61 protein-coding genes, 4 tRNA genes and 1 pseudogene (2 of these 66 running past the window's edge) are annotated in these 54,012 nt (G+C 71.6%); 22 read left to right on the top strand and 44 right to left on the bottom strand.

Features of this window, described 5'->3' with window-relative positions; translation table 11 throughout:
• The 3 genes from nusG to HHL19_RS11680 form a co-directional block, all read right to left on the bottom strand.
• Positions 1-789: the 5' portion of a transcription termination/antitermination protein NusG gene (nusG, locus tag HHL19_RS11690; protein WP_169088409.1), read on the bottom strand. It extends 102 nt beyond the left edge of the window; only the first 789 of its 891 coding nucleotides appear in the window; it begins with the start codon at positions 787-789; its stop codon lies off the left edge, out of view.
• 44 nt (positions 790-833) lie between these two features.
• Complete coding sequence (secE, locus tag HHL19_RS11685) at positions 834-1,118, bottom strand: preprotein translocase subunit SecE (protein ID WP_169088407.1); 285 nt, start codon at positions 1,116-1,118, stop codon at positions 834-836.
• 105 nt (positions 1,119-1,223) lie between these two features.
• Positions 1,224-1,296: transfer RNA gene (locus HHL19_RS11680), tRNA-Trp, on the bottom strand.
• Positions 1,297-1,499: 203 nt separating this feature from the next.
• Between HHL19_RS11680 and HHL19_RS11675 the strand changes: the two genes are divergently transcribed.
• Both HHL19_RS11675 and HHL19_RS11670 read left to right on the top strand, forming a co-directional pair.
• The gene (locus HHL19_RS11675) at positions 1,500-2,726 is read left to right on the top strand and encodes a pyridoxal phosphate-dependent aminotransferase (protein ID WP_169088405.1); all 1,227 of its coding nucleotides are present in this window, start codon (positions 1,500-1,502) and stop codon (positions 2,724-2,726) included.
• A 120-nt stretch (positions 2,727-2,846) separates the two neighbouring features.
• Positions 2,847-3,866 (top strand): adenosine deaminase, encoded by a 1,020-nt coding sequence (locus HHL19_RS11670; RefSeq protein WP_169088403.1) that lies wholly within the window; start codon positions 2,847-2,849, stop codon positions 3,864-3,866.
• Here the strand turns inward: HHL19_RS11670 and HHL19_RS11665 are convergent.
• Positions 3,859-4,455, bottom strand: a complete 597-nt coding sequence (locus HHL19_RS11665; protein WP_169088401.1) for a TetR/AcrR family transcriptional regulator — start codon at positions 4,453-4,455, stop codon at positions 3,859-3,861. The genes HHL19_RS11670 and HHL19_RS11665 overlap by 8 nt on opposite strands.
• Positions 4,456-4,543: 88 nt before the next feature.
• On the opposite strand from HHL19_RS11665, the gene HHL19_RS11660 reads away from it, so the two are divergent.
• Complete coding sequence (locus tag HHL19_RS11660) at positions 4,544-5,182, top strand: NAD(P)H-binding protein (protein WP_169088399.1); 639 nt, start codon at positions 4,544-4,546, stop codon at positions 5,180-5,182.
• 169 nt (positions 5,183-5,351) lie between these two features.
• On the opposite strand, the pseudogene HHL19_RS11655 reads toward HHL19_RS11660, so the two are convergent.
• The 6 genes and pseudogenes from HHL19_RS11655 to HHL19_RS11630 all read right to left on the bottom strand — a co-directional run.
• Positions 5,352-6,425: pseudogene (locus tag HHL19_RS11655) on the bottom strand (UDP-N-acetylmuramate dehydrogenase); the annotation flags it as partial.
• A gap of 40 nt (positions 6,426-6,465) precedes the next feature.
• Positions 6,466-6,894 (bottom strand): MaoC family dehydratase, encoded by a 429-nt coding sequence (locus HHL19_RS11650; RefSeq protein WP_169088395.1) that lies wholly within the window; start codon positions 6,892-6,894, stop codon positions 6,466-6,468.
• Between the two features lie 2 nt (positions 6,895-6,896).
• The gene (locus tag HHL19_RS11645; RefSeq protein WP_169088393.1) at positions 6,897-7,349 is read right to left on the bottom strand and encodes a MaoC family dehydratase N-terminal domain-containing protein; all 453 of its coding nucleotides are present in this window, start codon (positions 7,347-7,349) and stop codon (positions 6,897-6,899) included.
• 88 nt (positions 7,350-7,437) lie between these two features.
• Positions 7,438-7,602 (bottom strand): 50S ribosomal protein L33, encoded by a 165-nt coding sequence (gene rpmG / locus HHL19_RS11640; RefSeq protein WP_003956487.1) that lies wholly within the window; start codon positions 7,600-7,602, stop codon positions 7,438-7,440.
• A 117-nt stretch (positions 7,603-7,719) separates the two neighbouring features.
• A tRNA-Met gene (locus HHL19_RS11635) sits at positions 7,720-7,792 on the bottom strand.
• Positions 7,793-7,836: 44 nt separating this feature from the next.
• A tRNA-Thr gene (locus HHL19_RS11630) sits at positions 7,837-7,909 on the bottom strand.
• 206 nt (positions 7,910-8,115) lie between these two features.
• Here HHL19_RS11630 and HHL19_RS11625 point away from each other — a divergent pair.
• Positions 8,116-9,375 carry an amidohydrolase family protein gene (locus HHL19_RS11625; RefSeq protein WP_169088391.1) on the top strand — a complete coding sequence of 420 codons (1,260 nt, stop codon included), beginning with the start codon at positions 8,116-8,118 and terminating at the stop codon, positions 9,373-9,375.
• Positions 9,376-9,391: 16 nt separating this feature from the next.
• Positions 9,392-10,048 carry an SDR family oxidoreductase gene (locus tag HHL19_RS11620; protein WP_169088389.1) on the top strand — a complete coding sequence of 219 codons (657 nt, stop codon included), beginning with the start codon at positions 9,392-9,394 and terminating at the stop codon, positions 10,046-10,048.
• 91 nt (positions 10,049-10,139) lie between these two features.
• Here the strand turns inward: HHL19_RS11620 and HHL19_RS11615 are convergent.
• A tRNA-Tyr gene (locus tag HHL19_RS11615) sits at positions 10,140-10,221 on the bottom strand.
• A 173-nt stretch (positions 10,222-10,394) separates the two neighbouring features.
• Between HHL19_RS11615 and HHL19_RS11610 the strand changes: the two genes are divergently transcribed.
• The 4 genes from HHL19_RS11610 to HHL19_RS11595 are packed head-to-tail and all read left to right on the top strand — an operon-like array spanning position 10,395 to position 13,305.
• Complete coding sequence (locus HHL19_RS11610) at positions 10,395-10,886, top strand: YajQ family cyclic di-GMP-binding protein (protein WP_169088387.1); 492 nt, start codon at positions 10,395-10,397, stop codon at positions 10,884-10,886.
• A 54-nt stretch (positions 10,887-10,940) separates the two neighbouring features.
• Complete coding sequence (locus HHL19_RS11605) at positions 10,941-11,447, top strand: methylated-DNA--[protein]-cysteine S-methyltransferase (RefSeq protein WP_169088385.1); 507 nt, start codon at positions 10,941-10,943, stop codon at positions 11,445-11,447.
• On the top strand, positions 11,444-12,070 hold the full coding sequence (locus HHL19_RS11600) for an alpha-ketoglutarate-dependent dioxygenase AlkB (RefSeq protein ID WP_169088383.1): 627 nt from the start codon (positions 11,444-11,446) through the stop codon (positions 12,068-12,070). The genes HHL19_RS11605 and HHL19_RS11600 overlap by 4 nt, the downstream gene beginning before the upstream one ends.
• Complete coding sequence (locus HHL19_RS11595) at positions 12,067-13,305, top strand: amino acid permease (protein ID WP_169088381.1); 1,239 nt, start codon at positions 12,067-12,069, stop codon at positions 13,303-13,305. The genes HHL19_RS11600 and HHL19_RS11595 overlap by 4 nt, the downstream gene beginning before the upstream one ends.
• On the opposite strand, the gene HHL19_RS11590 is transcribed toward HHL19_RS11595, so the two are convergent.
• The 14 genes from HHL19_RS11590 to HHL19_RS11525 all read right to left on the bottom strand — a co-directional run bounded on the left by HHL19_RS11590 (position 13,271) and on the right by HHL19_RS11525 (position 25,834).
• On the bottom strand, positions 13,271-14,287 hold the full coding sequence (locus tag HHL19_RS11590; protein WP_169088379.1) for a hypothetical protein: 1,017 nt from the start codon (positions 14,285-14,287) through the stop codon (positions 13,271-13,273). The genes HHL19_RS11595 and HHL19_RS11590 overlap by 35 nt on opposite strands.
• A gap of 3 nt (positions 14,288-14,290) precedes the next feature.
• The gene (locus HHL19_RS11585; RefSeq protein ID WP_169088377.1) at positions 14,291-14,695 is read right to left on the bottom strand and encodes a YccF domain-containing protein; all 405 of its coding nucleotides are present in this window, start codon (positions 14,693-14,695) and stop codon (positions 14,291-14,293) included.
• On the bottom strand, positions 14,692-15,555 hold the full coding sequence (htpX, locus tag HHL19_RS11580; protein WP_169088375.1) for a zinc metalloprotease HtpX: 864 nt from the start codon (positions 15,553-15,555) through the stop codon (positions 14,692-14,694). Before htpX ends, HHL19_RS11585 begins: the two co-directional genes overlap by 4 nt.
• Positions 15,556-15,698: 143 nt before the next feature.
• Complete coding sequence (gene mscL / locus HHL19_RS11575) at positions 15,699-16,157, bottom strand: large conductance mechanosensitive channel protein MscL (protein WP_169088373.1); 459 nt, start codon at positions 16,155-16,157, stop codon at positions 15,699-15,701.
• Positions 16,158-16,189: 32 nt separating this feature from the next.
• Positions 16,190-17,734: an NADH-quinone oxidoreductase subunit N gene (locus tag HHL19_RS11570; protein WP_169088371.1), complete on the bottom strand. Its 1,545-nt coding sequence runs from the start codon at positions 17,732-17,734 to the stop codon at positions 16,190-16,192.
• On the bottom strand, positions 17,734-19,287 hold the full coding sequence (locus HHL19_RS11565; protein WP_169089003.1) for an NADH-quinone oxidoreductase subunit M: 1,554 nt from the start codon (positions 19,285-19,287) through the stop codon (positions 17,734-17,736). Before HHL19_RS11565 ends, HHL19_RS11570 begins: the two co-directional genes overlap by 1 nt.
• 27 nt (positions 19,288-19,314) lie before the next feature.
• A complete protein-coding gene (locus HHL19_RS11560) occupies positions 19,315-21,294 on the bottom strand; it encodes an NADH-quinone oxidoreductase subunit L (RefSeq protein WP_169088369.1) in 1,980 nt (659 codons plus the stop codon).
• Positions 21,291-21,635 carry an NADH-quinone oxidoreductase subunit NuoK gene (nuoK, locus tag HHL19_RS11555; protein WP_169088367.1) on the bottom strand — a complete coding sequence of 115 codons (345 nt, stop codon included), beginning with the start codon at positions 21,633-21,635 and terminating at the stop codon, positions 21,291-21,293. Before nuoK ends, HHL19_RS11560 begins: the two co-directional genes overlap by 4 nt.
• On the bottom strand, positions 21,635-22,192 hold the full coding sequence (locus HHL19_RS11550; RefSeq protein WP_169088365.1) for an NADH-quinone oxidoreductase subunit J: 558 nt from the start codon (positions 22,190-22,192) through the stop codon (positions 21,635-21,637). The genes nuoK and HHL19_RS11550 overlap by 1 nt, the downstream gene beginning before the upstream one ends.
• Positions 22,189-22,776 (bottom strand): NADH-quinone oxidoreductase subunit I, encoded by a 588-nt coding sequence (locus HHL19_RS11545; protein ID WP_169088363.1) that lies wholly within the window; start codon positions 22,774-22,776, stop codon positions 22,189-22,191. Before HHL19_RS11545 ends, HHL19_RS11550 begins: the two co-directional genes overlap by 4 nt.
• 2 nt (positions 22,777-22,778) lie before the next feature.
• A complete protein-coding gene (locus tag HHL19_RS11540; RefSeq protein ID WP_169088362.1) occupies positions 22,779-23,741 on the bottom strand; it encodes a complex I subunit 1 family protein in 963 nt (320 codons plus the stop codon).
• A complete protein-coding gene (locus HHL19_RS11535) occupies positions 23,734-24,855 on the bottom strand; it encodes an NADH-quinone oxidoreductase subunit C (RefSeq protein ID WP_169088360.1) in 1,122 nt (373 codons plus the stop codon). Before HHL19_RS11535 ends, HHL19_RS11540 begins: the two co-directional genes overlap by 8 nt.
• A complete protein-coding gene (locus HHL19_RS11530; protein WP_169088358.1) occupies positions 24,852-25,451 on the bottom strand; it encodes an NADH-quinone oxidoreductase subunit B in 600 nt (199 codons plus the stop codon). The genes HHL19_RS11535 and HHL19_RS11530 overlap by 4 nt, the downstream gene beginning before the upstream one ends.
• Positions 25,442-25,834 carry an NADH-quinone oxidoreductase subunit A gene (locus HHL19_RS11525; protein ID WP_169088356.1) on the bottom strand — a complete coding sequence of 131 codons (393 nt, stop codon included), beginning with the start codon at positions 25,832-25,834 and terminating at the stop codon, positions 25,442-25,444. The genes HHL19_RS11530 and HHL19_RS11525 overlap by 10 nt, the downstream gene beginning before the upstream one ends.
• A gap of 166 nt (positions 25,835-26,000) precedes the next feature.
• Between HHL19_RS11525 and HHL19_RS11520 the strand changes: the two genes are divergently transcribed.
• From HHL19_RS11520 to HHL19_RS11500, 5 genes are all read left to right on the top strand, one after another.
• The gene (locus tag HHL19_RS11520) at positions 26,001-27,263 is read left to right on the top strand and encodes a sensor histidine kinase (protein WP_169088354.1); all 1,263 of its coding nucleotides are present in this window, start codon (positions 26,001-26,003) and stop codon (positions 27,261-27,263) included.
• Positions 27,264-27,451: 188 nt separating this feature from the next.
• Positions 27,452-28,726, top strand: coding sequence for a sensor histidine kinase (locus HHL19_RS11515; RefSeq protein ID WP_169088352.1), 1,275 nt, complete (start codon positions 27,452-27,454; stop codon positions 28,724-28,726).
• Between the two features lie 126 nt (positions 28,727-28,852).
• Positions 28,853-29,512: a response regulator transcription factor gene (locus HHL19_RS11510; RefSeq protein ID WP_169089001.1), complete on the top strand. Its 660-nt coding sequence runs from the start codon at positions 28,853-28,855 to the stop codon at positions 29,510-29,512.
• Positions 29,513-29,814: 302 nt separating this feature from the next.
• On the top strand, positions 29,815-31,752 hold the full coding sequence (locus HHL19_RS11505; protein ID WP_169088350.1) for a 2-oxoacid:acceptor oxidoreductase subunit alpha: 1,938 nt from the start codon (positions 29,815-29,817) through the stop codon (positions 31,750-31,752).
• On the top strand, positions 31,745-32,797 hold the full coding sequence (locus HHL19_RS11500; protein ID WP_169088348.1) for a 2-oxoacid:ferredoxin oxidoreductase subunit beta: 1,053 nt from the start codon (positions 31,745-31,747) through the stop codon (positions 32,795-32,797). Before HHL19_RS11505 ends, HHL19_RS11500 begins: the two co-directional genes overlap by 8 nt.
• A 46-nt stretch (positions 32,798-32,843) precedes the next feature.
• Here HHL19_RS11500 and HHL19_RS11495 read toward each other — a convergent pair whose 3' ends face one another.
• Complete coding sequence (locus tag HHL19_RS11495; protein ID WP_169088346.1) at positions 32,844-33,239, bottom strand: helix-turn-helix domain-containing protein; 396 nt, start codon at positions 33,237-33,239, stop codon at positions 32,844-32,846.
• Between the two features lie 107 nt (positions 33,240-33,346).
• On the opposite strand from HHL19_RS11495, the gene HHL19_RS11490 reads away from it, so the two are divergent.
• On the top strand, positions 33,347-34,234 hold the full coding sequence (locus HHL19_RS11490) for an NAD(P)H-binding protein (RefSeq protein WP_169088344.1): 888 nt from the start codon (positions 33,347-33,349) through the stop codon (positions 34,232-34,234).
• A 76-nt stretch (positions 34,235-34,310) separates the two neighbouring features.
• Positions 34,311-35,354 (top strand): EamA family transporter RarD, encoded by a 1,044-nt coding sequence (rarD, locus tag HHL19_RS11485; protein WP_169088342.1) that lies wholly within the window; start codon positions 34,311-34,313, stop codon positions 35,352-35,354.
• A 125-nt stretch (positions 35,355-35,479) separates the two neighbouring features.
• On the opposite strand, the gene HHL19_RS11480 is transcribed toward rarD, so the two are convergent.
• Positions 35,480-36,880 (bottom strand): MFS transporter, encoded by a 1,401-nt coding sequence (locus tag HHL19_RS11480; RefSeq protein ID WP_346768290.1) that lies wholly within the window; start codon positions 36,878-36,880, stop codon positions 35,480-35,482.
• A 100-nt stretch (positions 36,881-36,980) separates the two neighbouring features.
• Here HHL19_RS11480 and HHL19_RS11475 point away from each other — a divergent pair, with 100 nt between their 5' ends.
• The gene (locus HHL19_RS11475) at positions 36,981-37,463 is read left to right on the top strand and encodes a helix-turn-helix domain-containing protein (protein WP_169088338.1); all 483 of its coding nucleotides are present in this window, start codon (positions 36,981-36,983) and stop codon (positions 37,461-37,463) included.
• Between the two features lie 77 nt (positions 37,464-37,540).
• Positions 37,541-38,008, top strand: coding sequence for a VOC family protein (locus tag HHL19_RS11470; protein ID WP_169088336.1), 468 nt, complete (start codon positions 37,541-37,543; stop codon positions 38,006-38,008).
• A gap of 155 nt (positions 38,009-38,163) precedes the next feature.
• On the opposite strand, the gene HHL19_RS11465 is transcribed toward HHL19_RS11470, so the two are convergent.
• The 4 genes from HHL19_RS11465 to HHL19_RS11450 form a co-directional block, all read right to left on the bottom strand.
• Positions 38,164-39,120 (bottom strand): hypothetical protein, encoded by a 957-nt coding sequence (locus HHL19_RS11465; protein ID WP_346768289.1) that lies wholly within the window; start codon positions 39,118-39,120, stop codon positions 38,164-38,166.
• A 23-nt stretch (positions 39,121-39,143) separates the two neighbouring features.
• Positions 39,144-39,599, bottom strand: a complete 456-nt coding sequence (locus HHL19_RS11460) for an NUDIX domain-containing protein (protein ID WP_169088334.1) — start codon at positions 39,597-39,599, stop codon at positions 39,144-39,146.
• 183 nt (positions 39,600-39,782) lie between these two features.
• On the bottom strand, positions 39,783-40,013 hold the full coding sequence (locus HHL19_RS11455) for a hypothetical protein (protein ID WP_169088332.1): 231 nt from the start codon (positions 40,011-40,013) through the stop codon (positions 39,783-39,785).
• Between the two features lie 223 nt (positions 40,014-40,236).
• Positions 40,237-40,449, bottom strand: a complete 213-nt coding sequence (locus tag HHL19_RS11450) for a hypothetical protein (RefSeq protein ID WP_169088330.1) — start codon at positions 40,447-40,449, stop codon at positions 40,237-40,239.
• Between the two features lie 140 nt (positions 40,450-40,589).
• On the opposite strand from HHL19_RS11450, the gene HHL19_RS11445 reads away from it, so the two are divergent.
• A complete protein-coding gene (locus HHL19_RS11445) occupies positions 40,590-41,954 on the top strand; it encodes a hypothetical protein (protein WP_169088328.1) in 1,365 nt (454 codons plus the stop codon).
• Positions 41,955-42,784: 830 nt separating this feature from the next.
• On the opposite strand, the gene HHL19_RS38485 is transcribed toward HHL19_RS11445, so the two are convergent.
• The 9 genes from HHL19_RS38485 to HHL19_RS11400 form a co-directional block, all read right to left on the bottom strand.
• Positions 42,785-43,072, bottom strand: a complete 288-nt coding sequence (locus HHL19_RS38485) for an HNH endonuclease signature motif containing protein (RefSeq protein ID WP_346768302.1) — start codon at positions 43,070-43,072, stop codon at positions 42,785-42,787.
• 40 nt (positions 43,073-43,112) lie between these two features.
• The gene (locus HHL19_RS11430) at positions 43,113-43,367 is read right to left on the bottom strand and encodes a hypothetical protein (RefSeq protein ID WP_169088322.1); all 255 of its coding nucleotides are present in this window, start codon (positions 43,365-43,367) and stop codon (positions 43,113-43,115) included.
• A 2-nt stretch (positions 43,368-43,369) separates the two neighbouring features.
• Entirely contained in the window at positions 43,370-43,867 is a 498-nt protein-coding gene (locus tag HHL19_RS11425; RefSeq protein WP_206324743.1) for a hypothetical protein, read from the bottom strand.
• Positions 43,868-43,869: 2 nt separating this feature from the next.
• The gene (locus HHL19_RS11420; protein ID WP_169088318.1) at positions 43,870-44,106 is read right to left on the bottom strand and encodes a hypothetical protein; all 237 of its coding nucleotides are present in this window, start codon (positions 44,104-44,106) and stop codon (positions 43,870-43,872) included.
• A 506-nt stretch (positions 44,107-44,612) separates the two neighbouring features.
• A complete protein-coding gene (locus HHL19_RS11415; protein WP_346768288.1) occupies positions 44,613-45,902 on the bottom strand; it encodes a recombinase family protein in 1,290 nt (429 codons plus the stop codon).
• Between the two features lie 37 nt (positions 45,903-45,939).
• Complete coding sequence (locus HHL19_RS38480) at positions 45,940-46,269, bottom strand: recombinase family protein (RefSeq protein WP_346768287.1); 330 nt, start codon at positions 46,267-46,269, stop codon at positions 45,940-45,942.
• Positions 46,270-46,958: 689 nt separating this feature from the next.
• Positions 46,959-47,591 (bottom strand): SMI1/KNR4 family protein, encoded by a 633-nt coding sequence (locus tag HHL19_RS11410; protein ID WP_169088316.1) that lies wholly within the window; start codon positions 47,589-47,591, stop codon positions 46,959-46,961.
• Between the two features lie 322 nt (positions 47,592-47,913).
• Positions 47,914-48,312 (bottom strand): DUF6193 family natural product biosynthesis protein, encoded by a 399-nt coding sequence (locus HHL19_RS11405; protein WP_240981534.1) that lies wholly within the window; start codon positions 48,310-48,312, stop codon positions 47,914-47,916.
• A gap of 493 nt (positions 48,313-48,805) precedes the next feature.
• Positions 48,806-49,189 (bottom strand): VOC family protein, encoded by a 384-nt coding sequence (locus HHL19_RS11400; protein WP_169088314.1) that lies wholly within the window; start codon positions 49,187-49,189, stop codon positions 48,806-48,808.
• A gap of 103 nt (positions 49,190-49,292) precedes the next feature.
• On the opposite strand from HHL19_RS11400, the gene HHL19_RS11395 reads away from it, so the two are divergent.
• Positions 49,293-49,715 carry a hypothetical protein gene (locus tag HHL19_RS11395; RefSeq protein ID WP_169088312.1) on the top strand — a complete coding sequence of 141 codons (423 nt, stop codon included), beginning with the start codon at positions 49,293-49,295 and terminating at the stop codon, positions 49,713-49,715.
• 49 nt (positions 49,716-49,764) lie between these two features.
• On the opposite strand, the gene HHL19_RS11390 is transcribed toward HHL19_RS11395, so the two are convergent.
• Both HHL19_RS11390 and HHL19_RS11385 read right to left on the bottom strand, forming a co-directional pair.
• The gene (locus HHL19_RS11390; RefSeq protein ID WP_169088310.1) at positions 49,765-50,463 is read right to left on the bottom strand and encodes an alpha/beta fold hydrolase; all 699 of its coding nucleotides are present in this window, start codon (positions 50,461-50,463) and stop codon (positions 49,765-49,767) included.
• Positions 50,464-50,581: 118 nt separating this feature from the next.
• Positions 50,582-51,175: a YdeI/OmpD-associated family protein gene (locus tag HHL19_RS11385; protein WP_169088995.1), complete on the bottom strand. Its 594-nt coding sequence runs from the start codon at positions 51,173-51,175 to the stop codon at positions 50,582-50,584.
• A gap of 68 nt (positions 51,176-51,243) precedes the next feature.
• On the opposite strand from HHL19_RS11385, the gene HHL19_RS11380 reads away from it, so the two are divergent.
• Together HHL19_RS11380 and HHL19_RS11375 are read left to right on the top strand one after the other, a co-directional pair.
• Positions 51,244-51,834, top strand: a complete 591-nt coding sequence (locus tag HHL19_RS11380; protein ID WP_169088308.1) for a VOC family protein — start codon at positions 51,244-51,246, stop codon at positions 51,832-51,834.
• Positions 51,827-52,663 (top strand): MerR family transcriptional regulator, encoded by an 837-nt coding sequence (locus tag HHL19_RS11375; protein ID WP_169088306.1) that lies wholly within the window; start codon positions 51,827-51,829, stop codon positions 52,661-52,663. The genes HHL19_RS11380 and HHL19_RS11375 overlap by 8 nt, the downstream gene beginning before the upstream one ends.
• Before the next feature lie 3 nt (positions 52,664-52,666).
• On the opposite strand, the gene HHL19_RS11370 is transcribed toward HHL19_RS11375, so the two are convergent.
• Together HHL19_RS11370 and HHL19_RS11365 are read right to left on the bottom strand one after the other, a co-directional pair.
• Positions 52,667-53,086: a hypothetical protein gene (locus HHL19_RS11370; protein ID WP_169088303.1), complete on the bottom strand. Its 420-nt coding sequence runs from the start codon at positions 53,084-53,086 to the stop codon at positions 52,667-52,669.
• Between the two features lie 32 nt (positions 53,087-53,118).
• Positions 53,119-54,012: the 3' portion of a PQQ-binding-like beta-propeller repeat protein gene (locus tag HHL19_RS11365; protein ID WP_169088301.1), read on the bottom strand. Its footprint extends 201 nt past the window's final position; only the last 894 of its 1,095 coding nucleotides appear in the window; the start codon falls outside the window, past its right edge — the gene reads right to left on this strand; it ends in the stop codon at positions 53,119-53,121.

Here is a 54,012-nt window from a genome sequence, read left to right as displayed (position 1 = left end):
GATCGTGGCCTGGAGGGTGGCGAAGGGGCCGTCGGTGACGGTGACCGAGTCGCCGACCTCGAAGTCCAGGACCTGGACCTCCAGCTTGCGGGCCGGAGCCGGCTTGCCCTCGGCCTCGGCGGCCTCGCGGGCGGCCTTCTCCTCGGCCTCCGGGGCGAGCATCTTGACGATCTCGTCCAGGGTCAGCGGGTACGGGTCGTAGGCGTTGCCCACGAAGCCGGTGACGCCGGGCGTGTTGCGGACGACGCCCCAGGACTCGTTCGTCAGGTCCATGCGGACGAGGACGTAGCCGGGGAGCTTGTTCTGCTTGACGTTCTTCCGCTCGCCGCCCTTGATCTGGACGATCTCTTCCTCGGGCACCTCGGCCTGGTAGATGAAGTCCTCGACGTTGAGCGAGACGGCGCGCTGCTCCAGGTTGGCCTTCACGCGCTTCTCGTAGCCCGCGTAGGTGTGGATGACGTACCACTCGCCGGGCAGGGTGCGCAGCTCCTCGCGGAGGGCGGCGACGGGGTCGACCGGGGCGGCCGGCTCGGCCTCCTCCTCGGTCTCGACCTCGGCCTCGACGTCGTCGGCCTCGGCCTCGTCGTCCTCGGAGTCGTCGGTGTCCTCGTCGGCGGACTCCTCGTCCGCTTCCTCGGTGTCGTCCGCGTCGTCCGCGTCCTCGACGTCGCCCGCCGCGGCGTCCGCAGCCTCGTCCAGGTCCTCGTCCTCGTCGGCGGCCTCGACGATGTCCAGCTCGTCCTCGACGGACTCGGACTCGAAGGCGTCGTTCAGGTTCGCGTCAGACACGGTGGCTGCTTCTTCCTGCGATACAGATGGGGTGGAACAAAAAGTCAGCCGAAGACGTACTTGACTGCTTCCTGGAAGCCAAAGTCAATCACGGTCACCAGGCCGATCATCACGACCACGAAGATGATGACGACCGTGGTGTACGAGGTGAGCTGACTACGCGTCGGCCAGACGACCTTGCGGAGCTCGGCGATGATCTGCCGGTAGAAGACGGCGAGACGGCCCAGGGGGCCCTTCTTCCCGCGCTTGCCGCCCTTGCGGCCCTTCTTCTTCGACTCGGACGCGTCTTCGGCATCAGGCATGTCGATGGAGCCAACGGCGTCCGTCACGATCTCTCACCTGAATTCCGGGTCGTGGCCGTGCCGCGCCCGGGTGGAGCCGCACGACAATGCAATGAAGACGTACATGCGCACACAGCCTGGCGGTGTGTGTAGCAGGGCCGGAGGGACTTGAACCCCCAACCGCCGGTTTTGGAGACCGGTGCTCTACCAATTGAGCTACGACCCTTTGCGGTGTCCCCCAACCTACCCCATGTGTGACGGGGCGGCTGCGGGCCAACGAGGAGTGAGTGTACGTGGTCTTGGGGCCTCACGTCGAACAGGAACCGCGCCGACCTGCCCGAGGGCCGTTCCGCGACCGGTATCGACCGCTCCTGTCCGCTCCCTGAAACCTGTGTGCCGGGCCGGGAAACGGTCTGGGACGATGGCCGCATGAGCGCTCCTACCCCTCCCACCGAGCGTCGGGTCTCCGCCCGGATCGGTGCGATCTCCGAGTCCGCCACTCTCGCCGTCGACGCCAAGGCCAAGGCCCTCAAGGCCGCCGGGCGCCCGGTGATCGGTTTCGGCGCCGGAGAGCCCGACTTCCCGACCCCGGACTACATCGTCGACGCGGCCGTCGAGGCCTGCAAGAACCCGAAGTTCCACCGCTACACGCCGGCCGGCGGCCTGCCCGAGCTGAAGGCCGCGATCGCCGCCAAGACGCTCCGCGACTCCGGCTACGAGGTGGACGCCTCCCAGGTCCTGGTGACCAACGGCGGCAAGCAGGCGATCTACGAGGCGTTCGCCGCGATCCTCGACCCGGGCGACGAGGTCATCGTCCCGGCGCCGTACTGGACCACCTACCCGGAGTCGATCCGCCTCGCCGGCGGCGTCCCGGTGGAGGTCGTCGCCGACGAGACCACCGGCTACCGCGTCTCGGTGGAGCAGCTGGAGGCGGCCCGCACGGAGAAGACGAAGGTCGTCCTCTTCGTCTCCCCGTCGAACCCGACCGGCGCCGTCTACAGCGAGGCCGAGACCGAGGCGATCGGCCGCTGGGCCGTCGAGCACGGCCTGTGGGTCCTCACCGACGAGATCTACGAGCACCTGGTGTACGGCGGCGCCACCGCCGCCTCGCTGCCGGCCGTCCTGCCGGAGCTGCGCGACAAGTGCATCGTCGTCAACGGCGTCGCCAAGACGTACGCCATGACGGGCTGGCGCGTGGGGTGGATCATCGGCCCGAAGGACGTCGTGAAGGCCGCGACCAACCTCCAGTCGCACGCCACCTCCAACGTCTCCAACGTGGCCCAGATCGCCGCGCTCGCCGCCGTCTCCGGGAACCTGGACGCGGTCGAGAAGATGGGCCGGGCCTTCGACCGCCGCCGCCAGACCATCGTGCGGATGCTCAACGAGATCGAGGGCGTCGTCTGCCCGACCCCGGAGGGCGCGTTCTACGTGTACCCCTCGGTGAAGGCCCTGCTCGGCAAGGAGATCCGCGGCAAGCGCCCGCAGAGCTCCGTCGAGCTGGCCGCGCTGATCCTGGACGAGGCCGAGGTCGCGGTCGTCCCGGGCGAGGCCTTCGGCACCCCCGGCTACCTGCGCCTGTCGTACGCGCTCGGTGACGAGGACCTGGTCGAGGGCGTGTCCCGGATGCAGAAGCTGCTGGCGGAAGCCCGCGACTGATCCGGTGAGTCCTGAGGCGGGCCCCGACTCCTCCGAGTCGGGGCCCGTTCTTGCGTTCGGTCGGGTATCGATCGGGGAATCGCCGTGCATACCGCCATTCGGGTAAGGCAGGATCGGCCAATGGAGCACCCCCGCGATCTCACCCAGCTGCCCAAGGCCCATCTGCACCTGCACTTCACCGGTTCGATGCGGCCCTCGACCCTCCTCGAACTGGCCGACAAGTACGGGGTGCACCTCCCGGAGGCGCTGAAGGGCGGGACGCCTCCGCAGCTGCGGGCGACCGACGAGCGCGGCTGGTTCCGCTTCCAGCGCCTGTACGACATCGCCCGCTCCTGCCTGCGCGCCCCCGAGGACATCCAGCGGCTGGTGCGGGAGGCGGCGCAGGAGGACGTCCGGGACGGTTCGGGATGGCTGGAGATCCAGGTCGACCCGACCTCGTACGCGCCGCACCTGGGCGGCCTCATCCCGGCCCTGGAGATCATCCTGGACGCGGTCGACGCGGCCTCCCGGGAGACCGGCCTCGGGATGCGGGTCCTGGTCGCGGCGAACCGCATGAAGCACCCCCTGGAGGCCCGCACGCTGGCCCGCCTCGCGGTGCGGTACGCGGACCGGGGCGTGGTCGGCTTCGGGCTCTCCAACGACGAGCGCCGGGGCATGGCCCGCGACTTCGACCGGGCCTTCGCCATCGCCCGCGAGGGCGGCCTCCTGGCGGCCCCGCACGGCGGCGAGCTGACCGGCCCCTCCTCCGTCCGCGACTGCCTGGACGACCTGCGGGCGTCCCGCGTCGGCCACGGCGTCCGCGCGGCGGAGGACGAGCGCCTGCTCCGCAAGCTCGCCGAGCGGGGCGTGACCTGCGAGGTCTGCCCGGCCTCGAACGTGGCCCTGGGCGTCTACGAGAAGCACGAGGATGTCCCCCTGCGCACCCTCTTCGAGGCGGGCGTCCCGCTGGCCCTGGGCGCCGACGACCCCCTCCTCTTCGGCTCCCGCCTGGCCGCCCAGTACGAACTCGCCCGCCGCCACCACGGCTTCACGGACCCGGAGCTCGCCGAACTGGCCCGCCAGTCGATCCGCGGCTCGGCAGCCCCGGAGGACGTCCGGAAATCGCTCCTGGCGGGGATCGACGACTGGCTGGCTAGCTGAGCCCCCGCATCAGGGTGCGGGCGATCGCGCGCGCGAAGTCGTCGAGGGCCGGGGACTCCTCGCCCTCCGGCAGCGCGTCGTAGGCGAAGGCCCGCTGGACACAGGCTCCGAGGAGGAGCGCGGCGGCGGCCTGCGGGTCGGCGTCGGGTCCGACGCGGCCGTGCCGCTGCTCGGCCCGCAGGTAGGCGGTGAGCCCCTCGACCGGCCGGTGCGGTCCGACACCGAGCTCCCGCATGCCGGCGTCGTGCCGGGCCTTGAGGCGGGGCTCCGCGTACAGCGAGGCGACGATCGGGAAGGTCCGCTCGTAGAAGAGGGCGGCCTGGCGGGCGATCTCGGTCAGGTTCTCCTCGACCGTCCGTCCGCCGGGGTCCACGGCGAGCGCCTCCAGGAGGCCGCCGAGCCGCGGCAGCCGTTCCGTCAGGACGGTGAGGAAGAGCTGCTCCTTGCTGGCGAAGTGCTTGTAGAGCGCGGCCTCCGAGCAGCCCGCCGCCTTGGCGATCTCCTTGGTGGTGGTGCGGGCGAGCCCCACGGTGCCCATGAGGTCGCGCGCGGCGTCGACGATCCGGACCCGGGTCGGCTTCTGTTCCATGCATCCTCCACTCACGCTTGACGCGTAGGTGAGTATCCACCCACCCTGGGGGTGAGTGAGCACTCACTTACCACTCTGGGAGGCTGTCATGAAGCTCACCGTCTTCGGTGCGACCGGGGGTGTCGGCCGGGAGATCGTCCGGCAGGCGCTGGACGCGGGTCACGAGGTGACGGCGGTCGTACGGGACCCCGCGCGGTTCACCGTCACCGGCGAGCGTCTGGAGGTCTTCCGCAGCGACCTCTCCGACGCCGGGGCCCTGCGCGGCGCGGTGGCCGGCCGGGACGCGGTCCTCTCGGGCCTGGGCGCCCGCAACCGCGCGGACGCGGCCTCCGGCATCGCGGCCCGGCTGACGCGGCCGGTGCTCGGCGCGATGGCCGCGGAGGGCGTGCGGCGGCTCGTCGTGGTCAGCGCGGCCCCCGTGGGACCGCCCGCGGAGGGCGACGGCCTGCTCGACAAGGCCGTCCTGGCGATCATCGGCAACGTCCTGAAGGACGTCTACGCCGACCTGCGGGTCATGGAGTCCGAGCTGGCCGCGAGCGCCGCCGACTGGACCTCGGTCCGGCCCCCCAAGCTGACCGGCAAGCCGGTCACCGGCCGCTACCGCACGCTCGTCGGCGGCACCCCGCCCCGGGGCCGCACCCTGGCCCGCGCGGACGTGGCCCACGCGATGCTGGCGGTCCTCGACGACCCGTCGACGGTCCGCCAGGGCGTGGGCGTCGCGTACTAGGGCCTGTCTGACAATTCGCGTCGGATCAGGCCGGGTCGTCCGGTGCGTGCGATCGGCGTGCGGCAGAGGCGCCCTCGTAGCAGAGCTACTTGGGCGTTTCTGCCGTGCGGCGAGCGTGCGTGCCGGGCGGGCCGGACCCGACGGGAATTGTCAGACAGGCCCTCGAGGCCTAGAGCTCGACCCCGACCGTCACCGGCTCGTTGACGAGGGTGACGCCGAAGGCGGCGTGGACGCCGGCGACGACCTCACGGGCGAGGGCCAGGAGGTCCTCCGTGGTGGCCTCGCCCCGGTTCGTCAGGGCGAGGGTGTGCTTGGTGGAGATGCGTGCGGGCCCGGAGCCGTACCCCTTGGTGAAGCCGGCCTTGTCGATGAGCCAGGCGGCGGAGGTCTTGGTGCGGCCCTCGCCGGCCGGGTAGGCGGGCGGGGTGACGTCGGCGCCGAGGCGCTCCGCCACGCGCGTGAGGAAGGCCTCGTACTCCCCCTCCGCGAGGATGGGGTTGGTGAAGAAGGAGCCGGCCGACCAGGTGTCGTGGTCCTCGGGGTCGAGGACCATGCCCTTGCCCGCGCGGAGCTTCAGGACGGTCTCACGCGCGCGTGCGAGCGGGACGCGGTCGCCCGCCTCGACGCCGAGGGCGCGGGCGGTCTCCGGGTACGCGATCGGGGCGGAGAGCCCGTCGGCGTCCTCCAGGTCGAAGCGGACCCGCAGCACGACGTACCGCTCGGGGTGCTCCTTGAAGAGGCTGTGCCGGTACGAGAAGGCGCACTCGGCGTTCGTGAGGGTGACCGTCTTTTCGGCCCGGCGGTCGTAGGCGACGACCTCGCGGATGGTGGCGGAGACGTCCTGCCCGTACGCGCCGACGTTCTGGATCGGGGTGGCGCCGGCCGAGCCGGGGATCCCGGCCAGGCACTCGACGCCGGCGAGTCCGGCCTCCACGGCCCGGGCGACCGCGTCCGTCCAGATCTCGCCCGCGGCGAGCTCCAGGCGGGTCCCGTCGAGGGAGAAGCCGGTGGTGGCGATGTGCAGCGCGGTGCCCTCGAAGCCCTTGTCGCCGATGACCAGGTTGGAGCCGCCGCCGATGACGAGCAGCGGGGTCCCGGCCGCGTCGGCCTCGCGGACCGCGGCGATCACCTCGTCGTCGGTGGTGGCCGTGACGAGCCGGGTGGCGGGGCCGCCGAGCCGGAAGGTGGTCAGGGGGGCGAGGGGGGCGTCCTTGAGCTGCTGCACGGGCTCAAGGGTACGTGCACGCGTGCAAGAGGTACCTGCACGCGAGCACGTACGACCGTCAGGCCAGGCGGACGACCGCGCGGCTCATGCCCAGGACCTTCTGGCCCGCGCTGGTGGCCGTGAGGTCCACCCGCACCTGTCGGTCGTCCAGCTTGGCGGCGACCTTCGCGGAGACCTCGATCACGGCGCCGACGCCGTCGTTCGGGACGACGACGGGCTTGGTGAAGCGGACGCCGTACTCGACGACGGCGGCGGGGTCACCGGCCCAGTCGGTGACGACGCGGATCGCCTCGGCCATGGTGAACATGCCGTGGGCGATGACGTCGGGGAGGCCGACCTCCACCGCGAACTTCTCGTTCCAGTGGATGGGGTTGAAGTCCCCGGAGGCACCGGCGTACCGGACGAGGGTGGCGCGGGTCACGGGGAAGGTCCGCGCGGGCAGCTCGGTGCCGACCTCGACCTCGTCGTAGGCGATCTTCGCGGTCATGGTCAGGCCTCCTCGGGGGCGCGGGAGACGAGCTTGGTCCAGGCGGTGACGACGTGCTCGCCGGTCTCGTCGTGGACCTCGCCGCGGATGTCCAGGATGTCGTTGCCGGCCAGCGACTTGATCGCCTCGATGGTGGAGGTGACCGTGAGGCGGTCGCCGGCCCGGACGGGCCGGGTGTAGGCGAACTTCTGGTCGCCGTGGACGACGCGGCTGTAGTCGAGGCCGAGCTGCGGGTCCTCGATGACCTGGCCGGCGGCCTTGAATGTGATCGCGAACACGAAGGTCGGCGGGGCGATCACATCGGGGTGGCCGAGTTCCTTGGCCGCCTCCGCGTCGGTGTACGCGGGATTCGCGTCACCGATCGCCTCGGCGAATTCGCGGATCTTCTCGCGGCCGACCTCATAGGCCGGGGTGGGCGGATAGGTCCGGCCCACGAAGGACTGGTCGAGTGCCATGGCCTCGATACCTCCTCTGCTGGATCTGGTGCGAAAAACGCCACGAGGCCGCCCCCTGAGAGGGGGGCGGCCTCGTGAACGAGCCTGATTAGCGCGTCTCGCGGTGCGCGGTGTGCGAGTTGCAGCGGGGGCAGTGCTTCTTCATCTCAAGACGGTCCGGGTTGTTACGCCGGTTCTTCTTGGTGATGTAGTTCCGCTCCTTGCACTCCACGCAGGCCAGCGTGATCTTCGGGCGGACGTCGGTGGCAGCCACGTGAGTGCTCCTTGACGGACGGATGGGGATGGGATGGTCTTACCCCCCGAGTCGAAACTAGGGGGACATGAAAGAGTAGCCGATCGCAGGACCGACCCCGCAATCGGCTACTGTGTGTAGCGGTGACCGGACTTGAACCGGTGACACAGCGATTATGAGCCGCTTGCTCTACCGACTGAGCTACACCGCTTTGATGTCGGTCATCCCGCCCGAAGGCGGGATTCCCTTCACCAGAGCCCCAATACGGAATCGAACCGTAGACCTTCTCCTTACCATGGAGACGCTCTGCCGACTGAGCTATTGGGGCGAGCGAGGAAGACATTACACGGTCTCCGGCCCATCACCCAAATCCGTTTCCCCTGGCCGCCGGGGAGGGGCTCGCACCCGCCTCGTACGCCACTCGTGGACTCATCGGTACGACTATTGCGCTCCTCCTCGAAGGCGGCTCGACCCGCCCCTAGGCTCTGCCCCACGCTGCGTGATCTCGATCTTGGTGACTTGGTGAGGAGCCCGATGTCGGCCGACAGCAAGCAGCCCCGTCCGCCTTCCGACGACGCGGGCGGCGCGGCGACCGAGGACGCGAGCTCGCTCCTGCTGTCGAACGCCGGGCTGACCGACGGGCGGACCGTGGACGTGCGTCTCGTCCGCGGCCGGATCGAGGCCGTCGGCACCGCGGGGAGCCTGAGCACGGCGGGGGCCCGGGTGGACCTGGGCGGCTATCTGCTGCTGCCGGCGCCGGCCGAGCCGCACGCCCACGCCGACACGGCGCTCTCGGCCGACGCCCCGGGCCCCGTCTCGTACGCCCCAGAGGACGTGCAGCGGCGGGCCACCGAGGCGGCGCTGCTGCAGCTCGGGCACGGGGCGACCGCGCTGCGGGCGCACGTGCGGATCGGTGACGTGCACGCGCTCGGACCGCTGGAGGCCGTGCTCCAGGCGCGGCGGTCGCTGCGCGGCCTGACGGACCTGACGGCGGTGGCGGTGCCGCGGCTGCTGACCGGGGCGGCGGGCGCGGACGGGCTCGCACTGCTGCGGGACGCGGTGAAGATGGGCGCCGGGGTGGTGGGCGGCTGCCCGGACCTGGACCCGGACCCGGCGGGGTACGTGGAAGCGGTCCTGGAGGTGGCGGCCGAGCACGGGGTGCCGGTGGACCTGCACACGGACGGGGACGACCCGGCGCGGCTCGCCCGGTTCGCGGCGATGGCCGGCGGGCTGCGGCCCGGGGTGACGATCGGCCCGTGCGCGGGGCTCGCGCGGCTGCCGGAGGACGTGGCGGGCCGGGCGGCGGAGCGGCTTGCGGCGGCGGGCGTGACGGTGATGTGCCTGCCGCAGGGCGGCTGCGCGGGGACCGAGCGGCGGGGTACGGCCCCGGTGCGGCTGCTGCGCTCGGCGGGGGTGCGGCTCGCGGCGGGCGGCGGCGCGCTGCGGGACGCGGCGAACCCGGTGGGGCGCGGCGACCCGCTGGAGGCGGCCTTCCTGCTGGCCTCCCTGGAGGGCCTGGAGCCTGCGGAGGCGTACGGGGCGGTGAGCACCCGGGCGCGGGAGGCGATGGGCCTTCCGGAGGTGCGGGTGGAGGCGGGTTTCCCGGCGGAGCTGCTCGCGGTGCGGGGCCTGCACCTCGCGGGCGTGCTGTCGCTGGCGTACAGCCGGATCGTGGTGCACCGGGGGCGGGTGGTGGCGCGGACGAGCGCGGTGCGGGAGTACTGCGACTCGGCGGCGGCGCTCGATCTGCCGCGGCAGGCGCGGATCGATCCGGGAGGCCCGGCGGCCCGCTGAGTCGTACGGTCGGAGCATGCGCATCGTCATCGCTGGAGGACACGGTCGGATCGCCCTGCGCCTGGAGCGGCTGCTCTCGGCGGGCGGACACGAGGCGGTCGGGCTGATCCGCCGCCCGGAGCAGGCGGAGGACCTGCGGGCGGCGGGTGCGGAGCCCGTCGTGCTCGATCTGGAGTCGGCGTCGGTGGAGGAGGTCGCGGAGGTCCTGCGGGGCGCGGACGCGGCCGTCTTCGCGGCGGGCGCGGGACCGGGCAGCGGGGCGGCCCGCAAGGACACGGTGGACCGGGGTGCGGCGGTCCTGTTCGCGGACGCGGCGGAGCGGGCGGGCGTGCGGCGCTTCGTGGTCGTCTCGTCGATGGGCGCGGACGCCACCCACACGGGCGACGACGTCTTCGACGCCTACCTGCGGGCGAAGGGCGCGGCGGACGACGCGGTGCGGTCCCGCCAGGACCTGGAGTGGACGGTCCTGCGTCCCGGCATGCTCACGGACGACGCGGGCACGGGCCTGGTCCGGCTGGAGGCCCGTACGGGCCGCGGGCCGATCCCCCGCGACGACGTGGCGGCGGTCCTGGCCGAGCTGGTGGACTCCCCCGGCACGGCCGGCCTGACCCTGGAGCTGGTCTCGGGCTCGATCCCGGTCGGGGTCGCGGTGACGGACGTGGCGGGCAACTGACCGCTCCCGCGGAGCAGGACGCAGGGGCAGAACGAAGGGGCAGAACGAAGAAGGTCCCCGGTGCGAACACCGGGGACCTTCTCGTATCGCGTGGCGGCGCCAGGATTCGAACCTGGGTAGGCTAAGCCGACGGATTTACAGTCCGCTCCCATTGGCCACTCGGGCACACCGCCATGGGATCCGCTGCCTTGGTTTCCCGCTTTTCGGCGGTGCTCCGTGGCAACGACGTAAACGATACCTGATCCCAGGGGGTGGTCCGCCACCGGATTGATCAGCGGTTCGGGTGACCGGTCACCCCCTAGGCTTTGGGGGTACCCCACAGCATCCGAGCAAGGAGCCACGAGTCATGGCCGACTCCAGTTTCGACATCGTCTCCAAGGTCGAGCGGCAGGAGGTCGACAACGCCCTCAACCAGGCCGTGAAGGAGATCTCCCAGCGCTACGACTTCAAGGGAACCAACGCCTCGATCTCCTGGTCGGGCGAGAAGATCCTGATGCAGGCGAGCGGCGAGGAGCGCGTGATGGCGATCCTCGACATCTTCCAGTCCAAGCTGATCAAGCGGGGCATCTCGCTCAAGTCGCTGGACGTCGAGGGTGAGCCGCAGCTGTCCGGCAAGGAGTACAAGCTCTTCGCGTCGGTCACCGAGGGCATCTCGCAGGAGAACGCGAAGAAGGTCGCGAAGACCATCCGCGACGAGGGCCCCAAGGGCGTCAAGGCGCAGGTGCAGGGCGACGAGCTGCGGGTCAGCTCGAAGAGCCGGGACGACCTGCAGGCCGTGCAGGCGCTGCTCAAGGGCAAGGACTTCGACTTCGCCATCCAGTTCGTGAACTACCGGTAGGACCGTGTCCGAAAGCCGCCGGTCCACCGGGCGGCGGGCTCGCACACTGGAGTCATGGACGACATCACCGTGTACGCGTACGCCGGCGGCCCCCTGGGCGAGATGCTGCTGACCGGGCAGGTCTCGACGGGGGGCCGTCTCGCGCTGCGGTCGCTCTCGCTGCCGGGGCAGAAGGGGGCGGTGACGGTCGGGGACGGCTGGGTCCGCGACCAGGAGGCCTTCGCCGGGGTCGTGGCGCAGCTGGAGGAGTACTTCGCCGGGCGGCGGGAGCGGTTCGAGGTGCCGCTGGCCGCGGACGCCGGGACGGAGTTCCAGCGGCGGGTCTGGGCGGCCCTGGAGGAGATCCCGTACGGGGAGACCGTCGGTTACGGGGAGCTCGGGCGGCGGATCGGGGCCGGCGGGGCCGGGGTGCGGGCGGTGGGCACGGCGATCGGGCGCAATCCGCTGCTCGTGGTGCGGCCCTGCCACCGGGTGATCGGCGCGGACGGGAGTCTGCGCGGGTACGCGGCGGGCCTGGAGCGGAAGCGGGCGCTGCTCGAACTGGAGGGGGCCCTCGGGTGACCGAGGGGCTGTTTCCGCGCGAGCGGGCCGAGGTCGCGCCCGGGGCGGTGCACGTGCCGGGGTGGCTGCCGGCCGGGCGGCAGCGGGAACTGGTCGCCGCCTGCCGGGAGTTCGGGCGCGGGCCGCTGACGTACCGGCACACCGTGCTGCCCGGCGGGGGCGTGATGTCGGTGCGGTCGCTGTGTCTGGGACGGCCGTGGGTGCCGTACCGGTATCTGGACTCCGTCGCCGTCGAACTGCCGGAGTGGCTGGTCGCGTTGGGCCGGGCGGCGGTGGCGGAGGCGTACGGGGACGACGGCGGTTTCGCGCCGGACACCGCGCTGGTGAACTTCTACGGGGACGGCGCCCGGATGGGCATGCACCAGGACAAGGAGGAGCGGTCCGGGGCGCCCGTGGTGTCGCTCAGCCTCGGGGACCGCTGCGTCTTCCGGCTGGGGAACGCCGAGGGGCGGGGGCGGCCGTGGAACGATGTGGAACTGGCCTCCGGGGACCTGTTCGTCTTCGGCCGGGAATCGCGCTGGGTGTACCACGGCGTGCCGAGGGTGTTTCCTGGGACGGCCGATCCGTCGCTCGGGCTCACCGGGCGGCTCAACCTCACTCTGCGGGAGACAGGTCGCTCGTGAGCGCACCACTGCGCCGGTCCCTCGGCGTCCTCGACGCCGTCGTCATCGGGCTCGGCGCCATGGTCGGCGCCGGGATCTTCGTCGCCCTCGGGCCCGCGGCCGGCGCGGCCGGCACCTCGGCCGGGCTGCTCGCCGCGCTGGGGATCGCCGCCGTGGTGGCGTACTGCAACGCGATGGCCTCGGCCCGGCTCGCCGCCCTGTACCCGGAGTCCGGCGGCACCTACGTGTACGGTCGCGAACGGCTCGGGCCCTTCTGGGGGTATCTGGCCGGCTGGGCCTTCGTGGTGGGCAAGACGGCCTCCTGCGCGGCGATGGCGCTGACCGTCGGCGCCTATCTGTGGCCGGACCAGGCGCACGCGGTGGCGGTGGCCGCCGTGGTGGCCCTGACGGCCGTCAACTACACGGGTGTCCAGAAGTCGGCGCTGCTGGCGCGGCTGATCGTGGCGGGGGTCCTCGCGGTGCTCGCGGCGGTCGTCACGGCCTCCTTCGCCGGCGCCCCCGGCGGGCGCTTCGGGCTCGGCGGGGAGGTCACGGCGGGCGGGGTGCTGCAGGCCGCGGGTTTGCTCTTCTTCGCGTTCGCGGGGTACGCGCGGATCGCCACGCTCGGCGAGGAGGTGCGCGATCCTGCCCGGACGATCCCCCGGGCGGTGCCGCTCGCGCTCGGCATCGCGCTCGGCGTGTACGCGCTGGTCGCGGTGGGCGCGCTGCTCGCCCTCGGGCCGGTCGCGCTGGCCGGCTCGGACGCGCCGCTCGCCGACGCGGTGCGGGCGGCGGGCTCCTCCTGGCTGGTGCCGGTGGTCCTGGCCGGCGCGGCCGTGGCGGCGCTCGGCTCGCTGCTCTCGCTGATCCTCGGGGTGTCCCGGACGACGCTCGCGATGGCCAGGGACGGCTATCTGCCCGGCGGGCTCGCCGCCGTCCATCCGCGGTTCCGGGTGCCGCACCGGGCGGAGCTGGTGGTGGGCGCGGTGGTGGCCGTGGCGGCGGCGACGGTGGACGTGCGGGGCGCGATCGGCTTCTCGTCGTTCGGCGTGCTCGTCTACTACGGGATCGCGAACGCCTCGGCGTGGACGCTGGGCCGCCGGGACCGGGTCCTGGCGGTGCTGGGGCTCGCCGGGTGCGCGGCGCTCGCGGGGGCGCTGCCGCTGGGGTCGGTGCTCGCCGGGTCGGGGGTCCTGGCGGCGGGTGTGGTGGCGTACGCGGTCAGTCGAGGACGACCCGGACTCCCTCGGCCCTGAGTCCGTCCACCCATTCCTGGAAGGTGGCGGGGCGGGGGACGGCGAGGAGCGGGGTGACGCCGAGGCAGGCGCGGGCGATGTCGGCGTGGCGCCAGACGAGGGTGCAGCCGGAGAGCTCCTCGCCGAGGGCGCGCGGGGAGCTGAAGGGGTAGGCGAGGCCGGGGCCGTGAACCGCCTCGGTGAGGGCGCAGACGAGGCCGTCCTCGTCGGTGATCCCCCGGCCGTCGAGGGTGTACGTGGTGCCCGGGACGGGTTCCGGCAGGTCGTACGAGCGCAGCTCGGCCTGCTGCCGCCAGGTCGCGCGGGCGGCGCCGGCGAAGCGGCGCCAGGTGCCGGGTTCGGCGGGGGTCCGGTGGTCGTGGAAGAGGTCCCAGACCTCGCGGGTGGGCGGCGGGACCAGGCCGGTGCGGGGGAAGGCCACGGTGAGGTCGAACAGGCCGTGGTGGCCGCGGGCGGTGTCCCAGCCGGTGACGTGGCCCGCCTCGCCCTCGTGCTGGACGTTCCCGCTGCGGTGGAGGACCTGGTAGCGCACCTCTCCGGGGCCCGGAGCGCCGGTGGCGAGGGCGTCGCGGAGCGCGCCGCGCGGGGAGCAGCCGAGGAAGGTGACCCCGGTGCGGGAGGGGCCGGGGACGGGGAGCGGGATGAGGTGGGCGCAGGGGATCGCGCCGGTCGCGCCGCCGCGGAGGCGGCGCGGCGGGCCGGCCGACTCGACGGTGACGACGTCGCCGCGGGCGCCGAGGACGCGGACGGCGGTGAAGCGCCAGGGGCCGTCGGGGGTCTCGACGTCGAGGGTGCCGAGTGGGGCGGTGCCCTCGACGACGGCCTGGGTGACGGCCCGGGCGAGCTCGCCGCGGGGTTCGCAGCCGCGGAGTTCGTGGCGCGGGCGGGGGTGCGGGGCGGGGTCGCCGTAGAGGCCGTCGACGTCGTGGCAGAGGGCCAGGACGTAGAGCCCGGAGAGCAGGGCGTAGCGGGGTTGGTGCACGGGTCAGAAGCCGGCGCGGGCGGGGCCGTACGCCTGGTCGGTAGGGACGATGTCCTTGCCGAGGGGCAGCAGCGAGACGGGGATGAGCTTGAAGTTCGCGATGCCGAGCGGGATGCCGATGATCGTGATGCAGAGGGCGATGCCGGTGACGATGTGGCCGATGGCGAGCCACCAGCCGGCGAGGATCAGCCACAGGACGTTGCCGACGCAGGAGGCGGCGCCGGCGCCGGGCTTGTCGACGACCGTGCGGCCGAAGGGCCAGAGGGCGTAGAGGCCGATGCGGAAGGCGGCGAGTCCGAAGGGGATGCCGATGATGGTGACGCAGAGGAGGAGGCCGGCGAGGAGGTAGCCGAGGAACAGCCAGAAGCCGGAGAGGACGAGCCATATGACGTTGAGGACGGTCTTCACGGGCGGTGTCCTGCCATCTCTTCGAGCCGGGCGATCCGCTCGGCCATGGGCGGGTGGGTCGAGAACATCTTGGAGAGTCCCTTACCCGGACGGAAGGGGTTCGCGATCATCATGTGGCTGGCGGTCTCGATGCGCGGCTCGGGCGGCAGCGGGAGCTGCTTGGTGCCGGCTTCGAGCTTTCTGAGGGCGCCGGCGAGGGCGAGCGGGTCGCCGGTGAGCTGGGCGCCGGAGGCGTCGGCCTCGTACTCGCGGGAGCGGGAGATGGCCAGCTGGATGATGGAGGCGGCGATCGGTCCGAGGACGAGGATCAGCAGGTAGCCGAGGAGGCCGGGTCCTTCGTCGTCGTTGGAGCGGCCGACGGGGATCAGCCAGGCGAAGTTGACGAGGAACATCACGACGGAGGCGAGCGCTCCGGCGACCGAGGAGATGAGGATGTCCCGGTTGTAGACGTGGCTCAGCTCGTGGCCGATGACGCCGCGGAGTTCGCGCTCGTCGAGGAGGGCGAGGATGCCCTCGGTGCAGCAGACGGCGGCGTTGCGCGGGTTGCGGCCGGTGGCGAAGGCGTTGGGCGCCTGGGTCGGGGAGATGTAGAGGCGCGGCATCGGCTGGCGGGCCTGGGTGGAGAGCTCCCGGACCATCCGGTAGAGGGCGGGGGCCTCGAATTCGCTGACGGGGCGGGCGCGCATGGCCCGCAGCGCGAGTTTGTCGCTGTTCCAGTACGCGTACGCGTTGGTGCCGATCGCGACGACGAGTCCGACGATCAGGCCCGTACGGCCGAAGAAGCTGCCGATGACGATGATGAGGGCGGAGAGCCCTCCGAGGAGTGCGGCGGTCCTCAGCCCGTTGTGCCGGCGGTGCACGGTACGCCCTCCAAGTGGTGCGGCAGGGGAACCCTTTGCTTCGTGGTCCACTCCCCCAGTGGACCCTCACGTACTGGTCAACGCCAGGCGGGAGGCTGCGGTTCCCCCGGCCGCACCGGGGAGGGGTTACGCCGAACGGGTGGTCAGCGGGCGGCGGGGATCTTCTCCGGGCCGGCGGCGAGATCACGGGTGGGTTCGACCTCGCTGGTGCAGTGGGCGCAGCGGGAGGCGATGGCCGGGATCTCGGTGAAGCAGCGGGGGCAGTCGCGCTTCTCGGACTTGGGGTCGGCGGCCTCTTCCTTGGCGAACTTCTCCTGGACCTTCGCCATGGGGACGACGAAGAGGAAGTAGAGGACGAGGGCGGTGATGACGAAGGCGATGGTGGCGGCGATGGCGAGGCCGTACGGGAAGACGGTCTTGCCGACGCTGAACTTCGCCTCGCTGAAGTCGCCGACGGAGCCGGTGGCGAGGCCGATGAGCGGGGTGATGAACGCCTTGCTGAAGCCGGTGACGACGGCTGTGAACGCCGAGCCGACGGCGAGGCCGATCGCCATCGAGACGACGTTCCCGCGAAGTATGAAGTCCTTGAATCCGTTCAGCACGGCGTGTTGCTCCTAGAGGGGGTGCGGGGAGGTCAGAAGAGGCTGGTCGTCGCGAAGCGGAGGACGAACTGCGGGTAGCCCGACAGGACGGCTCCGACGGCGGCGGTCAGCACGATCGCCAGGGTGACGGGCGTGGGGGCCCGGTGCGCGGCCTTCTCGGGGCCTGCCGGGGCCTGCTCCGGCGTGCGGAACAGCAGCGCCGTCCACCGCAGGTAGTACGCGAGGCCGATGACGACGTTGACGCCCATGACCACGGCCAGCCAGCCGAGACCCGCGTCGACGGCCGACGAGAAGACGGTCACCTTGGCGAAGAGGCCGATGATACCCGGGGGCAGACCGGCCAGATTCAGGAGGAAGAAGGCGAGCGCGAGGGCGGCGGCGGGGCTGGTGGCGTACAGGCCGGCGTGGTCGGCGATCCGCTTGCCGGGGTGCGTACGGGCGACGAGGGCGACGACCGCGAAGGCGCCGAGGTTCACGACGGCGTACATGAGGGCGTACGCGACGGTGGCGCCGACCTGCTCGTCGCTGGAGTACGCGGCGGCCCCTATCGGCACCAGGAGGTAGCCGGCCTGGGCGACGGACGACCAGGCGAGCAGCCGTACGGCGCTGCGCTCGCGGGTGGGGTCCTGCCGGAGGGCGGCGACGTTGCCGGCCGTCATGGTGAGGGCGGCGAGGACCGCTATGGCGGGGCCCCAGACGTCGGCGTACGCGGGGAAGGCGACGACCGTCACCAGGATGAGGCCGGTGAAGCCGACGGCCTTGCCGACGACCGACAGGTAGGCGGCGACGGGCAGCGGGGCGCCGCTGTAGGTGTCGGGAACCCAGAAGTGGAAGGGGACGGCGGCGACCTTGAAGGCGAAGCCGACGAGGGTGAGGGCGACGCCGGTCTGGGTGAGGGTCTGGAAGGGGCCGGGGACCTCGTCGAGGCGGGCGGCGATCTCGGTGAGGTGGAGGGTGCCGGTGGCGGCGTAGACGAAGCTCGCGCCGAGGAGGGTGACGGCGGTGGCGGTCACCGAGGAGAGGAAGAACTTGAGGGCGGCCTCGCCGGAGCGGCGGTCGCCGCGCTTGAGGCCGACGAGCGCGAAGGCGGGCAGCGAGGCCACTTCCAGGGCGACCACGAGGGTGGCGAGGTCGCGGGCGGCGGGCAGCAGGGCGGCGCCGGCGGCGGAGGACAGCAGCAGGAACCAGTACTCGCCGGCCGGGAGCTTCTCCCGGGTGGCGGGCAGCGAGAGCAGGCCGGTGAGCAGGGCGCCGCCGAGCACCAGGAGCTGGATGACCAGGGTGAAGTGGTCGGCGGTGTAGCTGCAGCCGGCGGTCTGGACGTGGCCGGCGGTCTGGGCGGCGGGGGTGAGGCAGAAGGTGGCGCGGTCGCCGGCGCGCAGCGGCAGGAGCAGGGCGAGGGCGGCGGCGAGGCCGGCGAGGGAGATCCAGCCGAGGAGCTGCTTGCGGGCGGCGGGCACGAAGAGGTCGGCGACGAGGACGCCGAGCGCCACCAGGGCGGTGAGGGTGGGGGGCGCGATCGTCGCCCAGTCGACGGACTGGACGAGCGAGGGGGCGTCTGTTGCGGCGCTGGACATCACTGGGTGCCTCCCGCGAGGAGCTGCTGGACGGCCGGGTCGGTGAGGCCGAGGAGGACCGCGGGCCAGAGTCCGGCGAGGACGGTGAGGGCGGCGAGCGGGGTCCAGGCGGCCAGCTCGTACGCCTGGACGTCGGCGAGCTCGGGCTCGCCCTCCGGGCGCGGGCCGCCCATGCAGACGCGGCGGACCACGATCAGCAGGTACGCGGCGGTGAGCAGGGTGCCGAGGCCGCCGAGGACCATGAAGACGAGGTACGCGGGGCGGTGGAGGCCCTCGGCAGGGTCGAAGGCGGCGAAGAGGGCGAGCATCTCGCCCCAGAAGCCGGCCAGGCCCGGGAGGCCGAGGGAGGCGACGGCGGCGAAGGCGAGGAGCGCGCCGAGGCGGGGGGCGCGGCCGTAGAGGGCGGCGCCGGTGGCTCCGGCGAGGGTGTCGAGGTCGGCGGTGCCGTACCGGTCCTTCACGGCGCCGACGAGGAAGAACAGCAGGCCGGTGATGAGGCCGTGGGCGATGTTGGCGAAGAGCGCGCCGTTGACGCCGGTGGGGGTCAGGGTGGCGATGCCGAGGAGGACGAAGCCCATGTGGCCGACGGAGGAGTACGCGATCAGCCGCTTGAGGTCGCCCTTGGCGCCGGGCCGGGCGAGGGCGAGGCAGGCGAGGGAGCCGTAGACGATGCCGGCGGCGGCGAAGGCGGCCAGGTAGGGCGCGAGGGTGTGCATGCCGTCGGGGGCGATGGGCAGGGCGATGCGGACGAAACCGTACGTGCCCATCTTCAGGAGCACGCCGGCGAGGAGGACCGAGCCGACCGTGGGGGCGGCGGTGTGGGCGTCCGGCAGCCAGGAGTGCAGCGGCCACATCGGGGTCTTCACGGCGAGCCCGAGACCGATCGCGAGGACGGCGGTGACCTGCACCGATGTGGTCAGTCCGCGGCCGTTGTCGGTGGCGAGCGCCACCATGTCGAAGGTGCCGCCCTTTATCCCGACGAGGAGGAGGCCGAGCAGCATGATCACGGAGCCGAGCAGCGTGTAGAGGATGAACTTCCCGGCGGCGGCCCGGCGGCCCTCGCCGCCCCAGCGGGCGATGAGGAAGTACATCGGGACCAGGACCATCTCGAAGGCGAGGAAGAAGAGGACCAGGTCGAGGACGGCGAAGGTGGCGAGGGTGCCGGCCTCCAGGACGAGCAGCAGTGCGACGAAGGCCTTCGGGGACGGGCCCGTGGGCGGCTTGAAGTAGGAGTACAGCGCGCAGAGGAAGGTCAGCAGCGCGGTCAGCACCAGGAGGGGGAGCGAGATGCCGTCGACGCCGAGGTGGATCCGCACGTCCAGTGCCTTGATCCAGCTGATGTCCGTGGTCGCCTGCATCCTCGACGGATTGTCGTGGTCGAAGCCGAGGGTGAGGGCGAGCGTGGCGAGGAGGATCGCGCCGGTGACGGTGACGCCGTGGCGGAGCACCGCCTGGTCGGGCGACTTCCCCTTCAGTCCGGGCGGGGCGGGCAGGAGCGCGGCGGCGGCGCCGAGGAGCGGCACGACGACGGTGAACGCGAGGAGGAACTGCATCACGGACGGGCTGATATCGATCACGGCTCACGCTCCGGCGAAGGCGTTGGCGAGGGCGACGGCGGCGATCGCCAGGACGACGGAGCCGGCGAGCAGGGCGCTGAGGTAGGTCTGCGTGTTGCCGGTCTGGGCGAGGCGGACGAGCCGGCCGAGGCCCTTGGCGGTGTTCGCCGCGCCGCTCACGTAGGTGTCGACGACCTCACGGTCCAGGAAGCGGACCAGGGACGCGGCGCCGAGCACCGGGCGGACGAACGCCTTCCGGTAGAGGGCGTCGAGGTGGAAGCCGTCGGCGGCCGGTCCGTACAGCGGGCCGAGGAGGGCGCGGCCGGGGTCGGCCGGGTCCTCGGCGGGGTGCGGCAGGTGCAGCGCCTCGGCCTCGACGAGACCGGCGTCGGCGTCCGGGTGGGCGACGTGCGGGGTGGCCACCGGGGGTACGGCCCTGGCGGTGACGGTCCGCCAGACGGCGTACGTGACGGCGCCGCCGGCGACGGCGAGGCCGGTGCCGAGGACGGCGGTGGTCAGGGTCGGGGTGAGGGCCTCGCCGTCGAACCAGTCGTCGAGGACGAGCGCGCTCAGGCCGAAGCCGAGGGAGGGGACGGCGAGGACCCAGAGGACGCTCGTCATCGCGATGGGCTGCCGTCCGTGGTCCGGTGCCGCCGGGCCCCTGCCGCGGAAGGTGCGGAGCCAGAGGCGGAGCGCGTACGCGGCGGTGAGGAGGGCCGTCAGGAGGCCTGCGGCGAGGACGGTCCAGCCGGCCCCGGCGGGGACGCCGGGGCGGTCGCCGAGCGCGGTGTGCTCGGCGGCGACCAGGACGGCCTCCTTGGAGAAGAAGCCGGCGAACGGCGGGATCGCGGCGAGCGCGAGCAGGGCGACGGTCATCGTCCAGTACGCGTCGGGGATCCGCTTCGCCAGGCCGCTCATCCGGGACATCGCGGTGAGCGAGTTGGTGCCGGCGGCGTGGATGACCGCGCCGGCGGCGAGGAAGAGCAGCGCCTTGAAGGCGGCGTGCGACAGGAGGTGGAAGACGGCGGCGCCCCGGTCGCCGACGGCGAGCGCCCCGGCCATGTAGCCGAGCTGGCCGATCGTCGAGTAGGCGAGGACCCGCTTGATGTCGTCCTGGGCGAGCGCGGCGAGCGCCGAGCCGACCATGGTGACGGCGGCCATCACGGCGAGCACGGTCAGCGCGGCGGCGGAGGCGGCGAAGACCGGCAGGAGCCGGGCGACGAAGTAGATGCCGGCGGCGACCATGGTGGCCGCGTGGATGAGCGCGGAGACCGGCGTCGGGCCTGCCATGGCGTCGGGCAGCCAGGTGTGCAGCGGGAACTGCGCGGACTTGCCGGCCACGCCGGCGAGGAGCAGCAGCGCCACCAGGGTGGGGTGGTCGAGGCCGCCGCTCGCGACGGTGGAGAGGATGCCGTCGATGCGGAAGGTGCCGGCGTCGGCGGCCAGCGCGAAGAGCCCGAAGAGGAAGGGGACGTCGCCGAGCTTGGTGACGAGGAAGGCCTTCAGGGAGGCGGAGCGCGCCTCGGGGGTCTCCCAGTAGTGCCCGACGAGGAAGTACGAGCAGATGCCCATGATCTCCCAGCCGACCAGGAGGACCATCAGGTCGCCCGAGTAGACGACGAGGAGCATCGCGGCGGTGAAGAGGGAGACGAGGGCCGCGTACGAGGGGTAGCGCGGGTCCTCGCGGAGGTAGCCGGTCGAGTAGATCTGCACGCAGCTCGCGACCACGCCGACGAGGACGGCGACGAGGGCGGCGAAGCCGTCGATGTGGAGGCCCAGGGTGACGGGGACCGAGCCGGTCGGCGTGAGCTGGGTGCTCGCCTCGATGACCGAGTTCCCGCCCTGGCGGACGGCGACGAGGACGGCGAGGACGGCGGCGGTGAGCGTCGGGAGGACGGCGAGCGGGCGGACGAAGCCGGGCGCGGTGCGGCCCAGGGCGAGTCCGGCGGCGGAGCCGAGGAAGGGCAGGGCGGGGACGAGGGCGGCGAGGGTCGTGGTGGTCACGCGGCGGCCTCGGCCTTCTCGTCTGCGGGCTGCGGCCGTTCCGCCGTGTCGCGGAGGCGGTCGACGTCGGCCGTGCCGCGGTTGCGGTAGACCATCAGGACGATCGCGAGGCCGATGCCGATCTCGGCGGCGGCGATGGCGATGGTGAAGAGGGTGAGGGCCTGGCCGGCGTGGAGGGCGTCGCGGAGCCAGACGTCGAAGGCGACCAGGTTGAGGTTGACGGCGTTGAGCATCAGCTCGACCGACATCAGGACCAGGATCGCGTTGCGGCGGGCGAGGACGCCGTACAGGCCGACGCAGAAGAGGAGCGCGGCGAGGACGGCGGGGTAGGCGAGGTGCATCAGTCCCGCTCCCCTTCCGGCTTCTTGCGGGACAGGACGATGGCGCCGACCAGGGCGGCGAGCAGCAGCACCGAGAGCGCCTCGAAGGGCAGCACCCAGTGCCGGAAGAGGATCTCGCCGGTCACTCCGGTGGAGCCCCGCGCGGGACCTTCGAGGTCGATCCAGCTCTTGCGGAAGGCGTCCCAGACCACCCAGACGAGCGCCGCGGCGGCGGCCGCGGCGACGGCGAGGGCGACCGGCCGGTTGCCCGAGTCGGCGTCCGGGGAGCGGCCGACGGGGGCCTTGGTGAGCATGAGCCCGAAGAGGAGCAGGACGACGACGGAGCCGATGTAGATCAGGACCTGGACCCAGGCGATGAACTCGGCGGTCAGCAGGAGGTACTCGACGGCGAGGCCGCCGAGCGCGACCACGAGCCAGAGCGCGGCGTGCACGAGCTGCTTCGTCGTGACGGAGACGACGGCGGCGCCGAGGGTGACGAGTCCGACCAGGAGGAAGGCGATCTCGACACCGGTGGGCGAGAGGAAGCCGGGGTGGGCCGGCGGGGCGGCGAGGATCACTGCGGGCCCTCCTGCTGCGGGGTCTCTGCTGCGGCCTGCTCCGCCGCCTGGGCCGCCGCCGCGGCGGTGGCGGCCTTCTCGGCGGCCTTGCGGGCGGCGGCGAACTCCTTGGGCTCCTCGGCCCTCGGGTCGAGCGCGGGCGGCTCGGGGACCGTCCACATCCACTCGCGGAGCTTGTCGCGCTCGTGGGTGAGCTCCAGGATGTCGGTCTCGGCGTACTCGAACTCCGGCGACCAGAAGAGGGCGTCGAAGGGGCACACCTCGATGCAGATCCCGCAGTACATGCAGAGGGAGAAGTCGATGGCGAAGCGGTCGAGGACGTTCCGGCTGCGCTCGCGGCCGCCGGGGGCGGCGGCCGGGACCGTCTCCTTGTGGGAGTCGATGTAGATGCACCAGTCGGGGCACTCGCGGGCGCACAGCATGCAGACCGTGCAGTTCTCCTCGAACAGCGCGATCACCCCGCGCGAGCGGGGCGGCAGCTCGGGCTGCGCGTCCGGGTACTGCGCGGTGACCGTCTTGCGGGTCATCGTGCGGAGGGTGACGGCGAGGCCCTTGGCGAGGCCGGAGCCGGGGATCGGAGCCATGGTTACTGGATCGCCACCTTCACGATGCCGGTGAGCGCGATCTGCGCGAGGGCGAGCGGGACGAGGGTCGTCCAGGCGAGCTTCTGGAGCTGGTCCTCGCGCAGGCGCGGGTAGGAGACCCGCAGCCAGATCACGACGAAGGCCAGGACGGCGGCCTTCAGGAGGGTCCAGAGCCAGCCGAGGCCGTCGGCGCCGCCGGGGCCGTGCCAGCCGCCGAGGAAGAGGACGGTGGTGAGACCGCAGAGGACGACGATGCCGGCGTACTCGGCGAGCAGGAAGAGCGCGAAGCGGAGGCCGGTGTACTCGGTGTACGCGCCGAAGATGATCTCCGAGTCGGCGACCGGCATGTCGAACGGCGGGCGCTGCAGCTCGGCCAGGCCCGCGACGAAGAAGACGAGCGCGCCGACGATCTGCCACGGCACCCACCACCACTCGAAGGCGTCGAGGATGCCGGTGAGGGAGACGGTGCCGGCGGCCATCGCGACGGACGCGGCGGCGAGCAGCATCGGCAGCTCGTACGCGAGCAGCTGCGCGGCCGTGCGCAGACCGCCGAGCAGCGAGAACTTGTTCGCGGACGCCCAGCCGGCCATCAGGCTGCCGAGGACGCCGACGCCCATGACGGCGAGCGCGAAGAAGATCCCCGCGTCGACGACCGCGCCGACGGAGCCCGGTGCGACCGGGATCGCGACGAGCACGAGGAGGTACGGGAGGAGGGCGACGGCCGGCGCGAGCTGGAAGACCCGCCGGTCGGCGTCCTTCGGGACGACGTCCTCCTTCTGCGCGAACTTCACGCCGTCGGCGACGAGCTGGGCCCAGCCGTGGAAACCACCGGCGTACATGGGGCCGAGCCGGCCCTGCATGTGCGCCATCACCTTGTGCTCGGTCTGCCCGACCACGAGCGGCAGCACGAGGAACGCGACGAAGACGAGCAGCAGCCGCACGGCGACATCGAGTGCGTCAGTCACGCGGATCGCCTCCGGCGGGGTCGGGGTGGGGGTCGGGGTCGGGGTCGGGGTGGGCGTCGGGCTTGGGGTCCGGACCGGTGTCGGGAACGGTGTCCGGACCGGTGTCGGGAACGGTGTCGGGACCGGGCCTGGTGTCCGGTGCCGGGTCGGCGTCGGGCTTCGCGTCCGGGGCGGGCCCGCCTTCCGGCGCGGCCGGTTCCGACGGCTCCTCGAACGCCGGGCGGGCGTGGTGCCAGGGGGCGTCGGAGCCGCGGGTGCGCGGAGTCTCCGGCGCCGCCGGGGCCTCGGGGGCCGGTGCGGCCTGCTGGCTCGCGGAGCCCTGCGAAGCGGAGCGGGTACGGCGGGGCGGGCGGGTCCCCGCCTCGGGTGCGGTCGAGGTCTCCGGCGTCGCCGGGGCGGCCTGGCTCGCCGAGCCCTCCGACGCCGTGCGGGTGCGGCGTACCGGGGCCTCCTGGGTGGCCGAGCCCTCCGTGGTGGTGCGGGTGCGGCGGGGGCGGTCTGCGGCGGCGGCTCGCGCGGGGCGTTCGGGGGCCGGGGGGAGCTGGCCCTTGAGGGGGCCCCACTCGTTGGGGTCGGGGACGCCGGGCGGGAGCATCTGGCGGCGCTTGGGGCCGCCGTCGTGCGCCTCGCCCGGCTCCTTCGCGCCCGGCCACGCCTTGGCGACGCGGGCGGCGAGGACGAAGTCCTTGCGGAGCGGGTGGCCCTCGAAGTTCTCGGGGAGGAGCAGCGGCGTGAGGTTGGGGTGGCCCTCGAAGACGACGCCGAACATCTCGTGCGTCTCGCGCTCGTGCCAGGCCGCGCCCGCGTAGACGGGGATGGCCGTCGGCAGCGACGGGGCCTCGTGGGGGACCGTGGTGCGCAGCAGCAGGCGGCGGGGGGCGCCGGAGCCGACGGCGGCGACGTGGGCGCAGATCCGGAAGCCGGTGCCGGGCTCGTCGACCGCGCTGAGCCAGTCGAAGTAGGTGCAGCCGAGCTCGTCGCGGGCGGTGCGCAGCGCGTCGAGCCAGTCCGTGACGGGGACGTCGACGGTCAGCAGGTCGTACGCCCGCTCCGCCGCCGCCTCGTCGCCGAACAGGTCCGTCACGGCTTCGGGAAGGGAGTCGTAGCGGTTCATCGGTCGTCGCCTCCCGGCGGCGGGGTGACCAGCGGGCTGGTGAGCTGGGCGACCGAGGCCGGCGCCGTCGTGCCGTACCGCTCTTCCAGGCTCTCGCGGGCGATCTTCTCCTGGAGCTTGAGGATGCCCTGGAGCAGCGCCTCGGGGCGGGGCGGGCAGCCGGGGACGTACACGTCTACCGGGATGATCTGGTCGACGCCCTTCGTCACGGAGTACGAGTCCCAGTACGGGCCGCCGCAGTTCGAGCAGGCGCCGAAGGAGATCACGTACTTCGGCTCGGGCATCTGCTCGTAGAGCCGCTTCACGGCCGGGGCCATCTTGTCCGTCACCGTGCCGGAGACGATCATCAGGTCGGCCTGGCGGGGGCCGGGCGCGAAGGGGATCACGCCGAGCCGGATGAAGTCGTGCCGGGCCATGGACGCGGCGATGAACTCGATCGCGCAGCAGGCCAGGCCGAAGTTGAAGACCCAGAGGCTGTAGCGGCGGCCCCAGTTCAGGACCACCTTCATGGGCTCGGGGGCCAGGCGTGCGAGGGTGCCCAGCTTCGGCGCGGGCAGGGGCACGGCGTTCCCCTCGGATGCGGGTGTTACGTCCATGCCAGGACGCCCTTCTTGTAGGCGTAGAGCAGCCCGACGGCCAGGAAGCCGAGGAAGACGAACATCTCGACGAGGGTGGTGGCGCCGTAGCCGGGCGCGGCGAAGACCGTCGCCCACGGGAAGAGGAAGATCGAGTCGACGGCGAAGATGACGTAGAGGAAGGCGTAGACGTAGTAGCGGACCTGGGTGTGGGCCCAGCCCTCCCCCACCGGGTCGACGCCGCACTCGTAGGTGAGCAGTTTCTCCGGGGTCGGCACGACGGGCCGGAGCAGTCGGCCGGCGCCGAAGGCGACCGCGACGAAGAGCACGCCGACGACGGCGAGCAGGCCGACGACGGAGTACGTATCGAAATATCCCGCCGCGCCTACGGTCGGTTCCCGCACGTCCGCCGCCCCTCTCGGTCCCTCGCCGGTTTCCTGGCCGAATTCACCGACGCGAGTCTAGGCCCTGCTAAAAGGAGCGTAAGCAGGTGCGGGTGGGGTTATCCCCCCTGGCCGACACCCACCTCCCCCATGGCCCGGAGCGGGCGGGGGACGGCAGGCTGGGGGCATGACCGCCGATCAGCGCCTCGCCCCCTCCTCCCGTACCGACCCCTTCGGCGGCCCTTCCGCCGGTTCCCCCGTCACTTCCTCCGCCGCCGGTTCCCCCGTCACTTCCTCCGCCGGATCCTCCGCCGGGGCTCCGTCCGCGCGGCGGAGCGCGTACGGGCCGGAGACCTGGAAGGAGGTCGCCTTCCTCCTCTCCGACCTGCCCGCCGTCCTGGTGGGTTTCGTCTACGCCGTCACCACCGTGCTGGTCGGCGTCGCCCTGTCCGTCACCGTGATCGGGCTGCCGCTGCTCGCGGCCGGTCTCGCGGGCGCGCGCGGGTTCGGCCGGTTCGAGCGGGCGCGGGCGCGGCTGCTGCTCGGGGTGGACGTGGCCGAGCCGTCGCGGCTGCCGCACGCGGACGGGACGCTGCCCTGGCTGTGGGCACAGCTGACGGACCCGGTGGCCTGGCGGACCCAGCTGTACGGGCTGGTCCGGCTGCCCTGGGGCCTGTTCGCCTTCACGCTGACGCTCGTGTCGCTGGTGGCGCTGTGGCCGGTGCTGCCGTTCATCACGCGGGTGCTCGCGGCGGCGGACCGCGGCATGGTGCGGGCGCTGCTCTCGCCCTCGGACGAGCTGGAGCGGCGGATCGCCGAGCTGGAGTCGGACCGGGGTGTGGTGGTGGACACGGCGGCGGCGGACCTGCGGCGGATCGAACGGGACCTGCACGACGGGGCGCAGGCGCGGCTCGTGGCCCTGGCGATGGGGCTCGGCCTGGCGAAGGAGAAGCTGCACGAGGACCCGGAGGCGGCGGCGGCGATGGTCGCCGAGGCGCACGGCGAGGTGAAGCTGGCCCTCCAGGAGCTTCGGGACCTGGCCCGGGGCATCCACCCGGCGGTCCTGACCGACCGGGGACTCGGCGCGGCCCTGTCGTCGCTGGCGGGCCGGTGCACGGTGCCGGTGGCGGTGGCGGTGGATCTGGACGAGCGGCCGGTGGAGGCCATCGAGGGGATCGCGTACTTCACGGTGTCGGAGCTGCTGCAGAACGTGTCCAAGCACGCCCGGGCGCGGACGGCGTCGGTGGAGGTGTGGCGGGCGGGTGACCGGCTGATGCTTCAGGTCGGGGACGACGGTACGGGCGGCGCCCGGCTCGACGGCGCCGGTACGGGCCTGGCCGGCCTGGCGGAGCGGATCGGCGCGGTCGACGGCGTGCTGGTCGTGGACTCCCCGGCGGGCGGCCCGACGACGATCACGGCGGAACTGCCCTGGCGGGCGCGGCGGTCCTGACGGCCCGGCGGCACCGGCAGCACCGGCGACGGATCCGACCCTGTGACCGGGCCGCGTCCTCCCGGGTAGGGGATGGGGTGGGGATAACCCCCCGTGGGAGACGCCGACCCGCCTCATGGTGGCGCGGGGGTCCCGGACGGAATCCTGAAGTCGTGTCCATGACCCCCTTCTCAGCGAAGGACGTTCCCATGTCTCCCTCCGCGCTCCGGGCCCCCTTCCAGGGGCGGACCTGGCGGGCCTTCCTCTTCACGATGCTGGGGCTGCCGACGAGCATCCTGGCGTTCACGCTCGCCGTGTCGCTGACCTCGGCCGGAGTCGGACTGCTGATCACCTTCCTCGGGATCCCCGTGCTGGCCGCGTCGCTGGCCGTGGCCCGGGCGCAGGGGGCGGTGGAGCGGGCCCGGGTGCGGGAGCTGCTCGGCGTGGAGGTGGCGGGGCCGGCGCCGGTGCGGGGACGGACCGGCGGGGTGTTCTCGTGGATGACGGCGATGCTGCGCAGCGGCGCGTCGTGGCGGCATCTGCTGTACGGGCTCGTGCACTTCCCGTGGGCGGTGTTCTCGTTCTGCGTGTCGCTGACGGTGTTCGTCTGGAGCTGGAGCCTGTTCACGTATCCGCTGTGGCAGTGGGTGTTCCCGGCGTATCTGGGCCAGGACGGGATCCAGCTGTACGGGGACGACCGCCGCGCGCTGTATCTCGACACCCCCTTCGAGATCGGCGCCGCCTGCCTGGTCGGGCTGGTCTCCGTGCTGCTGTGGCCGCCGCTGCTGCGGGCGCTGACGGCGGTGGACCGGACGCTGGTGGTGGTGCTCCTCGGCCCCGGGCGGCTCGCGGAGCGGGTGACGGAGCTGGAGTCGGACCGGGTCCTGGCCGTGGACACGGCGGCGGCGGACCTGCGGCGGATCGAGCGGGAGCTGCGCGAAGGGGCGCAGGCGCGGCTCGCGTCGCTGGCGACGGACCTGGGGCACGCGCGGGAGAAGCTGGCCGGGGCCCCGAAGGCGGCGGTGGCGCTGGTGAACGACGCGCACAGCGAGGTGAAGCTGGCGCTGAAGGAGCTGCGGGACCTGGCGCGGGGCATCCACCCGGCGGTCCTGACCGACCGGGGCCTGGACGCGGCGCTGTCGTCGGTGGCGGCCCGCTGCGCGGTGCCGGTGTCGGTGACGGTGGACCTGCCGGGGCGGCCGGTGGCGGCGATCGAGGGCCTCGCCTACTTCACGGTGACGGAGCTGCTGGAGAACGTGACCCGGCACTCCCGGGCCCGGCGGGCCTCGGTGGACGTGTGGCGGTCGGGCGCGCGGCTGATGCTGCAGGTGCGGGACGACGGCGTCGGCGGCGCGGACCCGGCGCGCGGGCAGGGGCTCGCGGGGCTCGCGGAGCGGCTGCGGTCGGTGGACGGCGTGCTCGCGGTGGACTCGCCGGCGGGCGGCCCGACGACGGTGACGGCGGAGCTGCCCTGGCGCGCCTGAAACGCCCCGTGTCCCGGCGGGGGCTTTCCTGCGATGCTTGATCACGCGGCGCCGACCGGGCCGCGTGATCGGCTGTACGGGGATGTGGGGGCGGCGGACGTGGGCGTGGGAGAGGTGGCGGACCGGGTGCGGGTGGTCATCGCCGAGGATTCGGTGCTGTTGCGCGAGGGGCTGACGCGGCTGCTCACGGACCGGGGGCACGAGGTCGTCGCGGGGGTCGGGGACGGCGAGGCGCTGGTGAAGACGGTGGCGGAGCTCGCGGACGCGGGCGCGCTGCCGGACGTGGTGGTGGCGGACGTGCGGATGCCGCCGACCCACACGGACGAGGGGGTACGGGCGGCGGTGCGGCTGCGGGCGGAGTACCCGGAGCTCGGCGTGCTCGTGCTGTCGCAGTACGTGGAGGAGCAGTACGCCACCGAACTGCTGGCCGGTTCCACGCGGGGCGTGGGCTATCTGCTGAAGGACCGGGTCGCGGAGGTGCGCGAGTTCACCGAGGCGGTGGTGCGGGTCGCGGAGGGCGGTACGGCCCTGGACCCGGAGGTGGTGCAGCAGCTCCTTGGCCGCAGCCGGCAGCAGGACGTCCTGGCGCATCTGACCCCGCGCGAGCGAGAGGTCCTGGGCCTGATGGCCGAGGGACGGACGAACTCGGCGATCGCGAAGCAGCTGGTCGTGAGCGACGGCGCGGTGGAGAAGCACATCGGCAACATCTTCCTGAAGCTGGGCCTGTCGCCGAGCGAGGGGGACCACCGCCGGGTCCTGGCGGTGCTGACGTACCTCAGGTCCTGAGTGTCCTGCCGGCCCGGAGGCCTCGATTTCCTGACACCCTGTCAGATACCACCGCTCCAGGCCGCCCCGGACACCCGTCCGGATCTTGAGTGGACCTCGCGCCGGCCTGGGGCGGACCCGGGGCGGAGGAACGAGGCGGAATACCGCGTTCCGGAGCAATCCGGATAGGCGCAGAACAGGACAATGCAAGGCAAAAGGGCATCTCAAGCAGAGGCCCACCATGTGAGAAGTCCCGGGAAGGCCCACCTCACCGTCGTAGGGTGGGCCGCAGAGTCCCGCTTGCCGCTAGGGAGGTCCAGTAAGTGACCAGCCAGGTCAGTAGCGAGGCCGGTGAGGCCCTGCTCGGGGAGCAGCGCAGCGCCCCGGCGGAGGGTCATGACGGCGCCGAGAAGGAAGTCCGCCGGCTCGACCGGGTGATCATCCGGTTCGCGGGTGACTCCGGTGACGGCATGCAGCTCACGGGTGACCGTTTCACCTCGGAGACGGCGTCCTTCGGGAACGACCTGTCCACCCTGCCGAACTTCCCGGCCGAGATCCGGGCACCCGCCGGCACCCTGCCCGGCGTCTCCTCCTTCCAGCTGCACTTCGCCGACCACGACATCCTGACCCCCGGCGACGCGCCGAACGTGCTGGTCGCGATGAACCCCGCCGCGCTGAAGGCGAACATCGCCGACGTGCCGCGCGGCGGCGAGATCATCGTCAACACGGACGAGTTCGCGAAGCGGGCGATGGCCAAGGTCGGGTACGCGCAGAGCCCCCTGGAGGACGGCTCGCTCGACGGGTACCGGGTGCATCCGGTGCCGCTGACGACGCTGACCGTCGAGGCGCTGAAGGAGTTCGGCCTGTCGCGGAAGGAGGCCGAGCGGTCGAAGAACATGTTCGCGCTCGGGCTGCTCTCCTGGATGTACCACCGGCCGACCGAGGGCACCGAGAACTTCCTCCGGCAGAAGTTCGCGAAGAAGCCGCAGATCGCCGAGGCGAACGTGGCCGCCTTCCGGGCCGGCTGGAACTTCGGCGAGACGACCGAGGACTTCGCCGTCTCCTACGAGGTCGCCCCCGCCACCCGCGCGTTCCCCACGGGCACGTACCGGAACATCTCCGGGAACCTCGCCCTGTCCTACGGCCTGATCGCCGCGAGCCGGCAGGCGGAGCTGCCGCTCTACCTGGGCTCGTACCCGATCACCCCGGCCTCGGACATCCTGCACGAGCTGAGCAGGCACAAGAACTTCGGCGTGCGGACCTTCCAGGCGGAGGACGAGATCGCCGGCATCGGCGCCGCGCTCGGCGCCGCCTTCGGCGGCTCCCTCGCGGTGACGACCACCTCCGGTCCCGGTGTGGCCCTGAAGTCCGAGACGATCGGCCTCGCCGTCTCCCTGGAGCTGCCGCTCCTCGTCGTCGACATCCAGCGCGGCGGCCCGTCCACCGGCCTTCCCACCAAGACCGAGCAGGCCGACCTGCTCCAGGCCATGTACGGGCGCAACGGCGAGGCGCCGGTGCCGATCGTGGCCCCGAAGACCCCGGCCGACTGCTTCGACGCGGCCCTGGAGGCGGCCCGGATCGCGCTCACGTACCGCACCCCCGTCTTCCTGCTCTCCGACGGCTACCTCGCCAACGGCTCCGAGCCCTGGCGGATCCCCGACGTCGACGCCCTGCCCGACCTGCGCACGGCCTTCGCCACCGGCCCGAACCACACCCAGGCCGACGGCACCGAGGTCTTCTGGCCGTACAAGCGCGACCCGGAGACCCTGGCCCGCCCCTGGGCCGTCCCCGGCACCCCCGGCCTGGAGCACCGCATCGGCGGCATCGAGAAGCAGGACGGCACCGGCAACATCTCGTACGACCCCGCCAACCACGACCTCATGGTCCGCACCCGGCAGGCCAAGGTCGACGGCGTCGACGTCCCCGACATCGAGGCCGACGACCCGGACGGCGCCCGGACCCTGGTCCTCGGCTGGGGCTCGACGTACGGCCCGATCACCGCCGCCGTACGCCGCATCCGCCGCGAGGGCGGCCACATCGCGCAGGCCCACCTGCGCCACCTCAACCCCTTCCCGAAGAACCTCGGCGAGGTCCTGAGGCGGTACGACAAGGTCGTCGTCCCCGAGATGAACCTCGGCCAGCTCGCCACCCTCATCCGCGCGAAGTACCTCGTGGACGCCCGCAGCCACAACCAGGTCAACGGCATGCCGTTCAAGGCCGAGCAGCTCGCCGCCGCCCTCAAGGAGGCCATCGATGCCTGAGAACCTGCTGCGTCTGGTGCCCAAGGCCGAGGCCGCCCAGTCCATGAAGGACTTCAAGTCGGACCAGGAGGTCCGCTGGTGTCCCGGGTGCGGCGACTACGCCGTCCTCGCCGCCGTCCAGGGCTTCATGCCCGAGCTCGGCCTGGCGAAGGAGAACATCGTCTTCGTCTCCGGCATCGGCTGCTCCTCCCGCTTCCCGTACTACATGAACACGTACGGGATGCACTCCATCCACGGCCGCGCCCCGGCCATCGCCACCGGCCTGGCGACCTCGCGCCGCGACCTGTCGGTGTGGGTGGTGACCGGCGACGGCGACGCCCTGTCGATCGGCGGCAACCACCTCATCCACGCCCTGCGCCGCAACGTGAACCTGAAGATCCTGCTCTTCAACAACCGGATCTACGGCCTCACCAAGGGCCAGTACTCCCCCACCTCCGAGGTCGGCAAGATCACCAAGTCGACCCCGATGGGCTCCCTCGACGCCCCCTTCAACCCGGTGTCGCTGGCCCTCGGCGCGGAGGCGTCCTTCGTGGCCCGGACCGTGGACTCCGACCGCAAGCACCTCACCGAGGTGCTGCGCCAGGCAGCCGACCACGACGGCACGGCGCTCGTGGAGATCTACCAGAACTGCAACATCTTCAACGACGGCGCCTTCGAGGTCCTCAAGGACAAGGACCAGGCGAAGGAGGCGGTGATCCGGCTGGAGCACGGGCAGCCGATCCGCTTCGGCGCCGAGCTCGGCAAGGGTGTCGTCCGCGACCCCGCCACCGGCGACCTGGAGGTCGTCACGGTCACCCCGGAGAACGAGTCCCGCATCCTCGTCCACGACGCGCACGCCGCCTCCCCGACGACCGCCTTCGCCCTCTCCCGCCTGGCCGACCCCGACACCCTCCACCAGACCCCCATCGGCGTCCTCCGCTCGGTGGAACGCCCGGTCTACGACACCCTGATGGCCGACCAGCTCGACAAGGCCACCGAGCAGCAGGGCAAGGGCGACCTCGGCCGGCTCCTCGCGGGCAACGACACGTGGACCGTGGTCGGCTGACGGCCGGTCACGTCACGTCACGGAGGACCGAGGGGCGCGGCCGGGGTCACCGGCCGCGCCCCTCGTCGTAGCGGGCGCGGGCGGCCTCGACGTCCGGGACGAGGGACTCGGTCCAGAGGGCGAGGGACCTGACCCGCTGGGCGGCGTCCTCGCCGAGGGGGGTGAGGGTGTAGTCGACGCGGGGCGGGATGACGGGCTTGGCGTCGCGGTGGACGAAGCCGTCGCGTTCCAGGGTCTGGAGCGTCTGGGTGAGCATCTTCTCGCTGACGCCGCCGATCCTGCGGCGCAGTTCGCTGAAGCGGTACGAGCGCTCCAGGAGCGCGATCAGGACGAGGACGCCCCAGCGGCTCGTGACGTGCTCCAGGACCAGCCGGGACGGGCACATCGAGCCGTCCACGTCCGCCAGCAGGGGCCTTGCCGGGACCTCGGTACTCACCTTCATGCCAGTACCTTACTTCAAAGTGGGTACTTTCGATTGGTTAGTGCCAGACGTACGGTGAGTGTGTTCGCCCCTCCGATCACCCTCTGACACCCTCCGAAGGAATCCCCATGCGCATCGTCGTCACCGGAGCCACCGGACAGCTCGGACGTCTCGTCGTCGACGCCCTCCTCGCCGACCCGGCCGTCCCCGCCGGGGCCGTCGCCGCCGTCGTACGGAACAAGGAGAAGGCCGCCGACCTCGCGGACCGCGGCGTCGAGCTGCGGATCGCGGACTACGGGCGGCCGGAGACGCTGGCCGGGGCGTTCGAGGCGGGGGACCGGGTGCTGCTGATCTCCGGCAGCGAGGTCGGGCAGCGGGTGCCGCAGCACGCCGCCGTGATCGACGCGGCGAAGGCGGCGGGCGTGGCCCAGCTCGCGTACACCGGGATCCTGGGCGGGCCCGCGGCCGACTTCGACCTGGCGGCGGAGCACAAGGCGACGGAGGAGCTGATCCTCGCCTCCGGCCTGCCGTACAGGTTCCTGCGGAACGGCTGGTACAGCGAGAACTACACCGACAACCTCGCCCCCGTCCTCGCCCACGGCGCCGTCGTCTCCAACGCGGGCGAGGGCCGGATCGCCTCCGCCACCCGCGCCGACTACGCGGCCGCCGCGGCGGCCGTGCTGACCGGGCCGGCCGAGGAGCACGCGCGGCACCTGAACCGCGCGTACGAGCTGAGCGGCGACGAGGCCTGGTCGCTCGCCGAGTACGCGGCGGAGATCGCCGCCCGCAGCGGGCGGCCGATCGCGTACACGAACGTGCCGGCCGCGACCCACCGGGAGATCCTCACCGGCGCCGGCGTCCCGGAGTTCTTCGCGGCGATCCTCGTCGACGTGGACGAGGCGATCGGGCGGGGTTCGCTGGCCGTCAGGACCGGCGACCTGGCGCGGCTGATCGGCCGCCCGACCACCCCGATCGGCACGACGGTCGCCGAGGCGCTCAAGGTCATGACCGTATAGCGGTACATGCATGACAGCCTGCCCTGTGCGGCGCTACCTTCATCGGGACGGCGCGGCGCAGGGCGGGAGGCATTTCATGGGCAGGGACAGGGGAAGCGGCACGGTCACCGGGAGCGGTGGGGGGACGGCGGAAGCCGGCGGCGCGGGCGACGAGAGCCGCGCCGGTCTCGCGTACGGCGTCGCCGCGTACGCGATCTGGGGCCTCGTCCCGCTCTACTGGCCCCTGCTCAAGCCCGCGAGCGCGGGCGAGATCCTCGCCCACCGGATGGTGTGGTCCTTCGCCTTCGTCGGCCTCGCCCTGCTGACGCTGCGCCGCTGGGGCTGGATGAAGGAGCTGCTCGCCAACCCGCGCAAGCTCGGCCTGCTGACGATCGCCGCGACCGTCATCACCGTGAACTGGGGCCTGTACATCTGGTCGGTCAACAACGGCCACGTCGTCGAGGCCTCGCTCGGCTACTTCATCAACCCCCTCGTGACGATCGCGCTCGGCGTCCTCGTCCTGAAGGAACGCCTCCGCCCCGCCCAGTGGGCCGCCGTCGGCATCGGCTTCGCCGCCGTCCTCGTCCTGGCGATCGGCTACGGCCGCCCGCCGTGGATCTCCCTCGTCCTCGCCTTCTCCTTCGCCGTCTACGGCCTGGTGAAGAAGCAGGTGAACATCGGCGGCCTGGAGTCCCTGGCCGCCGAGACCGCCGTCCTCTTCCTGCCCGCCCTCGGCTACCTGGTCTTCCTCGGCTCGCGCTCCGAGCTGGCCTTCGGCACGGAGGGCGCCGGCCACATGGCGCTCCTCGCGTCGACCGGCATCGTCACCGCGATCCCGCTGATCTGCTTCGGCGCGGCGGCCATCCGGCTCCCCCTCTCCGCCCTCGGCCTGCTGCAGTACCTGGCTCCGACCTTCCAGTTCCTCCTCGGCGTCGTGTACTTCCACGAGGCCATGCCGCCCGAGCGCTGGGCCGGCTTCTCGCTGGTCTGGCTGGCCCTGACGCTCCTCACCTGGGACGCCCTCCGCACCGCCCGCCGCAGCCGCGCGGCGGTGGCCCACGCGGCGAAGGAGGCGGCGGAGCGGCTCGCGGAGGAAGCGGCCGCGGCGGCCCCCGAGGCCGTACGGGAGCAGCGCGCCTGATCCGTCGTACGCCTCGGCTCCTGACACGCGGAAGGCCCCGCCCGGGATTCGGGCGGGGCCTTTCCCGTACAGGGGTCTTTCCCGTACGTCCGGACGGGTCCGGACGGGTCCGAACGGGTCCGGGCTCAGACCGGCACCTCCTCCCGCGCCGCGGCCCCGGCGCGCTCGCGGAGGGCGGCGGCGGCGACCAGCGCGCCCGCCGCGGCCATCGCCACCGGCACGGCGAGCGCCGCGCGGAAGCCCGTGAGACCGCCGCCGGCGAGGCCGTACACGGCCGTCACGGCGGCGATGCCGATGGCCGAGCCGAACTGTGTCGCGGTGGTCAGCAGCCCGCCCGCGAGCCCCTGCTCGTCCTCCGCCACGCCGTCCGTGCCGGCGATGGTCAGCGGCCCGTACGCGAGGGAGAAGGCGAGGCCGGTGAGGAGGAGGGTCGGGAACATCGCCGCGTACGACCAGTCGGGGCCGACCGGAAGGAAGAGCACGTACGCGGCGAGGGCGGCGAGGAAGCCGCCGAGGACCACCTTGGCGTTGCCGTACCGGGCCACCAGGCGCGGGGTCACGGTCGGCGCGAGGACCGCGTCGACGCCCATCACGAGCAGGGCCAGGGCGGTGTGCAGCGAGGACCAGCCGCGCAGCTCCTGGAGGTAGAGGGTGGCGACGAACTGGAAGCCGAAGAAGGCGCCGACGAAGAGCAGCGCGCCGAGGTCGGCACGGAGCACGGACGGCGTGCGCAGCAGCCCGAGCCGGACGAGCGGGACGGCGGCCCGGCGTTCGACGCGGACGAAGACGGCGGCGAGGGCGGCCCCGGCCGCGAACACGGCGAGGGTGAGCGCCCAGCCGTCGAGCCCGTGTTCGAGCCGGATGACGCCGTACGCGAGGAGGAGCATCGTCCCGGCGGCGGCGAGCGCCCCGGCGAGGTCGAAGCCGCCCCGCCGCGGCACCGGCGACCGTTCGTCCTTCGGTACGAGGTCGTCCTTCGGTACGAGGCGGACGGCGGCGGCCAGCAGGACGGCGGCGAAGAGGACGGGCGCGATGAACACCCACCGCCAGCCGAACTGGGTGAGCAGGCCGCCGGTGACGAGACCGAGCGAGAAGCCGCCGCCGGCGACCCCGGCGAAGACCAGCAGGGCCCTGTCGCGCTGCGGGCCCTCCGGGTAGGAGGTGGTGATGACGGAGAGGGCCGCCGGGGTCATGAAGGCGGCGGCGACACCGGTGGCGAAGCGGGCGAGGACGAGCGTCGGGCCGTCGTCGGCGAGGGCGCCGAGGCCGGAGAAGAGCAGGAAGACGGTGAGCCAGCCGAGGAACATCCGCCGTCTGCCGAGGAGGTCGGCGGCGCGCCCGCCGAGCAGCGTGAAACCGGCGTAGCCGAGGACGTAGGCGGACATGACCCAGGCGGCGGTGGCGGTGGTGAGGCCGAGGTCGGCGCGGACGGTGGGGACGGCAACGGCGAGCATGGCGACGTCGATGCCTTCGAGGAAGACGGCCCCGCTGAGGACGAGGAGCAGGCCCCAGGCACGTAACGACACAACTGCCTCCGAAAGGAAGGGGGTTGGGGTGGGGTGGTTACCGCTCCGAGGGCTGGTTCCCTCTTGTAACCACCTCGATCCTGCGGGAGCATCGGGAGGCATGGAAGAAGGCACTTCGAAGTCACTCGGTACCTCGGCGGTAACCGTCGGCACGCGGGGCTGCCACCCCGACGGCGCCGGCGAAGCGGACCCCTTCCAGTGGGACACCCGCGAGGACTGCGAGGTCCGCCAGATCCTGGACCGGATCGCCGACAAGTGGTCGCTGCTCGTCATCGCGCTCCTGGAGAACCGCGTCGTCCGGTTCTCGCAGCTCCGGCGCGAGATCGACGGCGTCAGCCAGCGCATGCTGACCGTCACGCTGCGCCAGCTGGAGCGCGACGGCCTGGTCCGCCGCACCGTCCACCCGACCGTCCCGCCCCGCGTCGACTACGAACTCACGCCGCTGGGAGCCACGCTGCACACCACGATCCGCGCGCTGGTCACCTGGACGGAACGGCACCAGAACGAGATCGCGGCGGCGAGGGAGCGCTACGACACCCGGGAGACGGCCCACGAGACGGCCCACAAGGCGACCCGGGCATAGCCCGACGCTCGGGAGACCCACGTCGGAGCGGGGAGTTCCGGTGGCGGACGGCGAGCGGGCGTGGATATGTGTGGGGGATGGAGCCACTGCACTGGAAACTCGTGATCGACACCCGCGACCCGCACGCCCAGGCCGCCTTCTGGGCCGTCGCCCTCGGCTACGTCGAGGAGGACCACAGCGCGCTCGTCGGCCAGCTGCTCGGCGCCGGAGCCGTACCGCCCGAGGCGACCCTGACCGTGCACCCCGGCACGCCGCAGGAGCGGCTCGGCTGGCACGACCTCGCCGCCGTACGGCACCCGGACGACCCGGTGTCGGAGGAGAACGGCGCCGGCCTCGGCCGCCGGATCCTCTTCCAGCGGGTCCCCGAGGAGAAGACCGTGAAGAACCGCCTCCACCTCGACGTGCACACCGACCCCGGCACCCGCGACGCCCAGGTCGAGCGCCTGGAGAAGCTCGGCGCCACCGTGCAGCGGCGGGTGGCGGAGCAGGGCGGCTCCTGGGTGGTGATGAACGACCCCGAGGGCAACGAGTTCTGCGTGCAATAGGGGCATGGGGGGGAGTTCGACGAGGCGCCCGCCGAGGATGCGGCCGTCCGCAGCGCGCCCGCCCACCGCCGCAACGGTGCGTACGCGACGGGGGCGAGGCGCTCGCCTGGGCGGGCGGGACGCGCGGAGCTGCATCGTCGTTTCGGCAGGACCCTTCAGACGGGCACACCGGGGTCGAAGTACTCGGGCGTCCGGAACAGGCCGGCGAAGGTACCAGGGCCGTGCCGGTCGTCCAGCCATCCCGAGAGGGCCCCGGTCGCTCCGCTGATCACCGAGCGCAGGACAAGGGTGTGTAGGTCTTCCTGCTCCCCGGGGGCGAACTCGTCCAGGAACGACGCGTACCGCCGGTTCACTCCCGCTTCGTAGCGCCAGAGCGCCCCGGTGTAACGGGTGATCTCGTCCGTGGGCCCGTCGGCCGACTCTGTCCCCCGCCCCGCCAGGGTTCCCGTCACGTCCCGGAACGCGAGCCGTCCCACCGCGTCCTCGGGTTCCTCCACTCCGATACGTGCCGCAGCCTCACGGGTAATGCGGCGAGCTTCTCTGTCGCACGCACCCTCCATGACGACACCGAGGTTGCGAGTGTGGGACGCTCCCTTCGGGTCTGCGGCGGAGTACGTACGTCCCGACGCGCGACGGAAGTTGATCCCGTACTGCGTCCGGACCAAGCGCCCGTCGACATCCACGTACCGGCGGCGGGAGCCGTAGTGGAGGCAGTCGTGCGCATAGGCCCGCAGCAGATCGAGTAGCGCCAGGTTCGCCCGCTCGGGAACGTCGCTCCCCAACGGACCGTGCATGGTGACCAGCGCGACCATCTGCAAGTGCCGGTAGCCCTGGTCGGGGTGGTGGAAGCCCCCGAACGCCCCGGGGCGTGTGGACTCCGCCCCGACCAGCACCCGGTGCAGCGGGAGCATCTGGGAGAGCCCCAGCTCGGCGTACCGGTTCCACGCCATGTAGAAGCCGGCGTGGAAGACCCCCGTGTCCAGACCCGCCGCCTGCCATCGGGCCAGTCGTTCGGTGGTGGTGCGGAACATGTGGTCGGGGTGGGCCGAGGTGAGGACGGCGGTGTCGGCCCGCAGGGCGGCCAGAGTCTCTGACGCCCGCGTGCCGACCACCGTTTCGTTGGGTGCCAGAGGGGCTACGACGGGGTGGTGCCCCTGATGAGCTGCCGGTGGGAGTCCTGCATCCCCTCCGGCAGGGAGTCCGGTTCGTACCATTGCGCCTCCAGGATCTCGAAACCATCGATGCTGAGCGTTCCTCCGGCGTGCAGTGCCTCGTAGGCGACTTCCACACGGAGCTTGTAACCGCTCGTCACGCTCACCAGACGACCGGGCTTGACGATGAGCCCGGTCTCTTCCTTCACCTCCCGGACGATGGTCGCCGGGAACTCCTCGCCCTTGATCGCGTAGCCCGTGGGCAGACCCCACGGACGCTCCGGCGGCCACATCCGGTGCTTGAGGAGCAGAACGCGCCCCTGGTCGTCGCGTACGACACCGGTGACGCCCACCATGAACTTGGCGTGGGCGAACCAGAGGACGCGCCACTGCAACGGGCCCCGGATGAGCCGCCAGAGCCGGGCCACAACACGCTTCATGAGCAAGCCTTTCGAGGGGGGAACAGGTCCGCAGGATTGCCGGATAAGGCACCAACCTGTCAGACCGTGAGCGGGTCACGTCCGCTCTGCGGAGGCGACGCGCACCGCATCACTCCACGAGAACGGCGACGACCAGAACGAGCAGCAAAAGAACGGCGGTCACCGTGACAGCCACGGCTTCCCTCACTCACGGGTCACCAGCGCCACGTACTCCAGGGTCACGGCGAAGGTGGTGTGCCCCGTCGTGGCCGTGTGCGACTCGCACCCGACCGATGACGCGTCGTCCGGTGTCGGTTCCGACTCCCAGACGCACCCGCCGGCCAGGCAGCGAGCTGTCAGGGTGACCTCGGATTCCCGCCCGGGATGCTTGGCCATGCGGTAGACCGGGACCGCGACAGCCGGCGCCGTAGTCACGGAGCACACTCCCCGATCATCAACTTCGGTTCGTCGTGCGGGTGATTGCGAATCTCGACGCGGTAGTCCGCAGCCGCCGACTCATCGCGGACGCGGACGCTGTACCGCTCTCCTTCAACCGCGAGCGCACATGTCGTGCAGCCCGGAACGGGTACGGCGGGCGGTACCGATGTCATCGGAAGGGTGATCGGGGGCTCGGCGTAGGTCCGCGCTCTGTCGGTCCTCACGCGGGCATCCCCGGGGATCCGCTCCGGATGGCTCGGCGCATCCCGTTCTCCTCCGAGACCCGTGCCATGAGGGCGACCATCACGGGCGAGTCATCGGTGGTGCCGGGCGGCACGGCCTGGTCGCGCCCGGAGTCGTCGATCCGGTCCCCGTCGAGCACTTGCGGGCGGGGCGCACTCGTTGCCGGGTCTGCCAGGGGGTCATTCCGCACGGCTCACCTCCTTTACGGGAACGGCTTGTTCCCGCCATGCGCTGATCTCTTGCGTACGAAGAGCAAACCGCGAAGCACGCTTGAACCGGTACCGTTGCGGGGAGGGCAAACCATAAGACTCATAAGCGCCGGGGGTTGTCGTGCCCAGAGCTTCCGAACGACCGCGCAATGAAGGTCTCTGCACCCTCCTTGAACAGGCGGGATACTCAGAAACGAAGTTCGCCCATGCCGTGAACCGAGTTGCTGCCGAAGCCGGTCTGTCGGTGGACTACCGCCAACCTTCCGTATCGCAGTGGAAGCAGGGTGGGCAGCCGAAACCCCAGATCAGACCCGTGATCATCGCCGTACTGGAACGGAAGCTAGGGCGCCCGGTCTCATACGCGGAAGCGGGCTTGCAGCGGCCTGCCGGGGTAGCTGCCGATCCCGGGCGTGACACCGTGGATTCTCTTATCGACCTCGGGAAGGAAGATATGGACCCGTCCCGCCGCAAGCTGCTCACGACGACTCTGTACTCCGCCGCCCTCACCGTTCCGGCCTTCTCCGCGCTGATGACCACGGCGCACGCAGAGGACCGGGGAAGGCTCACCAGGCCCACGGGCCGCATCGGTCAAGGTGAGGTCGAGACCGTTCGACGGATGACGGACAAGATCGCCGACATTCTCGATGATCTCGGCGGCGGGCACGCCCGCCCGATGGCATCAGCGTTCCTCGTCAACACCGTTGGCGGCTACCTGCGCGCGGCAGCACCGGAAGCCGTACACCGTGACATGCTCTCCGCCGCCTCCGACTTGGTCTATCTCACCGGGTGGATGGCGATGTACGAGCGCGCTCACGGTCTGGGGCAGACCTACTACCTGCACGCGCTCGATCTCGCTCGGGAGTCCGGCGATCAGCTCACGTACTGCCGGACCCTGCGCGGGATGAGCTTGCAGGCATCGCACCTGCGCTACGGCCGGCGAGCCCTGGAGTTCGCGGACTCTGCGGCGGAGGCGGCTCCGACCGGCGCAGCCGGTCCCCGTCTCGTGGCGTTCCTGCGGGGGCAGCAAGCCCACGCCTCCGCGATGGTCGGTGATCGGCGGACGGCCGTCGTCCGCCTCCGGGAGGCGGAAACCGCGCTCTCGCGGGCGGACTCTCGGCGCGACGCCGTGGGGGGCTACGACCGTGCCGCGTTCCTGTTCCACGTCTCGCACGTCCACTACGAGGGGCGGGACCTGGAGAGTTCGATCAAGGCACTCAAGTCCTCCATCCGGGTCATGTCCCCGTCGGAACGTCAAGGCCGACTCCACGCGCACGCCGTGTTGGCGCAGCGGCAGCACGAACACGGGCACCTGGAAGAGTCGTGCCGTACGTGGGGGCGCTTCCTGGACGACTACGAAGTACTGTCCACCGCGCGCGGTGACGAGCATTTCGGAAAGCTCCGGGCACTCACGATGCCCCGCAATTCGACCGTCGTCCGGGAACTTCACGACCGAGTGCGCGAAGTCGCCAAACTCAAGGCCGCGTGAGTTCCCGTACGCAGAAAGCCCCGCCAGCCTCGTGACAGAGGACTGGCGGGGCGATCAGCGCTCCACGAAAACGCTCTAATGAGCCATGCGAGTTTTTTGCCTCCCTGCCGTGCTTCCAGGACACGGGAGGGGGGTCCCTGCCTGGGGCAGGGTCACGAGCGGCGAGGACGGACACGCTCGGCAGCCCATCCGCCGGGCTGGTGCTTCGCGGTCTCGCGGTTGTGGCACGACGTGCACAGCGGACGCAGCCGCGACCACGCATCCGGATCGGACACGCCACGAGCCACCAGCGAGCGACGCGACTCCGGGAAGTGGTCAGCCACCGTCGCCGGCTTCGTGCACAGCACACACCACGGGTGGGCGTAGAGGTAGCGGCGCCGGATGTTCGGCCACCGTCGCCCGTACGGGCTCGTCCCGGGTGTCTCCCGAAGTGCGGTCGCCTCACGCTCGTGAGCGGCACAGCGGCCACCACGGGCAGTCAGTTCGGGGCACCCGGGTACCGAGCACGGGGGGCGGGGTCTACGCGGCATGGGGCAGCTCCACGAAAAGGGATGGGTTTCTGGCGACCGCTGATGATGAATGCGCTGATGGGAGCGCTATCGACGCAACGGGCACGCAACGCTGTCGCGCATCAGGCGCAACGCCCCAAGGGGTAGTTCGCAACACCCCACAGCGCATAGACATGGAGCCATGACACCCAAGCCTGAGCCCCGCCCCGCACTCGAACTCCGCGTAGGGGGAATGCACCTGACCGTGCAGCGCATCCCCGGATGGCTCGTCGCCCTAGTCACCACCGCTGGTGGCGCAGCGCTCACGTGGTGGACGCAGCACTAGGAAGCGCGCCCGAACTCCGTCCCCGTCTTGAGCTGGTGACAACCCCGGCACAGCACCTGAACGTTGCCGTCCGTGTCGGTCCCTCCCATCGAGAGGGGCCGCACGTGGTCCACGTCCACGTCCGCCGCGGGGAAGTCGTCTAGGCACCAGTCACACCACGCGGAACCCTTCCGCGCGATGATCCGGCGGAGCCGAGCCGCAGCGTCGTTCCGGGCCGCTCGTCGTCGGCTCCGTGCTCGTCCTAGCCGGCGAGAGGAGGCCCGGACAACGGGTGGGGGCTGCACCACTTATGCAGCCCCCAGCTCTTCCCGCACGACCCCTGGACTACGTGGGGGTCGCTTTCTTCGGCGGGATGGGCGGCGGGTCGATGAGCAAGCCGTCCGGCAGGCGTGGTGTGACGTCCACAAACACCACGCGACCACGGTTCGTCGGATCGCGCATTGCCTGAATGCCGCGCGGCATCACGGTTCCCCCTTCCGGCACCGGGCCCGTGTCGGACCAGAGGGGCCGTCCCTGCGCATCGCGTGGGAAGTACGGGTAGTCCCCGTCCGGTCCGGGGTCCAGGGCGTCAACCGCCATCGTTAGTCCCGCTCCGCAAGGAATGCTTCGCGCTTTGCGTCCAGGTCTTCGGAGAACTTGGCTCCCAGCGCTGCCGCCTGCTTCTCTACGGCCCGCTGGATCTCGTCCAGAATCGCGATGTCGTACAAGCGGGGCTCGGGCACGGTCATGACCTCACGAAGTGCGGTCTGCGCGCGCTGAGCCTCGGTGAGTACGTGGCCACGCTTGTAGCGAGCCGACCGGTACTCGACGTACGCCGCGAACCATGGCTCGGCCGCAAGAGCCTCCATGAACCGCTTGTGGGGTTCGTCTCCGGAGTCGACGGCCTCCTGTGCACGCTCCATCCACGTGTCAACCACCTTGCGGTCGTACGCCTTCGCTCGCTCAGCGCGGCGCGCTGCCTCCGCCTCCCGGACAGCCTCCCACTCGGCTTCCGCTACGGCGAGCGGCCCGGCGAACTTCTCCGCCTGTGCGCGCAGCTTCGCCACCCGCTCGGCAGCCTTCTCAGTCTCGGTAGCCATGCTCACTTACCCCCGTTGGTCACATCGCGGCCGTGTTCGGCAGCCAGCTTCTTGTCCTGCTCGTAGTAGCCGAGACTCATCCTCACGGTCGGGCTCAGACGGTCGAACGTCTCGGGGTTCGACACCTTGAGCGCGGCCAGTTCCTCCATCCGCTCGTCCCAGTTCCATGCATCGGCCTGGATCTGCCCCTTGTTCCTCGGCCCGTCCAGAAATCCCGCTCCACTCAAAATGGCGCCCATGGGCTACCTCTCCTGTTCTCTATCGCCGACGGCCCTACCGCCGTCGAACCCGCGTGCTTGGTGGTGCTACTCAGTTATAGGGAGCAGAGGATTCCCCCAGCCCCCCCTTCGGCGCACAGGAACCACCCCGCGCCTTCTCTGTGTAGTAAGGAGCAACGAATTCCCGGCACCCGCCGTGCGGCGCGCTCGGTGACTTCGTACAGCCCCTCACTGTGTTGTGGGGACCAGCGATGTCCCGCGCCCCTCGGGGCCGCAGGGGTCTGCGTCTCTACTTGCTTCCGGGAGTAGTAGGGACGGAGAGATTCCCGCCGGACCGACCATGGCGACATGGCGTTCTGGTGGTGCCCTCGGTTTCTCCCTTATTTTTTTATGTTCATACGAACAACAGTCTCAAATCACCATGTCACCATGGTCCGCCCGCTGGTCGGCCCCGCTGCGGATACAGCAAAGCCCCGGCGGTCCACGAAGGACTACCGGGACTTGGCTAGGGCAGCACGGACGCCCAGTCATGCAGCTACAAGGACGTGATCTCCGCTCGTTTCCATGAGCCGTACGGCGTTGCCCAGGGCCGGTGGGGCGTCGTTGCGGCTTTCGGCTTCCTGGTCCCCGGCGGTGTCGGTGACAGCTTCCGCGGCAGGGTCCAGCTCTCCGCGCATGGTGAAGTCCACGCGTCGCGTGTCCAGCTTCCGCCACCCGCCACGGGTGCCGCGCCGTACGTCCAGCCGTACCCCCGCCTCGATGAGCATCGCTCGCCGGCCCGCGGTGTCCTTCTCGGCCCACTCGTCGGCGAACGTGCGGCCGGTCGGGGTGACCGTGCGACTCGGCTCGACCTTCTCGGTAGCCTCCAGCAGGGCTATGCGCGCGTCCAACGCGTCCGCCCGGTCTTGCCACGCCTTTGCCGCGTGCTTGGACTTCTGGCGCCCCTTCTGCTCCTGGTGCTCGGCGAACTCCGCGACCGTGGCCAACAACTCGGGCTCGGGGTCGTACCCGGGGGTCTCGACAACAAGTTTCGTTCCGATCGAGCCGACCAGCCGCAGGAACTCGGCGGTCACGTACTCATCTGCCCAGTCCGCGCGGATGTTGGACGGGGCTTCGCAAAGGTCGCCCCGGGCGTGGCTGTTGCACTTGTAGTTGCCGCGCTTCCCTTCCTGCTTGCTGAGGTACATACGCCCCCCGCACGAATCGCAGTGGATCACGCGCAACAGCAACGCGTCTGTGTCGTGCCGCTCGCGGTTGTCGATGCTGCGAGAGTCGAGCACGGCACCGATCGCGTCGAACTCCGCGCGAGTCATGATCGGCTGTTCGGTCTGCATGACCGGGTTGCCCTCGGCGTCCCGCACGGGCTTGCCCTTGTGCATCTTCCAGCCGAGCAGCGATTCATTACGCAACATCCGCGTGATGACCGCAGGAGTCCACTTGAACACGTCACGCACGACGTGCGACCCCTTGGCCCCGCCGGTCTTCCCGCCCTTGTCGCGCTTCATCTTCACGGCCCAGTGATCACGCGGGCTCGGGATGCCATCGGTGTTGAGACCAGCAGCCACCGCCGAAACGGTCTTGTCTTCCAACAGCTCTCGGACGATCCGTTCAATGATCGCCACCGCGTCGGGGTCCGGAACCAGCGTCCACCCGATACCGCCGTGTTCCTGCGGCATGGGGGCGGGCATGTAGCCGTACGGCGGACGACCACCACCACTCCACCGAAGCGGCATCTTCCGGATGGCAGCCATGGCGCCGGTAACGCGGTCGCTGATGCTCTGTGCCTCGACCTGAGCGGCAAAGGCGAACATCGTCATTTGAAGTTCCGCCATGGGGTCCATGGGGTTGCGGAAGTCAAAGACGAGCTTGCCCCCCGCCGATGCCCTCGGCGAACACCAACACCTTTCGGTGCTCGCGGGCCCACTCGGCGAGCTTGTGCATGTCCGCCATGGACCGGATGGCACGGTCAAACCGCCACCACACCAGGGCGTCAAAGTCGTCGGGGCGTGCGAGCCACTGTCCGAGCTGCGGACGGTCAAAGGGGCTGATCTTGGAAGCGGAGACGTCAAGGTCTACCGCTTCGCGGAGCTGGTCACCCTCGCCGAAGCTGATGTTGTGCGCGGCTGCCGCTTGGTCGTCGGCCTCGCGCTGCCGCTCGGGGCTGGTGGTCTCGTCGGTGAGCACGGACAGACGGACACACCGCACGCCCCGCAGGGTCTCGGCGTAGACCGTGCCCGCGAGAGGGTTCCGCGGTGTAGTCGTCATAGTCCCTGTGGGGACCAACGAATTCCCGACTACGTCCCTGACCAGCGTCGACGACACCCTGCCCGCACTCCAGAACCGCTAGAACGGAGTGTTGGGAGACCCCGAGGGCAACGAGTTCTGCGTGCAGTAGGGGCATGGGGGGAGTTCGACGAGGCGCCCGCCGAGGATGCGGCCGTCCGCAGCGCGCCCGCCCACCGCCGCAACGGTGCGTACGCGACGGGGGCGAGGCGCTCGCCTGGGCGGACGGGACGCGCGGAGCTGCATCGTCGTTTCGGCAGGACCCTTCAGACGGGCACACCGGGGTCGAAGTACTCGGGCGTGCGGAACAGACCGACGAAGGTACCGGGGCCGTGCCGGTCGTCCAGCCATCCCGAGAGGGCCCCGGTCGCTCCGCTGATCACCGAGCGCAGGACAAGCGTGTGGGTGAATGGCTTTGTTCACGAGTTTCGGCTCTGGCACAACTTCCGTGGAGTCGAGCCGACCCTCGGGGACAGAGTCCGCGAGGGTCGTGGAAACCAGCAGGTCAGCGGCGCGCTACCAGCCCGTTACGAGCCAGCTCGACGAGGTTTCACGGAAGTTGCGCGTCTTGAGGGGGCTCCGCGATGCGGTCACGGAGTACGGCTTGGTCGATGTACTGGGTTACGGCAGCGAGGACTGGCTGTGGCACGGGGGCCCCACGAGGCGGTCGCGACGATTATCGGGGAGGTCAGTCCCAGTGCGCGGTTGTCCTTGCCGTCCCGCATGTGGTCGAGCCACCGTTCGTACCAGCTGAGGAAGTCCTGCGCCGAGGAGACGTTCGGGGGCCAGAAGCCGTCCGCGTTGCCCGTGACCACACGACCGGCAAGGGGCCCGGTCACCCCGATCAAGCACAGATCGCTGCAGCCCATCTCAATGATGTGGAGGAACAGGTCACCCTGCAGCGCGTCCGAGTGGTCGCCATGAGTGAATCCCCGTGGGCTGCCGTCCGCCGGCTTCCGGTTCATCGTGAACAGCCTGCACTCGTCCAGTGGAAGAAGGCCGTAGAAGGGGCCGGCGCCGCTGCCGCCGAGTTCGGTGAGGAACGCCCGATAGGCCGCAGGCAGGACGATGCGGTGCTCCGCCTCGAAGACGTCGGCCTCTGAAGCGCTGACGCACGGGCCGAGGCGGAACTGGTGGCGCTCCGAAGCCATCGAGTGGCTTCGTCGCGCCTGGTACGGGATCTTCGCCAGCTTGGAGCGTATGCGGGTGATGCGGGAGTCCATCGGAGGGTCTCTTCTCTCGTCTCCGAGACCCTACCGATCGGTCCGGCAGAGACACATCCATGGGTCTGAAGAGCTCCTGCCTACGGGCGCAGCCGCCGACCTGGTCCCGGCTGGCGACGATGCCGGCAGCATGGTGCTGTGGACGCTCACGCAATTCCCCAGCCGGAAGTTCACGATCTTCCCCAGGGGAATCCCGGAGCCCGCACCGTGGACGCTACCCATGAGAGGTGGAACACCCACGTTCAAAATCGCCTTCATCTCGACCGAGCGGCTGGTCGGCCGAGACCGTCGGACCCGCCCCCCGCTCGAAAGCTCCGTTCGATCACAGGTCTCTTCCGCTCTCGAACACGGCCAGTTCTTCGGGCGTACCGTCGAACGCGGGCCCACAGTTGGGCGGCAGTCGCTCCACGACCATCGCGATCGCCTCCTGCGCTGTATCAGCTCTCCCGACCTTCTGAGTCCGCAAAGGTCCTTCGACGTAGTACGGCCCGGCGTGGCCTGGGCCGGCTGCTGTGGGGCCGACGTAGGGAACGTCCCATGTCCAACGCTGCTCAGTGCAGCGACTGAAGTGCAGCTCCCACATCCCCACCCAGGGGAAGAGCTGCCGTAGCCGCGGCTCGGCGTATGCCGCCGCAACCAGCTCAGCGCTCACCCGGTCGGAGCCGATCAGCTCCCGCCATGCCGCTTCCACCTTGTCTGCATCTGACGCACTCGTTGTCATGTTCGAATTCTCCACTGCGGCCATGCTGGGTGGGCACGGTGATACCCATCGTCCATCCGTCTGAGCCGTACACCGAGCCGCCGTCCGGACAGGGGTGGGGAATTACGTGAAGCCGAAGGTGCGACTCATGGGGAATGGGGAATTACGTGAGCGTCGACAGGTGCGCAGCGCGCGACGCCTGGGGTTCGGAGTACATGTCCCCACCGGGTCAGCGGCACGCCTCCCAAACTCGGGCTCTGGCACAACTTCCGTGAAGTCGAGCCGACCCTCGGGGACAGAGTCCGCGAGGGTCGTGGAAACCAGCAGGTCAGCGGCGCGCTACCAGCCCGTTACGAGCCAGCTCGACGAGGTTTCACGCGAGTTGCGCCAGAACCGCAACTCGTGAACAAATCGAACACTGCAGTCCTCGTGACCGCCTCCCGAAACCACGCGTGCCCAGCCTTCCCGCGCCGCCCGCGTGGCGCTGGCGGCATTCGGACCACGAGGCGGCTGGTCAGGCCGGGTTGATGCGCCGGCGCAGGAGGCAGAAGACGTTGCCCTCAGGGTCCTGCAGGACGTGCCAGTTCTCCTCGCCCGTCTGCCCGACGTCCGCCGGCCTCGCGCCGAGGGCGAGCAGCCGTTCCAGTTCGGCGTCCTGGTCGCGGTCGGTCGGGTTGACGTCGATGTGGAGGCGGAGCTTCTCGGCGCGGGGCGCGCTGTTCGGGCTGAGGACGATCGTCGGCTGCGGCCCGCCGAAGCCGGCTCCGGGCGGCCCGATCTCGATGCTCCCGTCGCCCTCCCGCCCGATCTCGACGTACCCGAGGACCTCGCTCCAGAACACGGCGAGCCGTTCGGGATCGGCGCATTCGAGGATCAACTCACTGATGCGGCATGCCATGTTCCCCAGCGTAGGGGCCCGGACGCTCCGGACTGTCGTACCCGAGCCTTACGCTCCCCAGCGGAAGCCGGACGGACGAGGAAGCCGGAGACGGAGACAGGTCTTGGGTGGCAACAGCTGGTGGCAGATCGGGCCGTACGACGCCGATCCGGCGGTCGCGTTCCGGCGGGCGCAGGCGGACGAACTGGCCGAGGACGACCGTGGGTTCCCGGATCGCACGATCGAGGAGCTGTGGAAGAGCGAGGACTGGGCCGAGTACATCTTCACCGGCGGCACGGCCACGGTCTTGGATCAGATCCGCACGGTCGACGCGACGGCGCCCGAAGACGGGCCCTACATGCGCCCGTTGACGCGGGAGGAGGTCCGCGCCTGGTGTCCGCACGGCAAGCCCACCGCCGCGGAGTGGGAAGCCGCCCTCCGGGCCGACGACGACCTCTACCCCGACCGGGGCCTCGGTCGCTGCACCCCCCTCTTCGAAGGCGGCGAGCCGACGCGCATCGGCTACTGGGGCGTGACGGCGGACTGACGACGGCGGACTGACTACGGCGGACTGACGACGGCGAGCTCTCTTCGCCTCAGTCCGCCAGCTCACGGCCGAACTCCACCAGGACGTGTGCCAGTTCGCGCGGCCTCGTGGCCATCGGCCAGTGCCCCGAGTCGAGGTCGACGTACGCGAGGCGGCGGGCGCGGGCGAGTTCGGGGCTGTCGCCCGCGGCGATCCACTCGCGGGCCTGGGCGGGGGTGAACTCGGGGCAGACGAGGGCGACGGGCACGTCGAAGCGGCGCTCGTCGGCGAGGTGTACGACTCCCCTGGCGACCCCCTCAGGCACGGGCACCGCGGCGGCCTTCGCCGCGAGCCGGTCCCGCGCCGGCTCGTCCAGGTCGGCCGCGTCCGGGCCTTCGAAGGGGCCCCAGCCGGGGAAGGCCATGGCGCCGTCCACGATCGGGAAGAAGTCGGCGTACGCCCGCCCGTCGGGGGCCGGGAAGCCGCCGACCAGCGCGACCCCGCCCACCTTCCCCGGCCGCGCGTCGGCGGCCAGCCAGGCCAGGGTGGCCGCCGCCGAGTGGCCCACGACCAGCGGCTTCCCCTCCGCCGCGTCGACGGCGGCGAGCACCGCGGCCCGCTGGTCCGCGAGCGTCGCGGACGCGTCGCCGTCCCCCTGCCCCGGCAGGGCGACGGGCACGGCGCGGTGGCCGAGGGCGGCGAGTTCGGGGACGACGTCGTCCCAGGCGGACGCGTCGAGCCACAGTCCGGCGATGAGCAGCATGTCCACGGCGGTACTCCCCAGTGCAGCAGAACCAGTTCCGACGGCCGGCACGATACGCGCCGCCTCTGACAACCGGGCGGCCTGACAAACCGGACGGCCTGACAACCGGGCGGCGCGCCGGGCGTCACGGGTGCGGCTTCTCCCCCTTCGCCAGCATCGCCACGTACTTCTCGATCCGGCGCGTCCGGGTCTCGGCCCGCTTGGGCTCCTGGATCCGGTACAGGACGGCGAAACGGTTCCGGCGGTCGAGCGTCTCGAAGAAGGCCGCGGCCGCCGGTTCGGCCGCGAGGGCCGCCGCGAAGTCGTCCGGCACGGTGGCGGCCTTCGAGCCGTCGTACGCCGCGTCCCAGCGGCCGTCGGCCTTCGCGCGGTCGATCTCGGCCTGTCCGGGCGGCCGCATCCGGCCCTGTTCGATCAGAACCGTCACCTTGTCCCGGTTGATCTTCGACCACTTGCTGGCGCGCTTGCGCGGGGTGAACCGCTGGAGCCACCACTCCTCGTCGAACTTCGCCTTCTGCCCGTCGATCCAGCCGTAGCAGAGCGCCACGTCGAGCGCCTGGGCGTAGTCCAGGGCGACGACTCCGGGCGCCTTCTTGCGGATCTTGAGCCAGATGCCGGGCCGGGAGGAGTGGTGCTCGGCGAGCCACGCCTCGAAGTCCTCGGCGGATGCGAACGCGACGGTCTCCAGGTCCTGAGTCACCCCGGCAGCCAACCACAGCCGACGCCCCGGCGCCCGTGGATCGCGGACTTGACCCTCACGCGACGTGAGGCTGAAGGGTGGGGTCCATGAGCGACCACGACCACGACCACGACGACGACGACGACGCCAAGAACAGCAAGAACTACTACGACGCCTTCGAGATCAGCCCCGTCCCCACCCCCGGCCCCGACGCCGTGCCGCCGGAGCCCTTCCACGGCATCTACGGCATGCCCGCCTTCGTCTCCGTCCCCACCGCCGACCTCGCCGCCTCCCTGGACTTCTGGACCCGCGGCCTCGGCTTCTTCGAGCTGTTCTCCGTCCCCGGCGTCCTGGTGCACCTGCGCCGCTGGGCGTTCCAGGACGTGCTGCTCGTCGCGGCGGAGTCCGTACCCGCCGAGGCGCCGGCGATGAGCGTCAGCTTCTCCTGCGTGCTCGGCCAGATCGACGGGATCGTCGACGCCTGCCGGGCGGTCCGCCCCGACTCGGTCTCGGCCGACAGCCCCCGGGACACCCCGTGGAACACCCGCGACGTCGAGGTGATCACCCCGGAGAAGGCCCGGATCGTCCTCACGGCCGCGAAGGCGTACGACCCCGCGAGCCAGGAGGCGCGGAACCTCGCCGAGATCGGCATCACGGGACCGACCACGCACCCCGACAAGAATGAGGAGCATGTCTGACACTGCCCCTGGCACCGGCACCGGCTTTTCCGATGAAGGCGACGCCGACGGTCTGACCGTCGGCCAGGTCGCCGCCCGCCTCGACGTCACCGTCCGCGCCCTGCACCACTGGGACGAGATCGGCCTGGCCCGGCCCTCACTGCGTACGGGCGCCGGGTACCGGCTCTACACCGCCGCCGATCTCGAACGCCTGCACCGCATCGTCGTCTACCGCGAGATCGGCCTCGGCCTGGACCGGATCCGGGCCGTCCTGGACGACGCGGCCACCGACGTCCCCGCCGCGCTGCGCGCCCAGCGCGCCCAGGTCGCCGAACGGATCGAGCGGCTCCAGCGGCTCGGCGCCGGCCTGGACCGGATGATCGAGGCGCACGAGCGCGGTCTGCTGCTGTCGGTCGAGCAGCAGGCCGCGATCTTCGGCCCGGACTGGGACCCGGAGGGCCCGGTGAAAGCCAGGCAGCAGTACGGGGACACCACCCAGTGGCGTCAGTACGCCGAGCGTTCGGCGGCCCGCACCCCCGAGGAGTGGCGGGCCGTCCACGACGCGGCGGCCGCCCTGGACCGCGACCTCGCGTCCGCGCTGGACGCGGGCGTCGCGCCCGGCACCCCGGAGGCGAACGCCCTCGCCGACCGCCACCGCGCCGTCTTCGCCTCGTACTTCCCCCTGACGAGGCGGATGCAGGTCTGCCTAGCCCGCACGTACGAGTCGGACCCGGGCTTCGCCGCGCACTACGACGGCATCCGCCCGGGCCTGGCGGCGTGGTTCCGCACGGTGGTCGACGCGAGCGCCCGCGCCCACGGCATCGACCCGGAGACGGCGACCTGGGAGTAGTGCCTACAGCTCGTAGTCCCGCGCCAGCTCCTCCCAGCGGATCCCGCGCAGCCCGGCATCGGCGTCCTCGCCCGCCGGCACCTGCGGGAGTGGCTGGAACCAGACGACGACGAGGGAGGACCCGTCCATGGCCGGGTCGAGCGGCGCGGAGTCGAAGACTCCGACACACGTCACGGCGGGCAGCGCCTCGACGGGCCCGAACCGGCCCGGGGCCGTGTCCGGGTACTCGAGTACGGGCGGGACGAGGAAGACCGGCGTGGAGGAGAACTCCCGCTCCGCCCGCTCCTTGTGCCAGCCGATCTTCCAGTCGTTGACCCGCTTGTTCGGGTAGCCCTCCAGCATCCCCCCGTACGTCGAGGACATCCGCAGCTCGGTGAGCCGGACCCGCCGACCGGACGACAGCACTATCTGACTCAGCGACATGCCGCCCACCCTAAAGGCGCCCTCGGCTCCGCTCAGCCGGTGGCCGGATGCACGACCAGGTCGAGGCCGAGTCCCGCGTACTCGTCGACCTGGTCCAGGTGCGCCCCCTGGAAGGTGGACCGGTCCTTCCCGGTCCGGGCGTCGAGGATGACGGAGTCCGGGGCGGCGTGGGCGTAGACGGCCCCGTGCCACGCGGTCTGCACGCTCGGCATCCGGCGGGACGGGTCGTCGTCGGCGATGGTCCACAGCACCTTGCGGCTGCGGGCGTCCACGGCCTGCACCGCCGTGTCGCCCGCGCAGACGACGACCGACCGCTGGTCGTAGTGGCAGGTGGTGTAGGCGCCGCCGACCCCGTCGACGGCCTCGCCCGTACGGCTGTCGTACAGCGAGCCCTCCGTGGCGAAGAACCCGCCGCCGACCCGGTTGACCTCAAGCGCCGCGCGGTCCTCCCCCTTCCAGCGGACCGCCCCGCCGTCGAGCGCCCGCCCCGCGAGGGCGAGGTCGCCCTCCTCCGCCCGCCAGCCGCCGGCCTGCCCGAACGTCGCCCCGGCCTCCGGCACCAGCGCGCCGACGACGACTCCGCTGTCGACGGCACCGGCCGCGAAGCCCTCCTGCTGCCAGGTCACCTTCCGCGTGCCGAGGTCGACGGCGTACGTGACGGCCCCCTCACTGTCCTCACTCGACCCCTCGCCATTGGCGAGCGCCGTGACGACGGCGACCCCGTCCTCCGCCCCGACGACGGCCGGCTCCGCGTCACTGACCCGCACCCCGCCCGGCGCGGGCAGTGGAACCGTCCAGGACACCGCCCCGCTCGCCGCGTCCACGGCCCGCAGGAAGACGTCGGTCCGGCCGGTGCCCGTCCCGGACCCCTTCACGTACTCGGTGTACGCGAAGAGCACGTCCGTACGCTCCCCCTGCCGCGCGAA

The sequence above is a fragment of the Streptomyces sp. R302 genome, assembly GCF_012927245.1.
Lineage (GTDB): Bacteria > Actinomycetota > Actinomycetes > Streptomycetales > Streptomycetaceae > Streptomyces.
This window is presented reverse-complemented; position numbering and strand designations above follow the sequence as displayed.

What these genes read in the sequence shown, in the direction of transcription:
- HHL19_RS11675 (WP_169088405.1), top strand. Translation starts at nt 1,500, where the DNA reads ATGAGCGCTCCTACCCCTCCCACCGAGCGTCGGGTCTCCGCCCGGATC.
- HHL19_RS11605 (WP_169088385.1), top strand. Translation starts at nt 10,941, where the DNA reads ATGGACGACATCACCGTGTACGCGTACGCCGGCGGCCCCCTGGGCGAG.
- HHL19_RS11490 (WP_169088344.1), top strand. Translation starts at nt 33,347, where the DNA reads ATGCGCATCGTCGTCACCGGAGCCACCGGACAGCTCGGACGTCTCGTC.
- HHL19_RS11425 (WP_206324743.1), bottom strand. Translation starts at nt 43,867, where the DNA reads ATGGCTACCGAGACTGAGAAGGCTGCCGAGCGGGTGGCGAAGCTGCGC.
- HHL19_RS11665 (WP_169088401.1), bottom strand. Translation starts at nt 4,455, where the DNA reads ATGGAACAGAAGCCGACCCGGGTCCGGATCGTCGACGCCGCGCGCGAC.
- HHL19_RS11660 (WP_169088399.1), top strand. Translation starts at nt 4,544, where the DNA reads ATGAAGCTCACCGTCTTCGGTGCGACCGGGGGTGTCGGCCGGGAGATC.
- HHL19_RS11400 (WP_169088314.1), bottom strand. Translation starts at nt 49,189, where the DNA reads ATGGCATGCCGCATCAGTGAGTTGATCCTCGAATGCGCCGATCCCGAA.
- HHL19_RS11460 (WP_169088334.1), bottom strand. Translation starts at nt 39,599, where the DNA reads ATGAAGCGTGTTGTGGCCCGGCTCTGGCGGCTCATCCGGGGCCCGTTG.
- HHL19_RS11545 (WP_169088363.1), bottom strand. Translation starts at nt 22,776, where the DNA reads ATGGCTCCGATCCCCGGCTCCGGCCTCGCCAAGGGCCTCGCCGTCACC.
- HHL19_RS11610 (WP_169088387.1), top strand. Translation starts at nt 10,395, where the DNA reads ATGGCCGACTCCAGTTTCGACATCGTCTCCAAGGTCGAGCGGCAGGAG.
- HHL19_RS11475 (WP_169088338.1), top strand. Translation starts at nt 36,981, where the DNA reads ATGGAAGAAGGCACTTCGAAGTCACTCGGTACCTCGGCGGTAACCGTC.
- HHL19_RS11625 (WP_169088391.1), top strand. Translation starts at nt 8,116, where the DNA reads ATGTCGGCCGACAGCAAGCAGCCCCGTCCGCCTTCCGACGACGCGGGC.
- HHL19_RS11430 (WP_169088322.1), bottom strand. Translation starts at nt 43,367, where the DNA reads ATGGCGGTTGACGCCCTGGACCCCGGACCGGACGGGGACTACCCGTAC.
- HHL19_RS11415 (WP_346768288.1), bottom strand. Translation starts at nt 45,902, where the DNA reads ATGACGATGTTCGCCTTTGCCGCTCAGGTCGAGGCACAGAGCATCAGC.
- HHL19_RS11535 (WP_169088360.1), bottom strand. Translation starts at nt 24,855, where the DNA reads ATGAACCGCTACGACTCCCTTCCCGAAGCCGTGACGGACCTGTTCGGC.
- HHL19_RS11620 (WP_169088389.1), top strand. Translation starts at nt 9,392, where the DNA reads ATGCGCATCGTCATCGCTGGAGGACACGGTCGGATCGCCCTGCGCCTG.
- HHL19_RS11670 (WP_169088403.1), top strand. Translation starts at nt 2,847, where the DNA reads ATGGAGCACCCCCGCGATCTCACCCAGCTGCCCAAGGCCCATCTGCAC.
- rarD (WP_169088342.1), top strand. Translation starts at nt 34,311, where the DNA reads ATGGGCAGGGACAGGGGAAGCGGCACGGTCACCGGGAGCGGTGGGGGG.
- HHL19_RS11645 (WP_169088393.1), bottom strand. Translation starts at nt 7,349, where the DNA reads ATGGCACTCGACCAGTCCTTCGTGGGCCGGACCTATCCGCCCACCCCG.
- HHL19_RS11570 (WP_169088371.1), bottom strand. Translation starts at nt 17,734, where the DNA reads ATGTCCAGCGCCGCAACAGACGCCCCCTCGCTCGTCCAGTCCGTCGAC.
- HHL19_RS11370 (WP_169088303.1), bottom strand. Translation starts at nt 53,086, where the DNA reads ATGTCGCTGAGTCAGATAGTGCTGTCGTCCGGTCGGCGGGTCCGGCTC.
- HHL19_RS11650 (WP_169088395.1), bottom strand. Translation starts at nt 6,894, where the DNA reads ATGACCGCGAAGATCGCCTACGACGAGGTCGAGGTCGGCACCGAGCTG.
- HHL19_RS11470 (WP_169088336.1), top strand. Translation starts at nt 37,541, where the DNA reads ATGGAGCCACTGCACTGGAAACTCGTGATCGACACCCGCGACCCGCAC.
- HHL19_RS11495 (WP_169088346.1), bottom strand. Translation starts at nt 33,239, where the DNA reads ATGAAGGTGAGTACCGAGGTCCCGGCAAGGCCCCTGCTGGCGGACGTG.
- HHL19_RS11405 (WP_240981534.1), bottom strand. Translation starts at nt 48,312, where the DNA reads ATGACAACGAGTGCGTCAGATGCAGACAAGGTGGAAGCGGCATGGCGG.
- HHL19_RS11500 (WP_169088348.1), top strand. Translation starts at nt 31,745, where the DNA reads ATGCCTGAGAACCTGCTGCGTCTGGTGCCCAAGGCCGAGGCCGCCCAG.
- HHL19_RS11530 (WP_169088358.1), bottom strand. Translation starts at nt 25,451, where the DNA reads ATGGACGTAACACCCGCATCCGAGGGGAACGCCGTGCCCCTGCCCGCG.
- HHL19_RS11420 (WP_169088318.1), bottom strand. Translation starts at nt 44,106, where the DNA reads ATGGGCGCCATTTTGAGTGGAGCGGGATTTCTGGACGGGCCGAGGAAC.
- nuoK (WP_169088367.1), bottom strand. Translation starts at nt 21,635, where the DNA reads ATGCACCTCGCCTACCCCGCCGTCCTCGCCGCGCTCCTCTTCTGCGTC.
- HHL19_RS11565 (WP_169089003.1), bottom strand. Translation starts at nt 19,287, where the DNA reads ATGCAGTTCCTCCTCGCGTTCACCGTCGTCGTGCCGCTCCTCGGCGCC.
- HHL19_RS11515 (WP_169088352.1), top strand. Translation starts at nt 27,452, where the DNA reads ATGTCTCCCTCCGCGCTCCGGGCCCCCTTCCAGGGGCGGACCTGGCGG.
- HHL19_RS11520 (WP_169088354.1), top strand. Translation starts at nt 26,001, where the DNA reads ATGACCGCCGATCAGCGCCTCGCCCCCTCCTCCCGTACCGACCCCTTC.
- HHL19_RS11410 (WP_169088316.1), bottom strand. Translation starts at nt 47,591, where the DNA reads ATGGACTCCCGCATCACCCGCATACGCTCCAAGCTGGCGAAGATCCCG.
- HHL19_RS11380 (WP_169088308.1), top strand. Translation starts at nt 51,244, where the DNA reads ATGAGCGACCACGACCACGACCACGACGACGACGACGACGCCAAGAAC.
- HHL19_RS11375 (WP_169088306.1), top strand. Translation starts at nt 51,827, where the DNA reads ATGTCTGACACTGCCCCTGGCACCGGCACCGGCTTTTCCGATGAAGGC.